The sequence below is a fragment of the Mesorhizobium sp. J8 genome (assembly GCF_016591715.1).
Classification (GTDB): domain Bacteria; phylum Pseudomonadota; class Alphaproteobacteria; order Rhizobiales; family Rhizobiaceae; genus Mesorhizobium.
The window spans coordinates 6394743-6452413 of record NZ_AP024109.1 but is presented as its reverse complement, the minus strand read 5'-3'; the positions used below and the strand labels follow the sequence as shown (position 1 = coordinate 6452413).

At 65.1% G+C, this 57671-nt stretch carries 45 protein-coding genes; 20 read left to right on the top strand and 25 right to left on the bottom strand.

The features are described 5' to 3' along the window. Positions 1 to 27: 27 nt before the first annotated feature. Together MJ8_RS30860 and MJ8_RS30855 are read left to right on the top strand one after the other, a co-directional pair. The gene (locus MJ8_RS30860) at positions 28 to 1542 is read left to right on the top strand and encodes an amino acid permease (protein ID WP_201412303.1); all 1515 of its coding nucleotides are present in this window, start codon (positions 28 to 30) and stop codon (positions 1540 to 1542) included. Positions 1543 to 1589: 47 nt separating this feature from the next. Then, complete coding sequence (locus MJ8_RS30855) at positions 1590 to 2357, top strand: SDR family NAD(P)-dependent oxidoreductase (RefSeq protein ID WP_201412302.1); 768 nt, start codon at positions 1590 to 1592, stop codon at positions 2355 to 2357. A 46-nt stretch (positions 2358 to 2403) separates the two neighbouring features. On the opposite strand, the gene MJ8_RS30850 is transcribed toward MJ8_RS30855, so the two are convergent. The 6 genes from MJ8_RS30850 to MJ8_RS30825 form a co-directional block, all read right to left on the bottom strand. Next, positions 2404 to 3348, bottom strand: a complete 945-nt coding sequence (locus MJ8_RS30850; protein WP_201412301.1) for an ABC transporter permease — start codon at positions 3346 to 3348, stop codon at positions 2404 to 2406. Further along, a complete protein-coding gene (locus MJ8_RS30845; protein WP_201412300.1) occupies positions 3345 to 4400 on the bottom strand; it encodes an ABC transporter permease in 1056 nt (351 codons plus the stop codon). Before MJ8_RS30845 ends, MJ8_RS30850 begins: the two co-directional genes overlap by 4 nt. Beyond that, complete coding sequence (locus tag MJ8_RS30840; RefSeq protein ID WP_201412299.1) at positions 4400 to 5920, bottom strand: ABC transporter ATP-binding protein; 1521 nt, start codon at positions 5918 to 5920, stop codon at positions 4400 to 4402. Before MJ8_RS30840 ends, MJ8_RS30845 begins: the two co-directional genes overlap by 1 nt. Positions 5921 to 6088: 168 nt before the next feature. Next, positions 6089 to 7114 carry a BMP family protein gene (locus MJ8_RS30835; protein ID WP_201412298.1) on the bottom strand — a complete coding sequence of 342 codons (1026 nt, stop codon included), beginning with the start codon at positions 7112 to 7114 and terminating at the stop codon, positions 6089 to 6091. A gap of 319 nt (positions 7115 to 7433) precedes the next feature. Beyond that, positions 7434 to 9506 (bottom strand): 3-hydroxyacyl-CoA dehydrogenase NAD-binding domain-containing protein, encoded by a 2073-nt coding sequence (locus MJ8_RS30830; RefSeq protein ID WP_201412297.1) that lies wholly within the window; start codon positions 9504 to 9506, stop codon positions 7434 to 7436. A gap of 97 nt (positions 9507 to 9603) precedes the next feature. Next, positions 9604 to 11274, bottom strand: a complete 1671-nt coding sequence (locus MJ8_RS30825; RefSeq protein ID WP_201412296.1) for an MFS transporter — start codon at positions 11272 to 11274, stop codon at positions 9604 to 9606. 122 nt (positions 11275 to 11396) lie between these two features. Here MJ8_RS30825 and MJ8_RS30820 point away from each other — a divergent pair, with 122 nt between their 5' ends. Beyond that, complete coding sequence (locus MJ8_RS30820) at positions 11397 to 12008, top strand: TetR/AcrR family transcriptional regulator (protein WP_201412295.1); 612 nt, start codon at positions 11397 to 11399, stop codon at positions 12006 to 12008. Positions 12009 to 12024: 16 nt separating this feature from the next. Here the strand turns inward: MJ8_RS30820 and MJ8_RS30815 are convergent, their stop codons facing one another. Together MJ8_RS30815 and MJ8_RS30810 are read right to left on the bottom strand one after the other, a co-directional pair. Beyond that, positions 12025 to 12615: a hypothetical protein gene (locus MJ8_RS30815; protein ID WP_201412294.1), complete on the bottom strand. Its 591-nt coding sequence runs from the start codon at positions 12613 to 12615 to the stop codon at positions 12025 to 12027. Positions 12616 to 12660: 45 nt separating this feature from the next. Beyond that, positions 12661 to 13269, bottom strand: coding sequence for a TetR/AcrR family transcriptional regulator (locus MJ8_RS30810; protein ID WP_201412293.1), 609 nt, complete (start codon positions 13267 to 13269; stop codon positions 12661 to 12663). 78 nt (positions 13270 to 13347) lie between these two features. On the opposite strand from MJ8_RS30810, the gene MJ8_RS30805 reads away from it, so the two are divergent. Together MJ8_RS30805 and MJ8_RS30800 are read left to right on the top strand one after the other, a co-directional pair. Then, entirely contained in the window at positions 13348 to 14631 is a 1284-nt protein-coding gene (locus tag MJ8_RS30805; protein WP_201412292.1) for an MFS transporter, read from the top strand. 275 nt (positions 14632 to 14906) lie between these two features. Beyond that, entirely contained in the window at positions 14907 to 16481 is a 1575-nt protein-coding gene (locus tag MJ8_RS30800; protein ID WP_201412291.1) for an alkaline phosphatase D family protein, read from the top strand. Between the two features lie 227 nt (positions 16482 to 16708). Here the strand turns inward: MJ8_RS30800 and MJ8_RS30795 are convergent, their stop codons facing one another. Further along, positions 16709 to 16978: a hypothetical protein gene (locus MJ8_RS30795; RefSeq protein ID WP_225248083.1), complete on the bottom strand. Its 270-nt coding sequence runs from the start codon at positions 16976 to 16978 to the stop codon at positions 16709 to 16711. A gap of 215 nt (positions 16979 to 17193) precedes the next feature. On the opposite strand from MJ8_RS30795, the gene typA reads away from it, so the two are divergent. After that, positions 17194 to 19023, top strand: a complete 1830-nt coding sequence (gene typA / locus MJ8_RS30790; RefSeq protein WP_201412289.1) for a translational GTPase TypA — start codon at positions 17194 to 17196, stop codon at positions 19021 to 19023. 50 nt (positions 19024 to 19073) lie between these two features. Here the strand turns inward: typA and MJ8_RS30785 are convergent, their stop codons facing one another. Next, complete coding sequence (locus tag MJ8_RS30785) at positions 19074 to 19697, bottom strand: DUF1062 domain-containing protein (protein WP_201412288.1); 624 nt, start codon at positions 19695 to 19697, stop codon at positions 19074 to 19076. A gap of 427 nt (positions 19698 to 20124) precedes the next feature. On the opposite strand from MJ8_RS30785, the gene MJ8_RS30780 reads away from it, so the two are divergent. Next, the gene (locus tag MJ8_RS30780; RefSeq protein ID WP_201412287.1) at positions 20125 to 20736 is read left to right on the top strand and encodes a LysE family translocator; all 612 of its coding nucleotides are present in this window, start codon (positions 20125 to 20127) and stop codon (positions 20734 to 20736) included. A 21-nt stretch (positions 20737 to 20757) separates the two neighbouring features. On the opposite strand, the gene MJ8_RS30775 is transcribed toward MJ8_RS30780, so the two are convergent. Beyond that, positions 20758 to 21321, bottom strand: coding sequence for a peroxidase-related enzyme (locus tag MJ8_RS30775; RefSeq protein ID WP_201412286.1), 564 nt, complete (start codon positions 21319 to 21321; stop codon positions 20758 to 20760). Between the two features lie 128 nt (positions 21322 to 21449). On the opposite strand from MJ8_RS30775, the gene MJ8_RS30770 reads away from it, so the two are divergent. The 3 genes from MJ8_RS30770 (at position 21450) to MJ8_RS30760 (ending at position 29189) form a co-directional block, all read left to right on the top strand. After that, positions 21450 to 26222: an NAD-glutamate dehydrogenase gene (locus MJ8_RS30770; RefSeq protein ID WP_201412285.1), complete on the top strand. Its 4773-nt coding sequence runs from the start codon at positions 21450 to 21452 to the stop codon at positions 26220 to 26222. Between the two features lie 323 nt (positions 26223 to 26545). Beyond that, positions 26546 to 27484, top strand: coding sequence for an IS110 family transposase (locus tag MJ8_RS30765; RefSeq protein WP_201412284.1), 939 nt, complete (start codon positions 26546 to 26548; stop codon positions 27482 to 27484). A 325-nt stretch (positions 27485 to 27809) separates the two neighbouring features. Then, entirely contained in the window at positions 27810 to 29189 is a 1380-nt protein-coding gene (locus MJ8_RS30760; RefSeq protein WP_201412283.1) for an MFS transporter, read from the top strand. Positions 29190 to 29378: 189 nt separating this feature from the next. Here the strand turns inward: MJ8_RS30760 and purH are convergent, their stop codons facing one another. The 4 genes from purH to htpX form a co-directional block, all read right to left on the bottom strand. Continuing rightward, positions 29379 to 30995: a bifunctional phosphoribosylaminoimidazolecarboxamide formyltransferase/IMP cyclohydrolase gene (gene purH, locus MJ8_RS30755; RefSeq protein ID WP_201412282.1), complete on the bottom strand. Its 1617-nt coding sequence runs from the start codon at positions 30993 to 30995 to the stop codon at positions 29379 to 29381. A 111-nt stretch (positions 30996 to 31106) separates the two neighbouring features. Beyond that, a complete protein-coding gene (locus MJ8_RS30750) occupies positions 31107 to 32852 on the bottom strand; it encodes a heparinase II/III family protein (RefSeq protein WP_201412281.1) in 1746 nt (581 codons plus the stop codon). Positions 32853 to 32979: 127 nt separating this feature from the next. Then, a complete protein-coding gene (locus MJ8_RS30745; protein ID WP_412177135.1) occupies positions 32980 to 34377 on the bottom strand; it encodes an RsmB/NOP family class I SAM-dependent RNA methyltransferase in 1398 nt (465 codons plus the stop codon). Continuing rightward, positions 34368 to 35399, bottom strand: coding sequence for a zinc metalloprotease HtpX (gene htpX / locus MJ8_RS30740; protein ID WP_201412280.1), 1032 nt, complete (start codon positions 35397 to 35399; stop codon positions 34368 to 34370). The genes MJ8_RS30745 and htpX overlap by 10 nt, the downstream gene beginning before the upstream one ends. A 106-nt stretch (positions 35400 to 35505) precedes the next feature. Here htpX and MJ8_RS30735 point away from each other — a divergent pair, with 106 nt between their 5' ends. Continuing rightward, positions 35506 to 35718 carry a DUF1674 domain-containing protein gene (locus MJ8_RS30735; protein ID WP_201412279.1) on the top strand — a complete coding sequence of 71 codons (213 nt, stop codon included), beginning with the start codon at positions 35506 to 35508 and terminating at the stop codon, positions 35716 to 35718. Positions 35719 to 35815: 97 nt separating this feature from the next. Here MJ8_RS30735 and MJ8_RS30730 read toward each other — a convergent pair whose 3' ends face one another. Next, on the bottom strand, positions 35816 to 36481 hold the full coding sequence (locus tag MJ8_RS30730; protein ID WP_201412278.1) for an HAD-IA family hydrolase: 666 nt from the start codon (positions 36479 to 36481) through the stop codon (positions 35816 to 35818). Between the two features lie 170 nt (positions 36482 to 36651). On the opposite strand from MJ8_RS30730, the gene MJ8_RS30725 reads away from it, so the two are divergent. The 3 genes from MJ8_RS30725 (at position 36652) to MJ8_RS30715 (ending at position 40768) form a co-directional block, all read left to right on the top strand. After that, positions 36652 to 37521 (top strand): transglutaminase-like domain-containing protein, encoded by an 870-nt coding sequence (locus MJ8_RS30725; protein WP_201412277.1) that lies wholly within the window; start codon positions 36652 to 36654, stop codon positions 37519 to 37521. Positions 37522 to 37827: 306 nt separating this feature from the next. Beyond that, positions 37828 to 39306, top strand: a complete 1479-nt coding sequence (locus MJ8_RS30720; RefSeq protein ID WP_201412276.1) for a TadE/TadG family type IV pilus assembly protein — start codon at positions 37828 to 37830, stop codon at positions 39304 to 39306. Positions 39307 to 39640: 334 nt separating this feature from the next. After that, positions 39641 to 40768, top strand: coding sequence for an acyltransferase family protein (locus MJ8_RS30715; RefSeq protein WP_201412275.1), 1128 nt, complete (start codon positions 39641 to 39643; stop codon positions 40766 to 40768). A 30-nt stretch (positions 40769 to 40798) separates the two neighbouring features. Here the strand turns inward: MJ8_RS30715 and MJ8_RS30710 are convergent, their stop codons facing one another. Beyond that, on the bottom strand, positions 40799 to 41566 hold the full coding sequence (locus MJ8_RS30710) for an MOSC domain-containing protein (protein ID WP_201412274.1): 768 nt from the start codon (positions 41564 to 41566) through the stop codon (positions 40799 to 40801). Next, a complete protein-coding gene (gene acs, locus MJ8_RS30705) occupies positions 41566 to 43521 on the bottom strand; it encodes an acetate--CoA ligase (RefSeq protein ID WP_201412273.1) in 1956 nt (651 codons plus the stop codon). The genes MJ8_RS30710 and acs overlap by 1 nt, the downstream gene beginning before the upstream one ends. A gap of 301 nt (positions 43522 to 43822) precedes the next feature. Between acs and MJ8_RS30700 the strand changes: the two genes are divergently transcribed. Next, complete coding sequence (locus tag MJ8_RS30700) at positions 43823 to 44095, top strand: usg protein (RefSeq protein WP_201412272.1); 273 nt, start codon at positions 43823 to 43825, stop codon at positions 44093 to 44095. A gap of 151 nt (positions 44096 to 44246) precedes the next feature. Here the strand turns inward: MJ8_RS30700 and MJ8_RS30695 are convergent, their stop codons facing one another. Together MJ8_RS30695 and MJ8_RS30690 are read right to left on the bottom strand one after the other, a co-directional pair. Then, positions 44247 to 45281, bottom strand: coding sequence for an aldo/keto reductase (locus MJ8_RS30695; protein ID WP_201412271.1), 1035 nt, complete (start codon positions 45279 to 45281; stop codon positions 44247 to 44249). Positions 45282 to 45317: 36 nt separating this feature from the next. Further along, the gene (locus tag MJ8_RS30690) at positions 45318 to 46505 is read right to left on the bottom strand and encodes an MFS transporter (RefSeq protein WP_201412270.1); all 1188 of its coding nucleotides are present in this window, start codon (positions 46503 to 46505) and stop codon (positions 45318 to 45320) included. A 179-nt stretch (positions 46506 to 46684) separates the two neighbouring features. Between MJ8_RS30690 and MJ8_RS30685 the strand changes: the two genes are divergently transcribed. Then, positions 46685 to 47590 (top strand): LysR family transcriptional regulator, encoded by a 906-nt coding sequence (locus MJ8_RS30685; RefSeq protein WP_201412269.1) that lies wholly within the window; start codon positions 46685 to 46687, stop codon positions 47588 to 47590. 51 nt (positions 47591 to 47641) lie between these two features. Here the strand turns inward: MJ8_RS30685 and MJ8_RS30680 are convergent, their stop codons facing one another. Next, positions 47642 to 48691, bottom strand: coding sequence for an aldo/keto reductase (locus MJ8_RS30680; RefSeq protein ID WP_201412268.1), 1050 nt, complete (start codon positions 48689 to 48691; stop codon positions 47642 to 47644). A 134-nt stretch (positions 48692 to 48825) separates the two neighbouring features. Beyond that, on the bottom strand, positions 48826 to 49488 hold the full coding sequence (locus MJ8_RS30675) for a YggS family pyridoxal phosphate-dependent enzyme (RefSeq protein ID WP_201412267.1): 663 nt from the start codon (positions 49486 to 49488) through the stop codon (positions 48826 to 48828). Between the two features lie 288 nt (positions 49489 to 49776). On the opposite strand from MJ8_RS30675, the gene leuS reads away from it, so the two are divergent. Both leuS and lptE read left to right on the top strand, forming a co-directional pair. Continuing rightward, positions 49777 to 52404, top strand: coding sequence for a leucine--tRNA ligase (gene leuS, locus MJ8_RS30670; protein WP_201412266.1), 2628 nt, complete (start codon positions 49777 to 49779; stop codon positions 52402 to 52404). Next, complete coding sequence (gene lptE, locus MJ8_RS30665; RefSeq protein WP_201412265.1) at positions 52391 to 52972, top strand: LPS assembly lipoprotein LptE; 582 nt, start codon at positions 52391 to 52393, stop codon at positions 52970 to 52972. The genes leuS and lptE overlap by 14 nt, the downstream gene beginning before the upstream one ends. A 209-nt stretch (positions 52973 to 53181) precedes the next feature. On the opposite strand, the gene fsa is transcribed toward lptE, so the two are convergent. Further along, positions 53182 to 53838, bottom strand: coding sequence for a fructose-6-phosphate aldolase (fsa, locus tag MJ8_RS30660; protein WP_067001514.1), 657 nt, complete (start codon positions 53836 to 53838; stop codon positions 53182 to 53184). A 90-nt stretch (positions 53839 to 53928) separates the two neighbouring features. Between fsa and MJ8_RS30655 the strand changes: the two genes are divergently transcribed. After that, complete coding sequence (locus tag MJ8_RS30655; RefSeq protein WP_201412264.1) at positions 53929 to 56112, top strand: primosomal protein N'; 2184 nt, start codon at positions 53929 to 53931, stop codon at positions 56110 to 56112. Positions 56113 to 56122: 10 nt separating this feature from the next. Here MJ8_RS30655 and MJ8_RS30650 read toward each other — a convergent pair whose 3' ends face one another. Both MJ8_RS30650 and MJ8_RS30645 read right to left on the bottom strand, forming a co-directional pair. After that, on the bottom strand, positions 56123 to 56575 hold the full coding sequence (locus tag MJ8_RS30650) for a type II toxin-antitoxin system VapC family toxin (protein WP_201412263.1): 453 nt from the start codon (positions 56573 to 56575) through the stop codon (positions 56123 to 56125). Further along, positions 56572 to 56817 (bottom strand): type II toxin-antitoxin system Phd/YefM family antitoxin, encoded by a 246-nt coding sequence (locus tag MJ8_RS30645; protein WP_095816592.1) that lies wholly within the window; start codon positions 56815 to 56817, stop codon positions 56572 to 56574. Before MJ8_RS30645 ends, MJ8_RS30650 begins: the two co-directional genes overlap by 4 nt. Before the next feature lie 67 nt (positions 56818 to 56884). Between MJ8_RS30645 and MJ8_RS30640 the strand changes: the two genes are divergently transcribed. Next, positions 56885 to 57580: an aspartate/glutamate racemase family protein gene (locus MJ8_RS30640; RefSeq protein WP_201412262.1), complete on the top strand. Its 696-nt coding sequence runs from the start codon at positions 56885 to 56887 to the stop codon at positions 57578 to 57580. Positions 57581 to 57671: the final 91 nt, after the last annotated feature.

Sequence of the window (57671 nt, the reverse complement as noted above, 5' to 3'; positions counted from 1 at the left end):
GCTTTGCCCGAAGGAAGGGGAACAGCGATGACGGAGCAAGCCTTGGATCGCCCGATCGGTGGCGTCACTTACCAGAACGTCGACAAGACCTATTTCGAACAGCGCCAGTTGCAGCGCCATGCCGGCCTGTTCTCCCTGTGGATGATGGGTGTCGGCGCCGTCGTTGCCGGCGAGTATTCCGGTTGGAACATCGGGCTGGCGCAGGGCGGCTTCGGCGGCATGCTGCTCGGCGCGTTGATCATCGGTTTCATGTATATCTGCCTGTGCTGCTCGATCGGCGAGATGAGCGCCGCCCTGCCGCATACCGGCGGCGCCTATTCCTTCTCGCGTACCGCGCTGGGCCCCTGGGGCGGCTTCACCACAGGCCTCGCCGAAAACATCGAATTCGTGCTAGCGCCGGCCGCCAACATGTTCTTCATGAGCTCCTACCTTGCGGCGATCTTCGGGACGCCGGAAAGCGCGCTGCCGCTCTGGTGGATGGCGGGCTATGTCGTCATGCTGGGGCTGTCGCTGCGCGGCCTCGAACTGTCGATGAAGGTCGTCATCTACGTCACCGTCGCCGCGATTTTGGTGTTGCTCTTCTTCTTCGTCGTAGCCATCCCGCATGTCGATTTCTTCAAATATGCCTTGAACATCGGCACGGCGGCGGAGGGGGCGGCTGCCCTGCCCGACGGCAATGGATACTGGCTGCCTTTCGGGCCTACCGGCGTGATGCTGTCGCTGCCCTTCGGCGTCTACATGTTCCTCGCCGTCGAACAGTTGCCGCTGACCGCCGAGGAGGCGAAGAATCCGACGCGAGACATGCCGCGCGCACTGATCCTGTCGATCGCAACGCTGATCGCGCTGGCGCTGGGCGTGCTGTTCTTCAGCGCTTCGATCCCGCAAGGAGCGCATGCCATGGGCTCGTCGGGCGAGCCGCTGCTGGACGGTTTCCGCACCATCTTCGGCGATGGCTGGGCCAAGCTGCTGGCATCCGTCGCGGTGCTCGGACTGGCCGCGAGCTTCTTTGCAGGCAGCTTCGCCTCCGGCCGCAACATCTATTCGCTGTCGCGCGCCGGCTATCTGCCGACGGCGCTCTCGGTCACCGGCGCCCGCACCAAGACGCCGAACCGCGCTTTGGCCGCCGGCTCCGGCATGGCGCTGTTCATGCTGCTGTTGGTCTGGTATCTCGGCGGCGAAAACGACGTCGCCTTCATGGGCGGGTTCCTGGTGTCGATGATCGTATTCGCCGGCATGGTGTCCTACATCCTGCAGAGCATAGCCTTCCTGCGCCTGCGCACGATTTACGCGTCGATCGCGCGGCCCTTCGTCAGCCCGCTCGGCCGCTTCGGCGCCTATGCCACCATCCTGATCTGCCTGGTTACGCTTGCTTACCAGTTCTTCGATCCACTCTACCGCTGGGCGGCAATCGCGGCGGCGCTGTGGTATTTAATCGGGCTTGCTTATTTTGCCTTCTACCGCCGTCACCGCCTCGTGCTGTCGCCAGAAGAGGAGTTCGCCGTCTCGGGCGGCGCCCTTGGCCATCCGGAACGTGAAGCGTAGCATCGGTTGCGGGCAGAAAGACCCTTCAAAACATACGGAGAAAAGACATGGGCGGAAGGCTGGCGGGCAAGGTCGCCATCATCTCGGGCGGCGCGACGGGCATGGGCGGGGCGGCGTCGGAGCTGTTTGCCGCCGAAGGCGCCAAGGTGGCGATCATCGACCGCAATGGCGAGGCCGCCGGCAGGACCGCCGCGGCGATCCGTGAACGCGGTTACGTCGCGGAGCATTTCGTGGCCGACGTTTCGGACGAAGCGCAGGTCGAGGCGGCGGTGAAGGCGGCGACGGCGAAGCTCGGTCCGGTCACGGTGCTTTTCAACCACGCCGGCACCATCGTGATAAAGCCGTTCCTCGAGACGACGCTGCAGGAATGGGACTGGCTGCACGCCGTCAATGTCCGCTCGATGTTCCTGATGACCCGCGCGGTGCTGCCCGGCATGATAGCCGCCGGCGGCGGCTCGATCGTCTGCACTTCTTCGATCTCGGCGGTGGCGGCGACGCCGAACGAAGTGCTCTACGACACCACCAAGGGCGCCTGCCACATGTTCGCGCGGGCGATCGCGGTGGAGTTCCGCGACCGCAACATACGCTGCAACGCCGTCTGCCCCGGCTTCATCCGCACGCCGCACGGCCTGCGCGAAGTGGCCGATCTCGGCAAGCTCGGCGTCGATGTCTCGGACGCGGCGATGGCCGCGCAGCAGGGGCGCATCGGCGAGCCGGAGGAGGTGGCGAAGGCGGCGTTGTTTCTGGCCAGCGACGAATCGAGCTTCGTCAATGGCGCGCATCTGTTTGTCGACAACGCGTTCACGGCGATCTGAGCTCTCTTCCTCTCCCCCGCTTTGCGGGGGCGAGGAAATCCGCGTCCTACCGCTCTTCCCTCCGAAACGGCTTCAGCAGCGCCGAGGGCGCCACCGCATTGCGCGACATGAAGGCCATGGCGACGATGGTGAAGATGAAGGGCAGCATCAGGAAGGCTTCGTAAGGGATGTGGCCGAGGCCGCTTGCCTGCATCCTGAGCTGCAGCGCGTCGACGAAGGCGAAGAGCAGCGCCGCTCCCGCCGAGCGCCAGGGATCCCAGCGGCCGAACACGACCAGCGCGATCGCCACCCAGCCGCGGCCGGAGACGACGCCGAAGGTGAAGGCGTTGAACTGCGCCATGGTGAGGAAGGCGCCGGCAAGGCCCATCAGTGCGCCGCCGAGGATCACCGCCTGGAAGCGGGTGGCGACGACGCTGACGCCGGCCGAGTCCGCCGCGCGCGGGTTTTCGCCGACCATCCGCACCGAGAGTCCCCATGGCGTGCGGTAAAGCACCAAGGCGGCGAGAGGAATGGCGATGATCGCCAGATAGACGAGCGTGAACTGGTTGAACACCGCGGGGCCAAGCACCGGAATGTCGGCAAGCAGCGGGATCGGCACCGGCTTGAACCCGTCGATGCTGGGCGGCACCGATTGCTGGCCGAAGATCAGCCGGTAAAGGAAATAGGCGAGGCCCGAGCAGAACAAGGTCACGCCGATGCCGCAGACATGCTGGCTCAAGCCCAGCGCGACGGTGAACAGCGCGTGCAACGCGCCCATCAGCGCGCCGACCAGCACGGCCACCAGCACGCCCAGCCACAGGCTGCCGCTCAGACTCGCGGCGGTGAAGCCCGCCATCGCCGACAACAGCATGATGCCTTCGATGCCGAGATTGAGTACGCCGGCGCGTTCGGAAAACATTTCGCCGAGCGTGGCGAAAGCGAGCGGCGTGGCGATGCGGATGATGGCGGCAAGGAAGCCGACCTGGAAAATCTGCTCGAACACCGCGCTCATGCCTGTGCTCCCACGCGGCGGATGCGGTAGGCGGTGAAGAGCAGCGCCACCAGCATGGCAAGCAGCGCCGTGCCCTGGATGACGTCGCTCAGGAAAGCAGGCACGCCGGTGGCGCGCGACATCGCCTCGGCGCCGGTCATGACGGCGGCCAGGAAGATCGCCGCCGGCACCACGCCGAGCGGGTTCAGCCTCGCCAGCATCGCGACGACGATGCCGGAATAGCCGTAACCCGGCGAGATGTCGCTCATCACCTGGAAATGCACGCCGCCGACCTCGCCGACGCCGGCCAGGCCAGCCAGCGCGCCGGAAAGCAGGGCTGTCGAAAGCAGCACGCGCTGCACGTTGATGCCGCCATAGCGCGCCGCTTCCGGGTTCTCGCCGGTGACGCGGATGCGGAAGCCGAGCGTGGTACGCGCGATCAGGAACCAGCAGAGGGGTGCCGCGATCAGCGCCACGACGACGCCGAGATGCAGCCTTGTGCCTTCGATCAGCACCGGCAAATTGGCGGAATCCTCGATCGGCGGCGAGATCGGGTAGCCGGAGAAGGTGTCCTTCCACCGTCCTTCGATCAACGCCATCAGCGCGTAGTAGATGACCGAGTTGAGCAGCAGCGAGCTGACCACGTCATCGACCTTGAACTTGACCCTCAGCGTCGCCGGCACCAGCGCGACGAGCGCGCCGGCCGCCGCACCGACCAGCGCCATCAACAGCATGGCGAGATAGCCCGGCATCGGGATCGCGCCGACGAAGCAGCTGGCCACGGCACCGGCGAGCAGCTGGCCCTCGGCGCCGATGTTCCAGAATTTGGCGCGGAAGGCGATCGCCACGGCGAGGCCGGTGAAGATCATCGGCGCGGCGCGCACCAGCGTCTCGGTGATGGCGTAGCTGTCGCCGAGCGAGGCCGAGAGCATGACGCCATAGGCTTCGACGACGCCGGCACCGGCCACAGCGATCAGTCCACTGCAGAGCACCAGCGTCACGGCGATCGCGATGAGCGGGAGGGCCAGGTTGAACCAGGCGGGCGTCGACGTGCGGGCCTCGAGGCGTAACATCAGGCCGCCTCCTCGGTGTGCCCGGCGCCGGTCATCATCAGCCCGAGCCTCGCGACGGTGGCCTCGGCGCTGGGAAGCGTGCCTGCGATGCGGCCCTCATACATCACGGCGATGCGATCCGAGAGCATCAGCAATTCCTCGAGATCCTCGCCGATGACGATGATGCCGCGGCCCTTGGCGCGCATGGCGAGGAATTTCTCATGGATGAAGCGGGCAGCGCCGATGTCGAGGCCGCGCGTCGGCTGCGAGACGATCAGCACCTTGGGATCGAAGGCGAGCTCGCGCGCCAAAAGCGCCTTCTGCAGATTGCCGCCGGAGAGCGCGCCGGCGCGCACCATCGGACCGGGGCAGCGTATGTCATAGGCCTTGATCTGTTCTTCGGCGAAGGCGCGGATCGCGGCCGGGTTGAGCAAGCCCTTGCGGCTGAAGGCTTCGGTGCCGATGCGCGGCAGCACCATGGAATCGGCCAGAGGCAGGTTGGTCACCAGGCCGGTCGTCATCCGGTCTTCCGGGATGCGGCCGAGGCCGAGCGCCTGCAGCTCGCGCGCGGAGAACTGCGCGACCGTTTTGCCGGCAATGGTCATCGTGCCGGCCCTGGGCGGCAGCATGCCTGAGATTACATCAGCCAGCGCCCGCTGGCCGTTGCCGGAGACGCCGGCGATGCCGAGGATCTCGCCGGCGCGAACAAAAAGCGAGACGTCGCGCAGCGGCGTGCCGGCATGGCCGGCTGTGGATATGCCGTCGAGCGTCAGCACGGCGGCGCCGGGCGTCGAAGCCTCCCTGACCGGTGGCACGATCTCGTGGCCGCACATCAGCCTGGCCATCTCGGCCGATGTGGTTTCTGCCGGATGGTCGACCCGGCCGGCGACCTTGCCGTGGCGCAGGACGACGCAGCGATGGGTGAGCGCCCGAACCTCGTTGAGCTTATGCGAGATGAAGATGATGCCGAGTCCCTGAGCCGCCATCGAGCGCAAGGCGGCGAACAGCCCATCGACTTCCGAGGGCGCCAGCACGGCGGTTGGCTCGTCGAGGATCAAAAGCTTCGCGCCGCGAAACAGCGCCTTGATGATTTCCAGCCGCTGCTGCTCGCCGACCGACAAGGCTGATACCGGCAGGTTCGGATCGAGGCTCAGCCCATACTGCCGGCCGATCTCGGCCAGCCGGGCGAGCCCGCGCGTACGGTCGATGCGGCCGGATTTGCCGGGAATGCCGATCAGGAGATTCTCCAGCACCGTAAGGCGCGGCGCGAGGTGGAAATGCTGGTGCACCATGCCGATGCCGGCGGTGAGCGCGTCGGCGGAATTGCGGATGGCCACCGGCTTGCCCTCGACCAGGATCTCGCCGGCGTCCGGCGCGTAGGCGCCGAACAGCACGTTCATCAGCGTCGTCTTGCCGGCGCCGTTTTCGCCGAGCAGGCCGAGGATTTCGCCGGGCGCGACGCTGAGGTCGACGGCCTCGTTCGCCGTGACGGAACCGAAGCTCTTGGTGATGCCGCGCATTTCGATGAGTGGGGCGGACAAGGGTGAATCCTGGTGAAAATGGCGCGCTTCTTTACCCTCTCCGTTGTGGGAGGGTCGGCTCACGATCGCAGCGAAGCGGAGATTGTGAGCCGGGGCGGGGGTGCGGCACCGAAGCCCCACCCCGCTCCGCTTCGCGGATCGACCCTCCCCACAAGGGGGAGGGTAAGGTCAATCCGAGACAGGCGTGTTCTCGTCGACGTCGACGCGGAAATTGCCTTCGAGTATCTCGGCCTTCTTCTTCTCGACCAGGTCCTTCACCTCCGCCGGCAGCGTCTTGTCGAATTTGTGGTAGGGCGCCAGATAGGAGCCGCCCTTGGCCATGCGCGAGAAGTCACCATAGTCCTGCGCGGTGAAGACGCCGGCCTTGACCAGCTTGATCGCCTGCTCGACCGTCGGATACATGTCCCACACCGGGCCGGTGATGACCGTGTCCGGGCCGAGGCTGGACTGGTCGGACATGTTGGAGATGGCGTAGATCTTCTTCTCCACCGCCGCCTCGATGACGCCGAAGCGCTCGGCATAGATGACGTCGACGCCGGCATCGATCTGCGCCACGGCCGCTTCCTTGGCCTTGGGCGGATCGAAGAAGGAGCCGATGAAGGCGACCTTCTTCTTGACGTTCGGGTTGACCTCCTTGGCGCCGGCGAAGAAGGCGTTGACCAGCCGGTTCACTTCCGGAATGCCCATCGCCGCGACCGCGCCGACCGTGCCCGACTTCGACATCTTTCCGGCGATCATGCCGGAGAGATAGGCCGGCTCATGGATCCAGTTGTCGAAGACGCCGAAATTGGGTTCGGCCGGTCCGGCGCCGGAGCCGAACAGCCAGGCCGTCTTCGGGAACTGCTTGGCCGTGCGGCGCGATTCGCGCTCGGCGGCGAAGGCGTCGCCCAGCACCAGCTGATAGCCCCCTTGCGCATATTCGCGCATTACGCGGCTGAAGTCGGCGGTCTGCACCTTTTCCGACCATTTGTATTCGATGCCCAGTTCCTTCTCGGCCTTCTGCAGCGCGACATGGATCTGGTTGTCCCACGGTTCCTCGATCGGCGTGGCGAAGATTGCCGCCACCTTCAGCTTCTTGTCCTTGGCGAACGCCGCGCCGGGCAGCACGGTAGCCGCGAGGCCGAGCGCGCCGAGTTCCAGCAGGTTGCGCCGCGACAGGCCGGCGCGTTGCGTTTTGCTATGGTCGTTTTCCATTGAAGTGCCCCTCTGTTCGACAGCCGTGTCGAGCCGGCTGTTCCAAAATGTCAGACGCGCAGGACTATGGAACGGCGCCTGAGATTTGTCCACATGGTCAAATTTGGTGCGTCGCTTCTGCGTTCGTCATCCACGGGCGGAGCAAGGAGCGTAGCGACGCTGCGCAGACCCGAGGATCCATGCCGCGACGACCGAGCGCCGCAACAGTGCAGAACGAGCGTCGGCCGCGCCGGCCTTGTTCTGCACCGTTGTATTCTTCGATTGACGGAACGGCATGGATACCAGGGTCTCCGCTTCGCTTCGCCCTGGAATGATGAAATTACCGGGCGCCCGCACCCTCCCATGCCCCAGTCTCGGCAAACCTTTTCAGCACCGGCGCCGGCTCGAAAATCGCCCGTCCCGTCCGCGCATGCCAATGCTCCAGCCGTTCGACGATCTTGCCCGCTCCTTCCAGCCCGGCCCAGAACATCGGGCCGCCCTTGCCGACCGGGAAGCCGTAGCCGTTGACCCAGACGACATCGATGTCCGATGCCCGCGCGGCGATGCCTTCCTCGAGGATCTTCGCGCCTTCGTTGACCAGCGGGTAAAGCGTGCGCTCGATGATTTCCTCCGCGCCGATCTGGCGTCGGGCGATCCCGAGTTCCTCTGCCTTGGCACGGATCAGCGCCTCGACTTCCGGATCCGCGACCGGTTCTCGCGCGCCGCTCTCATAGCGATACCACCCGCTTCCGGTCTTCTGGCCGAAATGGCCCTGCTCGCACAGCGTATCGGCAATCACCGCGGTGAGGCCGCGCGCCTTGCGGTTGCGCCAGCCGATGTCGAGGCCGGCTAGGTCGCCCATCTGGAACGGCCCCATCGGCCAGCCGAAATCGGTGAACGCCTTGTCGACCTGAGCAGGTGTGGCGCCTTCCAGCAGGAGCGCTTCGTTTTCAGCACCCCGCGCAGAGAGCATCCGGTTGCCCACAAAACCGTGGCAGACGCCGACGACGACCGCCACCTTGCCGATGCGCCGGGCGAGATCGGCGACCGTCGCCAGCACCTCCGGTGCGGTCTTTTCGGCCCGCACGATCTCCAGGAGCTTCATGACGTTTGCCGGCGAAAAGAAGTGCATGCCGAGCACGTCCCCCGGACGCGAGGTCGAGGCGGCGATTTCGTTCACGTCGAGATAGGAGGTGTTGGTGGCAAGGATGGCGCCGGGCCTGGCGATGGCGTCGAGCTTGCCGAAGACGTCCTTTTTCACGGCCATGTCCTCGAACACGGCCTCGATGATCAAATCGCAATCGGCAAGGTCGGTATAGTCGGTGCTGCCCATGAACAGGCCGAGCCGCTTCTGCCTGGCCTCCTCGCTCAGCGAGCCGCGGCTGACGGAGACGGAATAGTTCTTCTCGATCATCGCCAGCCCGCGCCGCAGCGCCTCCTCGCTGGTCTCGAGCAATGTCACCGGCAGACCGCCATTGGCGAAGGCCATGGCGATGCCGCCGCCCATCGTGCCGGCGCCGATGATGCCGACGCGTTCGATCCGGCGTTTCCGGAGATCCTTGCCTGGCACCTTCGCCGCCTCGCGCTCGGCGAAGAACAGATGCCGCTGAGCGCGCGACTGGTCGCCGGAAACGAGTTTTTGGAAAAGCTGTCGTTCGGCGGCAAGCGCTGCGTCGAACGGCAAGGTGATCGCGTTGCGCACGGCCTCCGCGCAGGCAATCGGCGCTTCAAGCCCGCGCGCTTTTTTGGCAAGGTCGGCCGCCTGGCGGTCGAAAGCGGCAAGATCGGTCTCGGCAATGCGGTCGTTGCGGTCACGCACCGGCACGAACGGACCGCCTTGTTCAACCATTTCGGCAGCGAAACGAACTGCCGCTGCCAGCAGATCGCCGTCGACGACGGCGTCGACAAGCCCCGCCGCCTTCGCCTCGCCGGCCCAATTCGGCGTTCCTGAAACGATCATGCCAAGCGCCTTCGCGGCGCCGACCAAGCGCGGCAGGCGCACCGTGCCGCCGCCGCCCGGCAAGAGGCCGAGCTTCACCTCCGGCAGGCCGAGCTTTGCCCCCTGATCGGCGACGCGAAAATGGCAGCCCAACGCCAGCTCCAGCCCGCCACCCAGCGCCGTGCCGTGGATGGCGGCGACCGTCGGCTTGGGAACCGTTTCCAGCAAGGCGATGATTGCGCGCAGTTCCGGCTGCTGGATTGGCTTGCCGAATTCGGTGATGTCGGCACCGGCGACAAAGGTGCGTCCGGCGCAGGCGATCACGATCGCCTTGGCGGCGGGATCCTCGCGCAGCGCGGTGAGCACGTCAAAAAGCGGCTTGCGGACGTGGAAGCTCAACGCGTTGACCGGCGGGTTGTCGATGGTGACGACGGCCACGCCGTTCTCGTTCGCGACGCTGACAGAACTGGACAAGCGGAACCTCCCGAGACCGGTTGCGATCGGAATACGGGTTTACTAGGCCGGCCCGCGATTGGGAACCCGATCCGGCGTTGGCCTAACGGATGTCGGGTCAGCCCCGGCCGGCGGCTTCGGTCGCCAGGCTCTCCGGCATCTCCGCTTCGGCACCGCGGCCGCCACGCCAGGAAGCGAAGGCGGCGACCAGATAGAGGACCGCCGAGAAGGTGAAGGCAAAGACCAGCCCGTGCTTGAACGGTCCCGACATCAGCTCGGGAAAGAACTGGTTGCCGGTCAATGTCGCGGCGTTCGCGGGCGGCAGGGCATGGAGCACGTCGGCCGGGATCAGCTCGCCCATCGGGTTGTAGCCGAGAAAAGCGGCGAACAGGCTGGCGACCGGAGGCATGTTGGCGACCTGGTGCGCGATCGCCTCCGGCACATGTTGCGCCAGAAGGCCGGCCTCCATCGTCGCCGGCAGGCTGGCGGCAAGGCCGGCCAGCATCAGGCTGAAGAACAGGCCGATCGACAGCACCTGGCCGGCATTGGTGGTTGTGGCGCGCATGCCGGAAGCCTGGCCGCGTTCGCGCGCCGGCACGGAATTCATGATCTGCGTCGAGTTCGGCGCGACGAACAGGCCGGAGCCGAGGCCGTTGAGGAAGAGCAGGCCGGCAAAGGCGGTGTAGGAGAAGTCGGCCGGCAGCAGCATCAGCGCGACGAAACTTGCCGCGCCCGCGACCATGCCGCCGACGGCGAAAGGCACGCCGCCGATGCGGTCGGAGAAATAACCGGAGATCGGCCCGGCAATCAGGAAGCCGATCGTGAGCGGCAGCATGAAGATCGCCGACCAGAGCGGCGTCTGCTCGAACGAATAGCCGTGCAGCGGCAGCCAGATGCCCTGCAGCCAGACGATCAGCATGAATTGCAGGCCGCCACGGGCGATGCCGGAGGCGAGATTGGCGATGTTGCCATAGGCAAAGCCCGGAATACGAAACAGCGACAGGTCGAGCATCGGCTTGGCAACGCGGCTCTCGATCGCGACGAAAGCGATCAGCGAGACGACGCCAATGGCAAACAGCGTCAGCACTTTCGGGCTGGTCCAGGCCATCACCTGATCGCCATAAGGCTGCAGGCCATAGGTGATGGCGGTTAGGATCATAACCAGTCCGAGGCCGAAGCTGATGTTGCCCAGCCAGTCGATCGTGTGGCTGGAGCGGTTCGGCGCGTCGTGCAGCTTCAGATACGCCCAGATGGTGCCGACGAGCCCGAAGGGCACGTTGATCCAGAACACCAGCCGCCAGTCGGTGTCGGCGAGCAGCCCGCCGATCAACAGGCCGATGAACTGGCCGCCGATCGCCGCCACCACATTGATGCCGAGGGCGAAGCCGCGCTCGTTCTCGGGAAAGGCGTCGGTGAGCAGCGCCGTGGAATTGGCCATGATCAGCGCGCCGCCTATGCCCTGGATGATGCGCACGCCGATGAGATACATGGCGGCGAAATCGCCCTGGCCGGGCAAAAGGCTGAGCGCGATGGAGGCGGCGGTGAAGACGGCGAAGCCCAGATTATACATCTTCGCCCGGCCGAACTGGTCTCCCAGCCGGCCGAAGGCGACGACCAGCACGGCGGTGGCGATCATGTAGCCGATGATCGCCCAGAGCAGGTAATTGATGTTGCCGGGGTCGAGCGCCTTGAGGCCGATGCCGCGAAACACCGCCGGAAGGCTGATCAAGAGGATCGAGCCGTTGATGGCGGCGGCAAGCATGCCGAGCGTGGTGTTGCTCAGAACCATCCATTTGTGGCTCCGTGGGCGGTCTTGTTTTGCGGTGGTCATGGCGTTCTGGTCCGGCGCTGCTGGCGCGTCGAGGGCCGGCAGGCTATATATGAGGATAGTCTCAGGTTTGGAATATGAGGATGGCCTCGGAAAAATCAAGCGAAACTGTGCCGCAGCCGCGCGCGCCGCAGCAAAAAAGAGGCCGCGACCGCGTCGCCGCACTGATGGCCGCGGCCTCGGATCTGTTCGTCGAGAAGGGGTTCGACGCGACGACCATGACCGAGATCGCCGCCAAGGCGGGTGCGGCCATCGGCACGCTCTATCTGTTCTTCCCGACCAAGCAGGCAATGGCACAGGCGATCCTCGCCCAGAACGCGGAGGCGCTTTCAGCCGAGCTCGACGACCTGCGCGATCGCACGCAAGGGATGACCGCGGCGGAAATCGCCGACCGATTGTTCGCGCGGCTTGGCGCCTTCATGGCCGGGCATCCGGCCTATTCGGCGCTGCTCGACCTGCCGGGCGACGATGGCTGGCGGCGTGCCATGCGCGGCCGCCGGCGGAACCAGATCGCGACGCTGTTCGCCGCCGCCGATCCGCCGCTGCCGCCTGGCCAGGCCGAAAGGCTGGCGGTGATCGTGCCGCAATTGATGCGCATTCCGCTGACCTTGATCGGCGAGAAGCGCCTGCGCGACGGCGTGCTTGAGGAATTGCGGCTGATGCTTAGCCGGCATCTGGAAGCCGGCGAAGGCTGACGAAGCCGCGGCCCGGTTAGTTGTCCACGCGGCCGAAAGGCGGCACGTCGCCGATCACGTCGCGCTTGTCCTTGCCGCAGACGAAGGCCTTCGCCTTCTCGTCGGCCAGCTTGCGCGCCTGGTCGTTGGCCTGCGGATTGCCGGTGGCCAGAACCAGGCCGATCGTGCAGCCCTGATGCTCTTCCGGCTGCGCCACCTTGGCGACGACCAGGACTTCTGTCTGCTTCTTCTCGTCTTCGGGGTCGCTGACGGAGCGGCGATGAATGGCGGCGAAGGGGATGGCGGCGTCGCCATTGGTCTCGATGCGCCATTCCACCTTCGGGCCGGAGCCGTTGAAGGCGGTGAAGCTCTCCCAGACCGAAGTCATGTCGTCTGACGGAAAGCCATAATAGACGGATTCGCGCGCGTCGTCGTAGCCGATCAGGACCGGGTAGCCGCGATAGCCGGAGCAGACGAGGCTCGCCCAATCGCCGTCGCCTTCCGCGGCCCGCGCATAGGTCGCGCAATCCTTCTTTGAATCGAGATCTGTGTAGGCGCTGGAGATGTCGCCGGCCCGGGCCGCCTGGCAGAAACCGGCAAGCGCAAGCGGGATCAAAAGAGCACGCATCACGGGCAACTCCGTTTCGAGTTGCCGGAAGCGTAGCGCCGTCCGCTATTTCTTCAAGCTGGCTTCGATCAGGAGGTCGGCGTTGCGGGCAACCGCCGCGGCCGGTCCGCCCACGCCAAAGAGCTGGCCGCTGATATAGGCGCCTTCGATGAGCAGCAGCAGGCCGTCGCCCAGCGTGTCGGAATCGGCGGCGCCCATCGCGGCGGCCATGGCGCGCAGGCGCCGGCGCAGTTCCACCTTATTGTTCTCGCTCACCACCCGCGCGGGATGGCCGCGCTCCGGATATTCCACCGCCGCATTGGTCATGCCGCAGCCGCGGTAATCGGGCTTCTGCGTGCGTTTGCCGACCCGGGTCAGGAAAGCGATGACCTGCGCGCGCGGATTGCCGGGATGCGCGTTCACGGCCTCGTCGAAGCGGTCCCAGAATTCGAGGTCGTATTTGCGCAGATAGGAGGCGGCAAGCTCGTCCTTGGACGGGAAGCTGCGATAGAGGCTGGGCTTGGTGACGCCGGCGCGCCTGACGATCTCGTCGACGCCGATCGCCCTGATGCCCTCGCGATAAAAAAGGTCGCGCGCCACGTCGAGGATCTTGTCCGCCGCTTTCGGGGCGGGGGCTGCTTTCAACGGCGCTTCAATTTTATTGTCCGATGGCATGCAAACAACTCGCTTGACAATGTTACTGACCGGTACGTATGTATGACACCATCCCATTGCAACGTACCGGTCAGTAACATGATAGCCCAGTCCCGCCCGTTTGGCCAGCGCTACGCTTTCGTCGTCGTTGCCGTCATTTTCCTGTGCCTGCTGATCGCGGCGGGACTCCGTTCGGCGCCCTCGGTGATGATGGTTCCGCTGGAGGAAAGCTTCGGCTGGCGCCGCGACGTGACCTCCTGGGCGGCCAGCATCGGCATCCTGCTCTATGGCCTCACCGGCCCGTTCGCGGCGGCGCTGATGGAGCGTATCGGGCTGCGCCGCACGCTGCTCGGCGCGCTGGCGGTGATGTCGGGGTCGACCGCGCTCAGCCTGTTGATGACCGAACCCTGGCATCTCTTCATCACCTGGGGCGTGTTTTCCGGCATCGGATCGGGCGCGGTGGCGAGCGTTCTCGGCGCCACGATCGTCAACCGCTGGTTCAAGACCAATCGCGGCCTGATGATGGGCCTGATGTCGGCCTCCAGCGCCACCGGCATGCTGGTGTTCCTGCCGGTGATCGCCTCGCTGGCGCAGAGCGGCGGCTGGAAGCCGGTGGCGATCGCGGTGGCGCTTGCCACCGCCGCGCTGATACCGTTCGTTTTCCTGCTGGTGCCCGAGCGTCCCGCCTCGATCGGCCAGGTTCGCTACGGCGCCGATGCGGACGACGTGCCGCCGGTGTCGCCCGCATCGCAGGGCAATTTCCTGGCGCATACGCTGAACACGCTGCGCCGCGCGGCGGGCACACGGGTGTTCTGGTATCTCTTCGCCACCTTCTTCGTGTGCGGCTTCACCACCAACGGCCTGGTCGGCACGCATCTCATCGCCTTTTGCGGCGATATGGGCATCGGCGAGGTGCAGGCCGCAGGACTGTTGTCGATGATGGGCATTTTCGACCTGATCGGCACGACGCTGTCCGGCTGGCTCACCGACCGTTTCGATCCGCGCAAGCTGCTCGGGGTCTATTACGCGGTGCGCGGCTTGTCGCTGATCTACCTGCCTTATTCCGGCTTCTCGGCGACCAGCCTGATCATCTTCGCCGTGCTCTACGGGCTTGACTGGATTGCCACCGTGCCGCCGACGCTCAGGCTCGCCAACGAAGCCTTCGGCGATCGCAGCGGGCCGATCGTGTTCGGCTGGATCGTTGCCGGCCACCAGGTGGGCGCGGCGGCCGCCGCCGCCTTCGGCGGCACGATGCGCGAGCTGCAGGGCAATTACGAGCTGGCCTTCCTGATCGCCGGCATGACGGGCATCGCGGCGGCCTGTATCTCGCTGCTGATCAATACCGACCGACCGGCTTTCGAGCCGGAGCCGCAGGCGGCTTGAGGGCGCCGCTTCCCTTTCTCCCCTTGTGGGAGAAGGTGTCGCCGAAGGCGACGGATGAGGGGTGTTCCAGGGAAAGCTGGTGTCTCGTTCCGATGAAACGCCAACGTCTCACTCCGCTGGAACACCCCTCATCGGCGCTGCGCGCCGAGCCACCTTCTCCCACAAGGGGAGAAGGAAAGCGCTGCACTGTTATCAAAACTTCATGGTTCCGATATGCGCCTGAAACATTGAGGCGAGAGCTTGGCGGTCCCGTTCAACGCCATCCGGAGACAGCCATGAACAAGCTCTCATTGACCCGCCGCGCTTTCGTCACCTCGGCCAGCGCCTTCGGCCTTGTCGGCGCCTCCGGTCTGGCGCTGCCCTATTATTCCCGCGCCAATCAGCGCCCAGCCTTCACGCATGGCGTCCAGTCCGGCGACGTCGACGCGACGTCCGGCATGGTGTGGACCCGCACCGACAGGCCCGCGCGCGTGATGTATGAAGTGTCGACCACCGAAAGCTTCGCCAATGCCACGCGGCTGGCTCCGCTCGATACCTCGCCGGCCAGCGACTATACGGTGAAGCGGCTGCTGACCGATCTCGCCTCGGACCAGGACATCTTCTACCGCATGACTGCCGCCGACCTCTCCGACATCAATGCCGTCTCCGAGCCGATCGTCGGCCGCTTCCGCACCGCGCCGTCGTCGAAGCGCGACGTGCGCTTCGCCTGGTCGGGCGATACCGCCGGCCAGGGCTGGGGCATCGACGAGACCGGCATGAAGACCTACTCGACCATCGCCAAGCACACGCCGGACTTCTTCCTGCATTCGGGCGATACGATCTATGCCGACGGCGCGCTGAAGGACGAGGTCGACCTGCCCGGCGGCGGCAAGTGGAAGAACGTCGTCATGCTCGACGGCAAGCGCAAGGTCGCCGAGACGCTGGACGAATACCGCGACCAGTGGAAGTACAACATGATGGACAAGCATGTGCTTGCCCTCTCCGCCATCTGCCCGACCTTCTACCAGTGGGACGACCACGAGGTGCTGAACAACTGGTCGGACTCGAAGGACCTCAGCAAGGACGACCGGTACAAAGAGAAATCCATCCATGTGCTGGCGGCACGCGCCGCGCGCGCTTTCCATGAGATGACCACCATCCGCTACGAGCCGGCCGAGCCGGGCCGCGTCTACCGCAAGATCTCACACGGGCCGCTGCTCGACGTGTTCTTCCTCGACATGCGCTCCTATCGCGGCCCCAACGGCGCCAATCTGGACGAAACGCTGACGCCGAAGTCGCGCATGATCGGCGAGGAGCAGTCCAAATGGCTGAAGCGCGAGCTGGCCAATTCCAGGGCGACCTGGAAGATCATCGCCGCCGATATGCCGCTCAGCCTGGTCGTCTGGGACGACGCGGCAAAGAAGGTCGGCTTCGAGGCGGTGTCGAACAACGACAACGGCAAGCCGAAGGGCCGCGAGCTTGAATTCGCCGATGTGCTGCGCTTCATCAAGAATGCCGGCATCACCAACACGGTTTGGCTCACCGCCGACGTGCATTACACTGCGGCGCATTACTACAATCCCGACAAGGCGCAGTTCCAGGATTTCAACCCGTTCTGGGAATTCGTCTCAGGCCCGATCCATGCCGGCACGTTCGGCCCCAACGACCTCGACATGACCTTTGGGCCCGAGCTGAAGTTCATCAAGGCGCCGACCGCCGAGCAGGGTCAGAACCTGCCGCCGTCGGCCGGCCTGCAGTTCTTCGGGCTGGTCGACATTTCCGGCGCGACCGAGCAGCTCACGGTGCGGCTGATGGATCGCGACGACAATGAGCTTTACAAGGTGACGTTGGATCCGGTGCGGTCGGCTTGAGGTGATCGAGAAATCGGCAAGGTTGGCGGGACAGCGCCCCCCTCTGGCCTGCCGGCCATCTCCCCCACTTGGGGGGAGATCAGCAGTTTCGGCGCCTCGCTCCTTTTGCAAGGTCGGCGATTGGCGAAAGCAAGCATGACAGCCAATCTCCCCCCATGTGGGGGAGATGCCCGGCAGGGCAGAGGGGGGCGTGAAGGATCGCTACGTTTGCCGCGTTATTGCGGGCGTCAATCCGGGTAACAAGCCCGCGGAACGTTCGGCCAGACCGCCGTGTCGCAATTGGCGTCCTTCTGGCGCTGCTTGAAGGCGGCGCTGACCGGGCCGGTGACGATCGGGTCGACGCCGTCGGGCGCGTCGGCGAACATCTGCTGCGCGGTCCTGGCGTCGGGCGGCTGGATGGAACCGCTCTCCCGCAGAGCCGTCGCCGATTGCGCAACACCGGCCGCAAGCAGCAACCCAAGCGCCGCCCACGCCAAAACCGGACGCAATCTGGACATCTGATCGGTCATGAACATCGAACTGCCCGGCCCCTCAAAGGTTCCGCCTTGGTTAACAGAATCATTTCACACCAAGACGTTTAAGAATCAGTGACCATGTATTTGGGGAAGGGCCTCCCCTTTCGCAATTGCGAAAAACCCTGTATGAGCCGCGCAACCGAAAAAGGCGACGCTTCTTAAGCCTGCTGCCTGCAACGTTCCCGAGACCAGACAAAATGAACCTCCGCAACATCGCGATCATCGCGCACGTCGACCATGGCAAAACCACGCTTGTCGACCAGCTCCTGAAACAGTCCGGCGCCTTCCGCGACAACCAGCGCGTCGCCGAGCGCGCCATGGATTCCAACGACCTCGAAAAAGAGCGCGGCATCACCATCTTGGCCAAGGCGACCTCGGTCGACTGGAAGGGCACCCGCATCAACATCGTCGACACGCCCGGACACGCCGATTTCGGCGGCGAGGTGGAACGCATCCTGTCGATGGTGGATTCCGCGATCGTGCTCGTCGACGCCGCCGAAGGCCCGATGCCGCAGACCAAGTTCGTCGTCGGCAAGGCACTGAAAGTGGGCCTGCGCCCCATCGTCGTCATCAACAAGATCGACCGTCCGGATGCCCGCCATGTCGAGGTGGTGAACGAGGTGTTCGACCTCTTCGCCGCGCTCGACGCCACCGACGAGCAGCTCGATTTCCCGATCCTCTACGGTTCGGGCCGGGATGGCTGGGTGTCGGAAAATCCAGAAGGTCCGAAGGACCAGGGTCTCGCGCCGCTGTTCGACCTCGTGGTCAGGCATGTGCCGGCGCCGACGGTCCATCCCGGCCCGTTCCGCATGATCGGCACCATTCTCGAGGCCAACCCGTTCCTCGGCCGCATCATCACCGGCCGTATCGAATCCGGCACGCTGAAGCCCAACCAGGCGGTCAAGGTCCTGCATCACGACGGCACGCAGATCGAGGCCGGGCGCATCTCGAAAATCCTCGCCTTCCGCGGCCTCGAGCGCCAGCCGATCGAGGAAGCACAGGCGGGAGACATCGTCGCCATCGCCGGCCTGTCGAAGGGCACCGTCGCCGACACGTTCTGCGACCCGGCGGTGAACGAGCCGCTGCATGCGCAGCCGATCGACCCGCCGACGGTCACCATGTCCTTCCTCGTCAATGACAGCCCGCTTGCCGGCACCGAGGGCGACAAGGTGACCAGCCGCGTCATCCGCGACCGCCTGCTGCGCGAGGCCGAAGGCAATGTCGCGCTGAAGATCGAGGAATCGGCGGAAAAAGACTCGTTCTTCGTGTCCGGCCGCGGCGAATTGCAGCTCGCGGTGCTGATCGAGACGATGCGCCGCGAGGGTTTCGAGCTTGCCGTTTCGCGTCCGCGCGTCGTCATGCAGAAGGGCGAGGACGGCCAGCTGCTCGAGCCGGTCGAGGAGGTCGTCATCGACGTCGACGAGGAGCATGCCGGCGTCGTCGTGCAGAAGATGTCGGAGCGCAAGGCCGAGATGGTCGAGCTGCGTCCTTCCGGCGGCAACCGCCAACGTCTTGTCTTCCATGCGCCGACGCGCGGCCTGATCGGCTACCAGTCGGAGCTGTTGACCGACACGCGCGGCACCGCGGTGATGAACCGGCTGTTCTTCGCCTATGAGCCTTACAAGGGCGAGTTGCCGGGCCGCACCAATGGCGTGCTGATCTCCAACGAGCAGGGCGAATCCGTCGCCTACGCCATGTGGAACCTGGAAGACCGCGGCCCGATGATCATCGATCCGGGCGTCAAGGTCTATCAGGGCATGATCATCGGCATCCACTCCAGAGACAACGACCTGGAGGTGAACGTGCTCAAGGGCAAGAAGCTCACCAACATCCGCGCCGCCGGCAAGGACGAGGCGGTGAAGCTGACCCCGCCGATCCGCATGACGCTGGAGCGGGCGCTGGCCTGGATCCAGGACGACGAGCTGGTCGAGGTGACGCCGAAGACCATCCGGCTCAGGAAGCTCTATCTCGACCCGAACGAACGCAAGCGTTTCGAGAAGGCCGCCAAGGTGATGGGCGCGGCGTAGGGTTTCCGGCCAGGGGTTCAAAGAGGGAGCATCCGCTCCCTCTTTTCGTTTCAGCGGTACGCGGCCGACAGGATATTGTTGCAGTCAGCTTCGCCGTTGAGATCGATGCGCACCGCCAAGCCATCGCGAACCGGCTTGCGCAAGGCCCTGGCGCCGTCAGGTTCGACGGTCAGTCGCCTTCGTTCGTCCAAGGCTTGAAGCCTTGATCGCGAAAGGGCGAGCTCACCGGCAAGCAGGCGATCCAGCCGCAGGGATGTCACGGCGTCGAGCCGAAGTTCAAGCGAAAGTGCCGTCGCACTTGCCGGCCTGCCGTCCGGCAAATCTTTTCGGACTGTGACGTCGGGAAATTCCTCGATCCGGCCGATCCGGCCCTTGAGCGCCACGGCATCAAACGCATGGCGTCGCACCAGCGCCGGCTCGTTGCCTTCGAACGTCGCAAGCAGCGCCGGCTCGATGTCGCGCCGGTTGCAGCGCTCCAGGATCGTTCGGTTCCAGGAATTGTCACAGTCGACGCAACGATAGATCAGCCAAATGTCGATGCGCTTGCCGTTGGCGTTGACGCGGAATTTTTCGCCGCATCGATAAGGTTTCACGCCGCCGCAGCGGTTGCAGTTGATGAGAGGTCGTGGCGCAATTGCGGGCTCGATCGTCCAGCGGACGCGCAAGGTAGACATGCCGGTAGGCCCTTCCCGTTGGGAAGTCCGTCAGGCCGGCGATGTCGAGTTGCCCGTGCGGGCACGGCGTGGCGAAACACTGCGTTGGTGGTACAGGCGTCGGTGCGGCATGCGCACGACAGCAGCTCAGCAATGCCAAACCGGTCTCGAACCGCCGCCTGAAGAACACATGAGGTTGAGCAGACGTGCCAGTGGCTGCGCCTGCGGTGCATTCCGGGGAGTTGACGAGACCGGCGGTTATTGAGGCAAAGTGATGCTCGAAAATGATGTCGGGCGGGTCTTCTAGCTAAGGCTGAAGGGGGCGGCAAGAGCAGCAATAGCCGGCGTTGGCAGCTATTGTCTCCTTGCTCAACACTCGCGTCTGCTGGGGCGTGCCAAATCCAATCCGATCGGCTATCTTTTCTTTCTATACCACAGGAGCGCCCCCATGCATCTTGCCTCGCTGCTGATCTTCGCCGCCGCTCTTTTCGTCGCCGCCGGCTCGCCCGGTCCGTCGATCGCAGCGCTGGTGGCGCGGGTGATCTCGAAAGGGTTTCGCGATGTCTTCCCGTTCCTGCTGGCGATGTGGATCGGCGAGGCTATCTGGCTGTCGCTGGCCGTGTTCGGGCTGGCCGTGGTGGCGCAGACCTTCCACTACGCCTTCGTCGTCGTGAAGTGGATTGGCGTGGCCTACCTTGCGTACCTGGCGTTCAAGATGTGGATGGCGCCGGTCGAGGCCAAGGAAGGCGAGATGCCGCGCGAGGATTCGGCCCTGAAACTGTTCTTTGCCGGCATGGCGGTGACATTAGGCAATCCCAAGATCATGATGTTCTATCTGGCGCTGCTGCCCACCATCATCGACCTTGCCTCGGTCAGCGTTGTCGGCTGGGTCGAGCTGACGCTGACCATGGCCGTGGTCCTGGTGGTCATCGACCTTGCCTGGGTGCTGGCCGCTTCGCAGGCACGCCGGCTGCTCAAGAGCAAGCGCGCCATGAAGATCGCCAACCGCGTCAGCGCCACGACGATGGCGGGCGCCGCCGCTGCAATCGCGGCGCGCTGACCCAGGCTTTCCAGGCGAAGCCTACCGCGCCATGGCGTGATATTCGGGGTTGGGCCGCATGTCGACCGCGGCGGCCACGCGGTTCGACATGTTGAAGAAGGCGGCGGTCGAGGCGATGTCCCAGATGTCGCGATCCGAAAAGCCGGCCTGGCGCAAAGCGGCGCGGTCGGCCTCGACGATTTTAGCCGGCTCTTCGGTCAGCTTGACCGCGAATTCCAGCATGACGCGCTGGCGGTCCGACAGGTCGGCGGCGCGGAAATTCATCACCATCATCTCGCCCAGCGCCGGCTCGCCCGACAGCTGGCGCACCGCCGCGCCATGGGCGGTCAGGCAGTAGAAGCAGTGGTTGATCGAGGATACGACCACGGCGATCATCTCGCGCTCCAGCTTCGACAGGCCGGACTCGCCCAGCATCAGGTCGTTGTACATGTCTGTGAAGGCGCGCAGCTTCTTCTCGTCGAAGGCGTAGGCGAGAAGCACGTTGGGCACGAGGCCGAGCTTCTCCCGGCATTTGTCGAAATAGGCTTTCGTCGCTTCGCTGAGCTCCGCCTGGACAAGGTCAAGCGCGGTAATCCTGTCAGTCATGGGTCGTTCTCCCTGCAAGGCGACGGCATCGGTTCGAATTTTTTAATGCGTCGTCAAACCTTTGTCGCGAAACGGCGGTCATCTGCTACGATAGCCGCAAAAGCATACGACGGGAGGGACTAAGCGTCATGGCCAGCGTTAAATCCAAGCCGAAGAAAAAAGCCGTCGCGAAAGCGGAGGAGAAATCGGCAAGGCTTGTCGACCATTTGCTGGCGCGGGCGCCCGCCGAGGACGTCGCGGCCTATGACGCGGCCGATCTGGAGCGCGCCGGCGAACTCGCCGCCCAAGCGGTCGCCAGGCACAGGAAGGGCGAAAGCGTCGTCGCTGTCGAGGCGGATTCGGGCGTTGCCTGCGGCGGCCGGCCGGTCACGGTCATCACCGTCGTCAACGACAACATGCCGTTCCTGTTCGATTCCATCCTCGGCGAGATCACCGAGATCAGCGGCGAGCCGACGCTGGTCACCCATCCTATCGTGACCGTACGCCACGGCAAGAACGGCGTGGTCGAGATGCTTGGCGATGGCGGCAAGGAGGATGACGAGCACGACCGGCTGAGCGTCGTCCATGTGCATATCCCGCGGCTGAGCGCCGACCAGTCGAAGAACCTCACCGAGCGGCTGCGCAAGACGCTTTCGCAGGTCCGCGCCGCCGTCGTCGACTGGAAGCGCATGCTCGCCCGCCTCGACCAGGCGATTTCCGAATTCCGCTATTCGGCCGTGCCGCTCGACAAGAAGAGCGTCGCCGAGGCGATCGCCTTTCTCGAATGGCTGCGCGACGACAACTTCACCTTCCTCGGCATGCGCGAGTTCAAATATATCGGCGGCGAGGAAAGCGGCAATCTCGAGCGCGCCGAGAAGCCCGGCCTCGGTATCCTGTCCGATCCCGATGTGCTGGTGCTGAGACGCGGCACCGAGGCGGTGACGACGACGCCGGAGATCCGCGCCTTCCTGCATGGGCCGGAGCCGCTGATCGTCACCAAGGCCAACGCCAAGTCGTCGGTGCATCGGCGCATCTATCTCGACTACATCGGCGTCAAGACCTACACGTCCAAAGGCGCGCTGGCGGGCGAATTGCGCATCGTCGGCCTGTTCACCTCGACCGCCTACACGCGCTCGGTGATGAAGATCCCCTATCTGCGCTCGAAGGCGGAGACCATCATCGCCAAGTCCGGCTTCAATCCGAACGACCATTCGGGCAAGGCGCTGATCAACGTGCTGGAGAGCTATCCGCGCGACGAGCTCTTCCAGGTTCCCGTGCCCATCCTGCGCAAACATGCCACCGCCATCCTTGGGCTCATCGAGCGGCCGCGCGTCAGGGCGCTGGTGCGCGCCGACCAGTTCGACCGTTTCGTCTCGATCCTCGTCTTCGTGCCGCGCGACCGCTATGACAGCGTCGTGCGCGAGAAGATCGGCGCGTATCTCAAGACCGTGTTCGAGGGCCGGCTGTCGGCCTATTACCCGGCCTTCCCGGAAGGCGGGCTGGCGCGCGTGCATTTCATCATCGGCCGTTCCGGCGGCAAGACGCCGAAGGTCGAGCAGTCGACGATCGAGGCGGCGATCCGCGACATCGTTCGGACCTGGGAGGATGCGCTGTCCGAAGCCGCCGAGGCGGCCGGCAGCGATCCGGCGCTGAAGGCGATCGCGGCGCGGTTCCCCGAAAGCTATCGCGATACCTTCTCCGCCGCTGTGGCGCTTGCCGATGCCGGGCGCATCGCCAGGATCGGCGCCGACAACCCGATCGCTATCGATTACTACCGCCATGCCGACCAGAAGCCGCACCAGGCGGCTTTGAAGATCTACCATTTCGGCAGCCCGGTGGCGCTGTCGCGGCGCGTGCCGGTGCTGGAGAATATCGGCTTCCGCGTCATCAGCGAGCGCACCTTCGAGGTCGGCGACGATCCCGCGAGCAAGGTCTTCATCCACGACATGGAACTGGAGAACAGCTACGGAAAACCGATCGATCTTACCGATGGCGGAGCGCTGTTCGAGGACGCGTTCCTGTCGGTCTGGCGCGGGGATGTCGACAATGACGGCTATAACGGCCTGGCGCAGACCGCCGGCCTGTGGTCGGGCGAGATCACCATCCTGCGTGCCTATGGCCGCTACCTGCAGCAGGCCGGCATTCCGCAGAGCCAGGATTTCATCGCCGCCGCGCTCAATCGCTATCCGGAGATCGCGCGGGGCCTGCATGAACTGTTCGTCGCCCGGCTCGGGCCGACGGCGGAGGGCGACGGCGCGGTCGCCGCCAAGCACCTCAAGGCCAAGATCAAGGATGCGCTGGAGGAGGTGCCCAATATCGATGACGACACCATCATCCGCCGTTATCTCAACCTGATCGAAGCCTCGCTCCGCACCAATCATTTCGTGGCCGATACGAAAGCGAAGGGGCAGTCGCTGGCGATCAAGCTCGACTCGCAGGCGGTCGAAGGACTGCCGGCGCCACGGCCCTGGCGCGAGATCTTCGTCTACGGCTCGGAGGTCGAGGGCGTGCATCTGCGCTTCGGCCCGGTGGCGCGCGGGGGGCTGCGCTGGTCGGACCGCGCCCAGGACTATCGCACGGAGGTGCTGGGACTGGTCAAGGCGCAGCAGGTCAAGAACGCGGTCATCGTGCCGGTCGGCGCCAAGGGCGGTTTCTACCCCAAGAAGCTGCCGATGAGCGCCGGGCGCGACGCCATCTTCGAGGCCGGCACGTCGGCCTACAAGAATTTCGTCTCCAGCCTGCTTTCGATCACCGACAATATCGGCGTCGACGGCGTCATCCCGCCGGCCGGCGTGGTGCGGCGCGATACCGACGATCCCTATTTCGTCGTGGCCGCCGACAAAGGCACCGCGACCTTCTCCGACACCGCCAACGCGATTTCCGAGAAGCACCATTTCTGGTTGGACGACGCCTTCGCCAGCGGCGGTTCGGCGGGCTACGACCACAAGAAGATGGGCATCACCGCCAAGGGTGCCTGGGAAGCGGTGAAGCGGCATTTCCGCGAGATGAACCGCGATATCCAGACCTCGCCCTTCACCGTCGTCGGCGTCGGCGACATGTCGGGCGACGTCTTCGGCAACGGCATGCTGTTGTCGCCGCAGACCAGGCTGATCGCCGCCTTCGACCATCGCGACATCTTCATCGACCCCGATCCCGACATGGCGGCGTCGATGGCCGAGCGCCAGCGCATGTTCGCGCTGCCGCGCTCGTCCTGGCAGGATTATGACAAGTCGAAGCTGTCGGAAGGCGGCGTCATCGTCTCGCGCAACCAGAAATCGATCACGCTGCCGGCGGCGGCCGCTGCCGCGATCGGGCTCGCCAAGACGACGGCGACGCCGGTCGAGATCATGAATGCCATCCTCAAGGCGCCGGTCGACCTTCTGTGGTTCGGCGGCATCGGCACCTATGTGCGGGCTTCCGGCGAAAGCAATCAGGATGTCGGCGACCGTGCCAACGACGCCATCCGCGTCACCGCGCTCGATGTCCGTGCGAAGGTCATCGGCGAGGGCGCCAATCTCGGCGTCACGCAGCGGGCGCGCATCGAGTTCGGCATGAACGGCGGCCGCTGCAATTCCGACGCCATCGACAATTCGGGCGGCGTCAACTGCTCCGACGTCGAGGTCAACATCAAGATCGCGCTGGCGTCGGCCATGCGCAAGGGTTCGCTGGCGCGGCCGGCGCGCAACAAGCTGCTGGCCGAAATGACCGACGAGGTGAGCGCGCTGGTGCTCTCCAACAACTACCAGCAGACGCTGGCGCTGTCGCTCGCGCGCAAGCGGGGGCTGGCCGACATCGCGCACCAGGCGCGTTTCATGACGGCGCTGGAGGCGCGCGGCCTGCTCGACCGGGCGGTCGAAACGCTGCCTTCGCCGGCGGCGCTCGCCGAACGCGAGGCGCGCGGCGAGCCGCTGACCAGGGCCGAGCTCGGCGTGTTGCTAGCCTATGCCAAGATCGTGCTGTTCTCCGACATCGTCGCCAGCGACGTGCCGGACGATCCGCATTTCGACCGCGACCTGATGGCCTATTTCCCGGAGCGCATGGCCAAGAAATTCGCCGGCGAGATCCGCGACCACCGGCTGCGCCGCGAGATCATCGCCCGCGTCGTCGCCAACGACCTCGTCAATCGCGGCGGTCCGTCCTTCGTCAACCGGCTTCAGGAATCGACGGGCCGTACGGCGGCCGATGTCGTGCGCACCTTCACCGTGGTGCGCGACGGCTTCGCGCTGCCGGCGCTCTATCGCGAGATCGACGCGCTCGACAACCAGATCGACGGCCAGATCCAGCTCGATCTTTACCAGTCGGTTAGCCGGCTTATCTTCATGACCAGCGGCTGGTATCTGAAGAATGAAGCGAGCTCCGCGCCGCTCGGCCAGCGCATCGCCGAATTGCAGGAAGCCCGCAAGGCGCTCGAGCCGAAGCTGGTGTCGCTGCTGCCGGCCTTCTCGCGCGAGCGCATCGAGGAGCGGCGGCACGGCCTGTTCAAGGGAGGCGCACCGGAAAAGCTCGCCGGTCAGCTCGCCCTGACCGAGGTGGCCGAACTGATCCCGGACATCGCGCTTGCCGCGCGCACCGCCAATGCCGACATCGTCAGCGCGGCCAAGGCCTTCTTCGCAGTCAGCGACGCCTTCCGCATCCCGCGCGTCGAGGAAGCGGCGCGCTCGATCATGCCGCCGGACTATTACGACCAGCTGGCGCTGTCGCGCGCGGCCGACACGATCGGCGTGGCGCGCCGCGGCATCGCGGTGGCGGCGCTGACCGCGCACGGGACGGCAGCGGATCCGGTCGCGGCCTGGCTCGAAGCCGGCGGCGAGCGCGTCGCGCGCATCCGCGAGCGGCTGCAGGCGCTCACCGAAGGCGGCGACATCACTGTGTCGCGGCTCTCGGTGGCGTCCGGCCTGATGAGCGACCTGACGGGGATGTGAGCAAGGCTGGTTCCTCGCCCCAGCCAAAGCGGCTGGTGTTTGACGATAGCGTGCATGGCAGCTTGGCGCGTGGATTGCCTAATGCAGCGCTGGTCGACCCCCACTCCGTCTCGGCTTCGCCGAGCCACCTTGTATCTACACGAGAGAGATTTCGTGGGATTGAAGCGGTTGAGCCAAGGTCCGGCCGGCCAGCCGGACCTTGGCTTGGCGAAGTCGCCCGTACCACCTGAGGTTACAGCCGCGGGAGAGCTTGGGATCTTCGCCTTCGTCACGCACGACCGAACAGTCGCTTGGTTCCAACCGTACGTACAAGGCAGGTTACCGTGAACAGGATCATTTGTGGAGTTGATGTTTCCAAGGATTGGCTGGACGCGCATGTCTGGCCGAGTGGGGCGATAGAGCGCTTCGCCAACGATGCAACGGGGATCGCAGCTCTTTGGCTGTTCTGTCGCAGCCACGGCGCGGCCGTTGCGGTGATGGAGGCATCGGGCGGCTATGAGCGGCTTGGCTTCATGCTTTTGTGGGCGCACGGCATGCCATGCGCCCTGGTCAATGCCAGAAGCGTGCGGCGCTTTGCCGAGGCGATGGGCTATCTGGAGAAGACCGACCGGATCGACGCTGCTGTCATTGCCCATTATGGCGCAGTCAAGAAGACGGCTCCGACCCCACCGCCCAGTAATTCCCAGCAGCGCCTTGCTGCGCTGGTTGGGCGGCTTTGCCAGGTTGTCGGCGATGCCACCATCAACAAACAGCGCAAAAGCGCCGCACGCGATGCCGAGGTATGCGCCAGCATCGAGGCCATGCTGGCCTTCCTCAAGCGCGAAGAGCGGCGTCTGGAAGGCGAGATCGCCTCGATGATCGACGACGATCCACTGTGGGCCAAGCTGGGGTCGGCCTTTCGTTCGCTCAAGGGTGTGGCTGGCCGCACTGTTGCCCGCCTGATGGCCGAGCTGCCCGAGATCGGCCTCATCTCCAACAAGGCCATCACCAAGCTGGCGGGCCTCGCCCCTATCGCCAACGACAGCGGCAGGCGCGCCGGCAACAGGCATGTGCGCGGCGGACGAGCCGGACCGCGTGGCATCCTCTTTGTCGTCGCGGCCATCGTCGCCAAGTTCGATCCGCATCTCAAAGCGTTCGCTCAACGGTTGCAGCAGGCGGGAAAGCCCAAAATGCTCATCCGCATCGCACTCGCCAGAAAACTTCTCGTCATCCTCAACGCAAAAGCACGCGACGCGAGAACCGAGTTCGCAAATGCAACTTGACACGCCAGATAGTCGCTCTCCCCCGATCGACGGGGGAGAGGAAAGGCGCCAAGCCTTTTGCCGTCAACGCTCGTCCAGCAAGGCGCCCTTCCTTTCCCTCCGGAGGGGGGAAAGGTGGCGCTGCGAAGCAGCGACGGATTGGGGGAACCACATGGCAATCTAGCCGAAGCCCGGTCAGTCAGCGCCAGTCACAGAAGATGTGTGCACCCCTAGCCATTGCGTGGGGCGAGGAACCCAGGCGAACCGGCGGCGCTTGTTCATTTGCATCGCTGCCTGAAAACATGCAGACATGGCGCCCGGCGCGAGCGATGCCAGGGGAGAAAGCATGGCGGCAGTAGAGACAGTGCAGCGGGCATCGGGGCGCGGCATCTGGGGATGGATGTTCTTCGACTGGGCGGCGCAGCCTTTCTTCACCGTCGTCACCACCTTCATCTTCGGGCCCTATTTCGTCTCGCGTATGGCGAGCGACCCGACCGCCGGGCAGGCGGCCTGGGGCTACGGCATCGCCGCGGCCGGCCTGGTCATCGCGGTGCTGTCGCCGGTGCTCGGCTCGATCGCCGACCAGACCGGTCCTCGCAAGCCGTGGATCGCCTTCTTCGCGACGATCAAGATCGCCAGCCTCACCTTGCTGTGGTTCGCCGCGCCCGGCTCGAACCTCTTCCTGGTCGTGCTGTTGTTCTCGCTGGCCTCGGTGGCGGCCGAGTTCTCGACCGTGTTCAACGATTCCATGATGCCGCGGCTGGTGCCGAAGGAAGAGATCGGCCGGATCTCCAACGTCGCCTGGGGGCTCGGTTATCTCGGCGGCATGGTGGCGTTGATCTTCGTGGTGCTGTTCCTCGCCGGCAATCTCGAAACCGGCAAGACGCTCATCGGCCTCGACCCGCTGTTCGGGCTCGACCCGAAGCTGGGCGAGGACGCGCGTTTCACCGGGCCGATGTCGGCGGGCTGGTATTTCCTGTTCATCCTGCCGATGTTCTTCTTCACGCCCGACGCCACCAAGGGAATCCCGATCGGGCCGGCGGTGCGCGAGGGCCTGTCGGAGCTGAAGTCGACGCTTGCCGAGGTCCGCCAGCGCAGCGGCATCCTGCGCTTCCTCCTGGCCCGCATGATCTATCAGGACGGCGTCAACGCGCTGCTGGCGCTCGGCGGCACCTTCGCGGCCGGCATGTTCCATTGGTCGATCACCGAAATCGGCCTGTTCGGCATCATCCTCAACATCGTCGCCATCTTCGGCTGCTGGATCGCGGCGCGGCTGGATACCGCGCTCGGCTCCAAGGCGGTGGTGATGATTTCGCTGGTGATGCTGTCGGTCGCCACCATCGGCGTCGTCTCGACCGGGCCGGGTTTCACGCTGCTCGGCCTGATCCCGCTGCCGACAACCGATTCCGGCGGCCTGTTCGGCACCGCTGCTGAAAAAGCCTACATCCTCTATGGGCTGCTGATCGGCCTTGCCTTCGGCCCGGTGCAGGCCTCGTCGCGCTCCTACATGGCGCGCAGCGTGACCGCCGCCGAGTCGGGCCGCTATTTCGGCATCTACGCGCTGGCCGGCCGGGCGACCAGCTTCCTGGCGCCGTTCATGGTGGCGAGCATCACCACCATGAGCGATTCGCCGCGGCTCGGTATGGCGGCGATCATCCTGTTCCTCGGCATCGGCATGGCGATCCTGGCGGGGACGCCCTATCCAGCGGACAAGCCGAAGGGGTAGCGCGGCGTTTCCTTCTCCCCTTGTGGGAGAAGGTGGCTCGGCGCGCAGCGCCGAGACGGATGAGGGGTGTTCCAGCTTGGCGAACACGCTCGTCCGGAGCGATCATCGTCAACGTCTCATTCCCTGGAACACCCCTCATCCGTCGCCTTCGGCGACACCTTCTCCCACAAGGGGAGAAGGAAGACGGCGCTAATGCCTGAAATGCCTCACGCCGGTGAACACCATGGCGATGCCGTGCTCGTCGGCTGCGGCGATGACATCGTCGTCGCGCATCGAGCCGCCGGGCTGGATGACGGCGGTGGCGCCAGCCTCGATCGCCGACAAGAGCCCGTCGGCGAAGGGGAAGAAGGCGTCGGAGGCGACGACCGAACCCTTGGTCAACGGTTCGCCGAGACCGGCGGCTTCCGCCGCGTCCAGCGCCTTGCGGGCGGCGATGCGCGAGGAATCGACACGGCTCATCTGGCCGGCGCCGATGCCGACCGTGGCGCCATCCTTCGCATAGACGATGGCGTTGGACTTGACGTGCTTGGCGACGCGGAAGGCGAATTTGAGGTCGGCCAGTTCGGCTGGCGTCGGCGCGCGCCTGGTCACCACCTTGAGTTCGAGGTCGTCGACGACGGCATTGTCGCGGCTCTGGACAAGCAGCCCGCCGGCGACGGATTTCACCATCGTGCCGGCGGCGCGCGGGTCGGGCAGGCCGCCGGTGACCAGCAGGCGCAAGTTCTTCTTGGCCGCGACGATCGCGGCGGCTTCGTCGGTAGCTTCCGGCGCGATGATCACCTCGGTGAAGGTCTTGACGATCTCCTCCGCCGCCTCGGCGTCGAGGATGCGGTTCATGGCGACGATGCCGCCGAAGGCGGAGACGGGGTCGCAGGCGAGCGCCTTGGCGTAGGCTGCCTTCAGCGACGGGCCTTCCGCGACGCCGCAGGGGTTGGCGTGCTTGATGATGGCGATCGCCGCCGAGCGGGCGGGATCGAACTCGCCGACCAGCTCGAAGGCGGCGTCGGTGTCGTTGATGTTGTTGTAGGAGAGCTGCTTGCCCTGCAGTTGCCTGGCTGTGGCGACGCCCGGCCGCTTGTCGCCCGACAGGTAGAAGCCCGCGCTCTGGTGCGGGTTCTCGCCATAGCGCATCACCTGGTCGAGGCGGCCGCCGAAAGCGCGCCATGTCGGATGCTCGATCTCCAACGCTTCGGCGAACCAGCCGGAGATCGCGGCATCATAAGTCGCGGTGCGGGCAAAGGCCTTGGCGGCCAGCATCTTGCGAAAGTCGAGCGAGAGCGAGCCCAGATTCATCTCCAGCGCGTTGACGACGGAGGCATAGTCGGTCGGGTCGGTGACGATGGCGACATAGGCGTGGTTCTTGGCCGAAGCGCGGATCATGGCCGGGCCGCCGATATCGATGTTCTCGACGATGGAGGCGTAGCCGGCGCCGGAGCGGCGCACCTCCTCGAACGGATAGAGATTGCAGACGACAAGGTCGATCGGCTCTATGCGATGGTCGCGCATGGCCTTCACGTGATCGCTATCGTCGCGGATGCCGAGCAGCGCGCCATGCACGGCCGGATGCAAGGTCTTCACCCGCCCGTCCATGATCTCGGGAAAGCCGGTGAGGTCGGAGACGTCGCGCACCGCAAGGCCCGCCTCGGCGATGGCCTTTGCCGTGCCGCCCGTAGAGACCAATTCGACGCCGGCAGCGGCGAGCGCCTTGGCGAAGTCGACCAAGCCGGTCTTGTCGAAGACCGAAAGCAGCGCGCGGCGCACCGGAACGAGATCGGGCGCCGGAATGTTTTTTGTGGGCACGGCCATGGCGGGCGGCCTTTCAGAGCTGTTGGAAGGGACGTTGGCCGGCCCTAGCATATGAGCCCCGGAAATCAAGTCGATCTGGGATCGGCGCGAAGCTGGGTTTGCCTGCCAGGCTCAGTTGTTTTCGGGGTAGCCGGCGATCTCGGTGCGGGTCAGTTGCCAGTGGACCTCGGCGATTTCCGATGCCTTGAAGGCGAGCACGACCTGCCGGCTGCGGCGCGGGCCGCTCAGGCCGGCAAAATAGATCGATTCCTCGACTTCCGGCACCACTTCGGCGCAGGTGAAGACCCAGCTGTCGCCCTGCGCGGCGGCCAGGGTCAGGCGGTCGTGGTCGTCCTGCAGCAGGCTGATGTCGGGGTGGACGTGGAAGCGCACGGTGACGAAGTCGCGGCCGTTGTTGCGGATCGCGGCGTTGCCCGGGCGCAGGAAACGGTCGCGGCCGGAAAGCACGTTGCCGTTCGAGGTCAGCTTCAGCTCGCGCTCATGCAGGAGGCCGAATTGCTGAACATAGCCGTCATGGCGGGCGACGAAGCCTTGCATGCCCTTCTGGTCGAGGCGCTTGCAGGGCACATGCTGCGGGCCGCCGATCAACGGCGAACCCAACAGGTCGCTGACACGCAGCGAGTGGCTGAAGCGCGCCGACGAGGTGTCGTTGATCGTGGCGGTCGAATGCGCGGCGGTGGCGCGGGCCAGCGGCCGGAATTCCGGGGCGCCGTAAGTGTCGATGCCGGCATTGACGATGAAGTGCTGGCGCCCGGAGGAGAGCTCGAAGGCGAGGCAGCCGGCATGCGCTGCATTGGAGACGTCGACCGGCGGCGGAAGGCCGGTATCGGCGATCACCGTCACGCCGCCCATCGACAGGCGCTCGTAGCCGGAATGCGGCGCGTGCAGCAGTGGCGCGCCGACCGTGTCGTCATGGCGCATGATGGTGGCGATGCGGTCGTGGATGGTGGCGCCCATACCGTTGAAGCGGGCGAGGCTGCCGTCCTGGTGGCGGAAGAAACGCAGCGCCGGCAGCATGCGGTCGATGGCGCCGATCAGCGCCGCCGGCGGTGCCTCGGCCTGGTTGGCATAGGTCTGGCGCAAAGGCAGCAGGTCGGCCAGCAGCTCCAGCACCGCCATCGGCTTGCGCGAGATGTGGCCGCCGTCCGGCAGGATCTGGTGGTCGAGCTCCTCCGCCAGGTTGCGCGTCGCGGCGCGCAGTGCCGAGGCTGGCGCCGGCAGCGACAGCGCCGCGAAGGCAAGCGCGATGCGGGCGCGCAGCCTGGCCTCGCCATCCGGCATCTCGCGCGCCATCGAGCGCAGGTAACGGATCTGGATGGCCAGCGATTTGAGGAACGCGCGATAGAAGGGGAATTCGGCGCCTTGCAGCACCACCGAGGAATGCTGCAGCCAGGCGATCACCCGCTTGGCCGTCGTTCCCGGTTCCCAGGCGACGCCCGAAATCTGGTTGCCGTGCATGGCGATCCAGTCGGTGACCAGCGCCCTCGCATTGGCGGCGGCGAGCTCGGTGCCGGTGGCGCGCATGTGGCGCAGCCAGCGAAAGCCGTGCAGCGATTTTTGCCAGCCGCGGTTGGGCACGTCGAGCTGGAAGGGCGATTTGCCGCCGGTCTCGACCAGATGGCCGGACAGCGGGTAGCGTCCGTAGTAGATCTCCAGCGCGATCTGCGGATCGGCGAGCCGCAGGTCAGGCGGAGCGATCAGGACGCGTTCGGGCGTGCGGCCGGAATAGCGCCAGCGATAGACCGGCCCAGCGCGGAGGCGCCGGCGCGTTTTGCGCCAGAACTCCCTCGCGACAAGCGTCCAAAGACGCGTCGTGCTGCCGGCAACAAGTGCCAATAGCCCTCCTGATGTCCCCATTACCCAAGCACAAGCTTATGCGATTCAAGAACTTATGCGAAGGCGGATTTCGCCGAAGTGAACCACTTCACGCCGCTGTGCCGGTACCGATCCCTAAAAAAGTCAGCAAGTTTTACGAGATAACGCTTCAACCGGCCCGTCTCATCCGCGCGGCGAAGAAACCGTCCAGGCCTGAAATTCCGGGCGATTCCAGCGCCAGGTCGGCAGGTGTCGTGCGCAGTGTGCCCTCCGGCGTCAGGAACGGATCGATGCCGGCGAACTCGCCGGGCCGGATCGGGTCGGCGACCACACTGAGGTCCTCGGCGAGGAAGGCCCGGCAGAGTTCCTCGCCTTCGATCGGGTCGAGCGAGCAGTTGGAGAACACGATCCGTCCTCCGGGCCTGACAAGCGTAACGGCATGAGCGAGCAGGCGGCGCTGGAGGTCGGCAAGCTTTTCGACGTCGGCCATGGTCTTGGTCCATGGCACGTCGGGGTGGCGGCGCACGGTGCCGGTCGAGGAGCAGGGCGCGTCGAGCAGCACGGCGTCGAACAAATGCGCCGGCCGGTAATCCAAGAGGTCGGTCTGGACCAGTTCGGCAGGCAGGCCGAGGCGGTCGAGATTCTGCTTCAGCCGCACCAGCCGGTTCTTCGAGGTGTCGACCGCCGTCACGGTGGCGCCGGCCAGGACAAGTTGCGCCGTCTTGCCGCCGGGAGCGGCGCAAAGGTCGGCGACGCGCTGGCCCCTGATGTCGCCGAACAGGCGCGCCGGCAGGCTGGCGGCCGTGTCCTGCACCCACCAGGCGCCGTCGCCGAAGCCGGGCAGCTCCGTGACATTGGCGGAGAGTTTTTCGACACGCACCGTGCCGGTCGGCAGCACGATGCCGCCCAGGCGCTCGGCCCATAGCGCCGAATCGGATTTTACCGTGAAATCGACCGGCGCCTCGTGCCGGTGCGCCGCAAGGATGGCGCGCGCCTTATCCGCTCCATAGGCGGAGACCAGTCGCCCCGAAAACCATGGTGGCGCCTCGCTGGTCTCGGCAAGCGCCGGTGCAAGCTCGGCGTCCTTGGCGCGTGCCAGCGAACGCAGCACGCCGTTGACGAGGCCGGAGAAGCGCGTGGTGCGCGGATCGGACTTGGCGTGGGTGACAGCAAGGTCGACGGCGGCGCTGTCTGGAACATCGAGGAAGAGGATCTGCGCGGCCGCGACATTGAGTATATGCGAGAGCGCCGTCGCATTGGCCGGCAGCGGCTTTTCCAGCCGTTTCGACAGCAACCCGGCAATGGTCATGCGGTGGCGCAGCGCGGTGACCAGGATGGCGCGCACCAGCGCGCGGTCGCGGCCGTCCAACGCCTTGTATTGCGGGTGGCCATGCTCGTTGTCGGTCAACCCGTCGAGCGGCGTGCGGGCATCGATGACGGCGGCCAGCAGCCGCGCCGCCGCCTTGCGCGCGGCAAGGCCGGCTGTCTCGTCACTGGCCTTGCCTTGCCAATTGCCTGGGCGTTGCGGATTGCCTGGCTGCCCGCGCCTCGGCGGCGTCACGACCAGGGGCCTTTCGACCTGACATTGCGCGGCCCGGTCGGGTTGCGGCCCCAGGGATTGGGCTTCGCTGGCGGCGGCTCGGCCTTCGGGGCGGGATCTGCCGGCTTGCCCCAGGGACCGGCCGGCACCTCATCGGCGGCGGTCCGCGCCGGTGCTTCGCGCCGGGCGGCAGCCGATGCACCGCCCATCGCGCGCGCCATCTCCTGCAGCGCGGCGATACGGTTCTCGGTGCTCGGGTGAGTAGAGAACAGGTTGTCCATGCGCTCGCCATGCAGCGGGTTGATGATGAAAAGATGCGCCATCGCCGGATTGCGCTCGGCATCCTCATTGGGGATCTGCTCCGCCCCGCGCGCGATCTTACTGAGCGCCGAGGCCAGCCACAGCGGATTGCCGCAGATCTCGGCGCCGCGCCGGTCGGCCTCGTATTCGCGCGTGCGGCTCACCGCCATCTGCACGATCATGGCGGCGAAGGGCGCGACCAGCATGGCCACCAGCACGCCGACAAAGCCGAACGGATTGTTGTTCTCCCGGCTGCCGCCGAGGAAGAAGGCGAAATTGCCGAGCATCGAGATGGCGCCGGCGAGCGTCGCCACGATCGTCATGGTCAGCGTATCGCGATGCTGCACATGGGCAAGCTCATGCGCCATGACCGCCGCGACTTCCTCATGGGAGAGGCGCTGGAGCAGGCCGGTGGACGCAGCCACCGCGGCGTTCTCGGGATTGCGGCCGGTGGCGAAGGCATTGGGCTGCGGGTTGTCGATCAGATAGGTCTTCGGCATCGGCAGGCCGGCCTGCTTGGCCAGCGCCCGGACGATCGCGTAATATTCGGGCGCGTTCTTCTCGTCGACCTCGATGGCGCGGTTCATCGACAGCACCATCTTGTCGGCGTTCCAATAGCTGAACAGGTTGGTGCCTGCGGCGATCAGAAGCGCGATGACCATGCCGCCCGAGCCGCCGATCAGATAGCCGACGCCCATGAACAGCGCCGTCATCGCGGCGAGAAGCATGGCGGTGCGAAGCGTGTTCATCGTTTCATCCGTCTGTGGTCGGGGCGAATAGGAGTCGATCGTCTCGATTTCATGGCTATATGATGGGAAACGGTCGCTCCCGTTTCAATCGGCAAGGACTTATCGCATGATCGAAGAGCAAGGCAAAACCGAAGCCGCCGACCAGCCGCAAAAGCAACTGACACCGGAGGCGCGGCGCGCGCTGGCTGAAGCCGAGGCCAGGCGTAAGCTCTACCGCGAAGCGGAAGCGGCGATGCCAAAGGAAATCGGCGGCCGCGGCGGCAAGGAGCCCGGGCGCTACGGCGACTGGGAAGTGAAAGGCCTCACCAGCGACTTCTAGAGCAATTCCAGGAAAATTGTGAGCGGTTTTCCGCCCGGAATTGCCTAAAAACAAGGAGATAGAGCGTTTCACCGTTTCCGTGAAACGGTGAAACACTCTAAGCAACCGCGCGCTCGGGCGCGAGCGCGATCCAGCCACTATCGTCCGTCACAATGCCGATTTCGTCATAGGAACGGATTGTCGGGTGCGGCGTCACGAGCGGGTGTACATGCGTGGCGCTGATCACCATCACCGAGGCGCCGGAAGCCTCGGCCGCCGCGATGCCCGCCGGCGCATCCTCGAAGACCAGGCAGTCGCGCGCCTCGACTCCGAGACGGCCCGCCGCCAGCAGGAAGCAGTCCGGCGCCGGCTTGCCGTGACTCACGTCTTCGGCGGTGACCATCATGGCGGGAACCGGGATGCCGGCCGCCTTGATGCGCAGCAGCGCCAGCTCGCGCGGCGCCGAGGTGACGATCGCCCAGCGCTCCGGCGGCAGCGATTCCAGGAAGGCGACGGCGCCAGGGATAGGGACGATGCCTTCGAGATCGTCGGCTTCGGCCTTGAGCAGCAGATCCGCCTCCGCCAGCGGATCGACGCCCGGAAGCTTCAGCGCGGCGATGGTCTCTCGCGCGCGCCTGCCATGGATCGTCGGCAGGAAGGCCGTGACATCGAGGCCATGCCGGTTCGCCCACGCCGTCCACACTCGCTCCGCCGCCGCGATCGAGTTGAGCACCGTGCCGTCCATGTCGAACAGGAAGGCGGCGAACTTTGAGCCTGTGAACATCGGATTTCCTGGGGAATCGTTTTCGGGGAGGGCGAAACGTGGAACACAGTTTAGACCGGTCATCACCGCCTGAGAAGGCGAGATACCCACCATTTGGATTCCGCGCGGGAACAACCTCCGATTCGTCGCGTTGAACAGGCAGTCTTCCAAAATCACCAAGGGGGAATGCGATGCTGATCCGGCTCGGCTACGAAATCGCCATCGAATGCGAGGCGGTGACGCCGATCATCTCGCTGCTCGACATCCATCCCGAACGGCACGCCGACATCAAGCGGCAGACGCGGGTCCTCACCTCGCCCTCGGTGCCGACCCATACCTATCGCGACCGCCACGGCAACATCTGCCGTCGTTTCACGGCGCCTGCCGGAAGCTTCCGCATCCTTTATGACGCGGCGGTCGAGGACAGCGGCGAGACCGACGAGGTGAACACGCTGGCGCGGGAAACGCCGGTCGCGGAACTGCCGGACGACGTGCTGGTCTATCTGCTCGGCAGCCGCTACTGCGAAACCGACCATCTCAGCAACACCGCCTGGCAGCTTTTCGGCCAGCTGCCGCCCGGCTGGGCGCGCGTCCAGGCGATCGTCGACTATGTCAACAGCCGGCTTTCCTTCGGCTACGGCTATGCGCGCGCCACCCGCACGGCGGCCCAGGCGCATGAGGAACGTGTCGGGGTGTGCCGCGATTTCGCGCATCTGGCGATCACGCTTTGCCGATGCATGAACATTCCGGCGCGCTATGTGAATGGCTATCTCGGCGATATCGGAGTGCCGGCGGACCCGGCGCCGATGGATTTCTCGGCCTGGATGGAAGTTTTCCTGGATGGCAAGTGGTACACGTTCGATCCGCGCCACAACCGGCCGCGCATCGGCCGGGTCGTCATCGCGCGGGGCCGCGACGCCACCGACGTGCCGCTGCTGCACAGTTTCGGTCCGCACCGGCTCAGCCTGTTCAAGGTCTGGACCTACGAGCAGGAAGGCAACCGCTTCAATCCTCCGCATCACGGCGTCGACAGGACAGCCAGCACGCAGATGCTGGCATAGGGCCGGCGCCGCACCTGTTTCATCACGGCTCGTGGCTGCCGCTGGCCCGCTTCGGCACAGCATGATTGTATCGAAGCGGGAACCGCCGCGACAGCCCGCGAGATCATGGTAAGCGCTTCGTGAAGGCCGCCTCGCCAGCGCATTTTCGTTTACTTCCCGTTCACCCACAAATCCGCCGAAAGCCAGCAAAAACAACGGATTAACTGCCTGTTAAGCGTCTTTCGGCGGTCGCTCGCCGGGTCTGGCCGAAATCCTGCAACGCCCTGGCTGAGCGGCGCAGTGCCGCAGACAGTGGAGGCGGAAGGGATGCGGCAGCTCAGAGGTGTCGTTCGTGGGGTGGACGGCTTTACCCGGAATCGCGAAGGCAATTTCACGGTTCTGTTCGGAGCTGCCGCATCGGTCCTCGCGCTGGGGGTGGGATTCGCGGTCAATATCTCGCAGCTCTACAATGCGAGGTCGAGCCTGCAGGGCGTCGTCGACGCGGCTGTGACCTCGACGGCCCGCGATCTCACCCTCGGCGTCATCAAGGATGCCGACGCCACCAAGACGGTGCAGGCATTCCTCGACGCCAACAGCGCGGCCGGCATCCTGCAGGCCAATCAGGTCGTGCTCGACAAGCTTACGGTCAACAGGACGGCCAATACGGTACAGGCGGATGCGCATGTCGATGTCGGCCTCTTTTTCCCGCTGTTCAGCACCGACAACATGCGCCGCGTGACCGCCTCGACCACGGCGCTCTATTCGGACAAGCAGGTCGAGGTGGCGATGATGCTCGACATAACGGGGTCGATGGCCAAGAAAGGCAAGGTCGACAAGATCGGCGATCTGAAAGCAGCGGCGAAAAACGCCGTCCAGACGATGCTTCAGAACCAGGACCCGAAGAACCCTCGCGTCCGAGTGGCGCTTGTGCCCTATGCATCTGCCGTGAACGCCGGCAAGCTGGGGGAAAATGTCTATGTCGAAAACCAAGGAGGCTCGGACCTGCCTCCCGTTGCCGGCAGCACACTTCTGGTCGCCAAGACGAACAGCAAACTGCTGCCGGCTTTCGGCGACTATGTCTCCATCGTCGGCGCGGCGACGCCTCGCCCCGATAATTGCGCCACGGAGCGCAAGGACAAAAGCGGCAATCCGGATTTCAGCGCTGATGGGCCCGACACGGTCCGCACGGACAGGGATGGCAAGAAATATTTTGCCCTGGTCAACCGGGACGATCATCTGAGCGGCTCGGGAATGAACAAGTGCCCTACCGCGGCGGTGATCCCGCTGACCGCCGATTCCGGTGCATTGCTCGATTCGATCGATGACTTCCAGGCGGATGGCTACACGGCCGGCGCGATCGCCGTTCAGTGGACCTATTACATGCTGTCGCCGCAATGGCGCACGGTGATCAAGAATGCCGGCCTGGGCAGCGGCCCCTCGGACAACAATGCGAAAAAGATCGCCAAGGTCGCGATCCTGATGACCGATGGCCAGTTCAACACCGCCTTCGCCGGCGCGGGAGGCAACTACAACAGCCAGGGCAACCTTGCGCGCCGCAATGCTCAAACCTTGTGCGGCAACATGAAAGACGATGGCATCGAGGTTTTCACCATCGGCTTCGATCTGAACGACAAGCACATGTCGGCAACCGAGCGGGACCAGGCGAAAGCGGTGCTGAAGGATTGTTCGTCGAAGGATACCTCCTCCGCCAACAAGCATTATTTCGAAGCGTCCACCGGAGCGGAGTTGGATGCCGCCTTTCAGGAAATCATCCGCAACACTGAAAAGGTCGCGCTGACGCAGTGATTCAAACGGAAAAGGCCGCCGCTTCTTGACGAAGCCGGCGGCCTTCCGTGTTTCCGTCCATGACGCGGCTCCTGGCGGCAGCCCCTCCGGGCTACCTGCCGCGCGTCTCGCGCCTTAACGGGAAGACTGCTTCCCGGAAGTGCAATCCGCAGAGCTCACGTTATGGAAAACGAAATCACTCGACATCGGATCACCTCCTTTCAGTTCGTTGAACACACCCCAATGATGGGGTGCGCCGCAGCAAAAGACAAGAGGGCGACACTCCTGCGATCTCCACACCCCATCCTGTCGGCCGGTGCTCGACATTCCAGCCGTCGGTGGTCACTGATGTCTCGTGGAATTGAAGACCGGGAATGTTGGCTGTACAGACAGACAAATGGGGGACGGGTCGAAGCAACGTTTACTGGCACTTGACGGGCTTCGAGCCTATGCCGCGCTCGCGGTCATCGTCTATCACTCCATCTTGCTGTTCGATCGGGGCCTCATCCAGAGGGTGCTGACAAAGACGTTCTGGGAGGTGGATGCCAGCGATATCTGGGCGAAGGCCTGGCTCTCGACCTTCAACGGCGCGGCGGCCGTGGAGTTGTTCTTCTTACTCAGCGGCTGCGTTCTTATCCGGTCGTTGGATGCGGCCAAGGGTACGTGGTTGTCGGTATCGGCCACTTTTGCGATCAAGCGCGCACTGCGGATCTATCCAGGCTTGATCCCATGCGTTGCCGTGACGGCAGCGGTTGCTCCGTCCGCCCTTTCATGGGGGAACATTGCCGGCAACATGGCGCTGTGGAACTTCAAGGTAGTCGGCCCGAGTTGGACCCTGCAGGTCGAAATGCTTGCCATTCCGCTCCTGCTCATCGTGAGCATGGTGCATCGGAGCTGGGGCATTCGGGGCGTCCTCGCCGTGTTGGCCGTGGCCCTCGTTGCGAGAAAGAACCAGGAGATATTCGTAGCTCCACCGCTTGGCGAATACGGTTATCTGTTCGTTCTGGGCACCATGGTGCCCAGCCGAGCTGGGCGTTTCGCCGCATCGCTGGCGAGACCTGTCGGTTGGATGCCCGTTGTCGTGGCCTTCGTCTTTCTCCGACAATGCCTCGGTGGAATGGACCTGGCGACGGCGGCGCTCGGCTTTGTCTTGTTGGCGCTGCTCTATCACGACGACGCCGCGGCCACGGCGCCTGTGCTCGTGTCCCGGGTGCCGCAATTTCTTGGGAAGGTCAGTTTCGGCATCTACCTTTGGAATGTGCCGTTCCTCCATATGCCATACCTATTGCCGAAAGCGCTGTGGTCCCTTGATGCCGTAACGGCGGGGCTTATCATCTCCGCGGTGATCGTCCCGTTGAGCATCGTGCTCGCGACGCTCAGCTATCGGCTTATCGAAGCGCCCGGCATAGCGATAGGAACGCGTCTGACGAAGCTCGGAGCTTTCGGCTCGCGCCGTCTCTCGGTGCCGGAAGCGGCAAACTGATCTGCCTCGGAACAGGCACGCTCCTGTTTTTCAACTGTCTGGCAGAAATCGCATCGGCGCGCCGATCTCGATCCGCGCCGGCCGGTCGACGGTGCAGTAGACGCCGAGATTGTGGGCGTTGTGGCGCACCAGGTTGCGCAAGATGCCGGGGTCGGCGTCGAAGCCGTCCTGGGCAATGACGGTGAAGCCGCAGCGGCGGCAGGGTTCGGAGACGGTGAGCTCGAGATCGCCGATCGCGAGCTTCCTGCCGATCCATTCCGTTTCGGGAAACGAGCCTTCGACCGGCGCCATGTCGATGACGATGTTGGGTCGGAAGCGGCGCGGATCGGGCGTGCCTTCAGGATGCAGCGCCTTCAGCCTTGCGAGCGAGGCGGTGGTGAGCAGATGGATCGGCGCCTTGGCATAGCGGGCCTCGGTCCGCGGGCCGGCATAGGAGGGCGCCGCATTCTGCGCGCCGAACGGCCGGATCGAGGCGTCGAAGCCGAGAAATGCGGACACCGCGCGGTCGCTTTCAGGATCCGGCGCCGGCAACCAGCCGCCGCCGGGCACCGCGACTTCCAGCCGCCATTCCTTGCTCGTCGGGGCCTTGCTCAGCCGGGTGCGGATCAGCGGCACCTTGTGCCATCTGGCCTCGCGGTCGGGTCTGGCGATCTCGCCGTCGGCAGCATCGACCAGCCCGAACAGCCGGTCGCCGTCGACGGTCCTCAGCCCGACGGTGATGACATCAAGCCGCTCGCCGGCGAGCGAGCTCGCCGGATAGCGCCAGAGTTGGCTGACGGTGCCGAGCTCGCCAGTCATCAGCCCTTCTTGTTCTGCCGGTTGGCGACGAGGTCGTCGACCACGGCCGGATCGGCCAGCGTCGAGGTGTCGCCGAGCGCGCCGAACTCGTCCTCGGCGATCTTGCGCAGGATGCGCCGCATGATCTTGCCCGAACGGGTCTTCGGCAGGCCCGGCGCGAACTGGATCTTGTCGGGCGTGGCGATGGCGCCGATCTCCTTGCGCACATGGGCGATCAGCTCCTTGCGCAGATCCTCGCTCGGTTGGGTGCCGGCCATCAGCGTGACATAGCAGTAGATGCCCTGGCCCTTGATGTCATGCGGGTAGCCGACGACGGCTGCCTCCGACACCTTGTCGTGGCTGACCAGCGCCGATTCCACCTCGGCCGTCCCCATGCGATGGCCGGAGACGTTGATGACGTCGTCGACGCGGCCGGTGATCCAGTAATAGCCGTCGGCGTCGCGGCGGCAGCCGTCGCCGGTGAAATACTTGCCCTTGTAAGTCGAAAAATAGGTCTGCACGAAGCGGTCGTGGTCGCCATAGACGGTGCGCATCTGGCCCGGCCAGGAATCGACGATGCAGAGATTGCCGTCGGCCGCACCCTCCAGCACCTTGCCTTCGCCGTCGACCAGTTGCGGCCGGACGCCGAAGAAGGGTCGCGTGGCGGAGCCGGCCTTGAGGTCGGTGGCGCCCGGCAGCGGCGTGATCATGATGCCGCCGGTCTCGGTCTGCCACCAGGTGTCGACGATCGGCACCTTGGCGTTGCCGACGACGTTGTAATACCATTCCCAGGCTTCCGGATTGATCGGCTCGCCGACCGTGCCCAGCACGCGCAGCGACTTGCGCGAGGTCTTCTTCACGTGGCTGTCGCCGGCGCCCATCAGCGCGCGCAGCGCCGTCGGCGCGGTGTAGAAGATGTTGACCTTGTGCTTGTCGATCACTTCCCAGAAGCGCGACTGCGAGGGGTAGTTCGGCACGCCTTCGAACATCAGCGTCGTGGCGCCGTTGGCCAAGGGTCCGTAGACGATGTAGCTGTGGCCGGTCACCCAGCCGACATCGGCCGTGCACCAGTAGATGTCGCCGTCATGGTAGTCGAACACATACTGGTGCGTCATCGAGACATAAACGAGGTAGCCGCCGGTGGTGTGAAGAACGCCCTTCGGCTTGCCGGTCGAGCCGGAGGTGTAGAGGATGAACAGCGGGTCCTCCGCCTTCATCTTCTCCGGCTTGCAGTCGGCCTTAACGGTCGCGGCCTCCTCATGGTACCAGACGTCGCGTCCAGGCACCCAGCCGGTCTTGCCGCCGGTGCGGCGCACGACCACCACTTTTTCCACCTTGGTGCCTGCCTTGGCGGCGATGTCGATCGCCTTGTCGGTGTTGTCCTTGAGCGGGATCGGCTTGCCGCCGCGCAGGCCCTCGTCGGCGGTGATGACGATGGCCGACTTGCAGTCGTCGATGCGGCCGGCGAGCGCGTCCGGCGAGAAGCCGCCGAAGACGACCGAATGGATGGCGCCGATACGGGTGCAGGCCAGCATCGCATAGGCCGTTTCCGGGATCATCGGCATGTAGATGGTGACGCGGTCGCCCTTCTTGACGCCATGCTTCTTCAAGACATTGGCGAAGCGGCAGACATGCGCATAGAGCTCGTTATAGGTAATCTTGCGGTCGTCGTAAGGATTGTCGCCCTCCCAGATGATCGCGGTCTGGTCGCCGCGCTTCTTCAGGTGCCGGTCGATGCAATTGTAGGAGACGTTGGTCTGGCCGTCCTCGAACCACTTGATCGAGACCTTGCCGTCGAAGGAGGTGTTCTTGACCTTGGTGAAGGGCTTGAACCAGTCGATCCGCTTGCCATGCTTGCCCCAGAACTTGTCCGGGTTCTTCACGCTGTCGGCATACCATTTGAGATAGGTGTCGTTGTCGATCAGCGCGTTCTTCTTCCACGCGGGCTGGACGCGGTGGACATGGACATCGGACATTTTCAGCTTTCCTCCGGGACCGTTCCGCCGGCTTGAAGCGCCGGCGGCATCGCGGCATGCGGCCGCGAATTCGCGGGCATTATTAACAGTTCCGCCGTGACGGCAATATTAGACGTTGGATTCGCGCGTCGGGATGACGCAGGGTCAAGCGCCACTGCTACTAGCACTCCCGCTTCGCGGCTGCTAACCAACTGTTTTAACGACAAAAATTTTGAAGGAGCTCGAAGAAATCCATAGACAGTTAAGCAACCGTGGGCACAATTCGGCGTTGGGAGGAAGGAGAATCAACCAAGGAAACGCAATGCGCGACCATTCCGAAATGGACCTGATGCTCAAGGGATATGGGCTCACCACGGCCAAGATCCTTTACCACTACCCGGACCATCCGCACCTGCTGCAAAGCTTTGTCTGGCAGGATTACGACATAGCTCCGCAATTCCCGGTGCTGATCCGTTTCATCGAGTTCTGGAAGACCAAGCTCGACGGACCGCTGCACTCGGTGACCTATACCCACCACAAGCTGATCGCGCCGAACGAGTGGCGGAAGGTCGATGGGGAGTTTCTGGTGCACTAGGTGTGCCGATATTCAGGTAAGGTCGGCCTGCGAACGACGGCTTCCTGCGCTTCCGGTGCTCACGTACTTGACTACGCTCCGCTCCGGTTCTCGGAAGCCATCTTTCTCGACTCGACCTGACCTGAAACTCGACACACCCACCAGCGGTAGCTCACACCGCCGGTGGGTTCAGCCGTGCAAAGCCTTCCTGGCGCCGATAGGGGAAATACGGATAAGGCGCCGTCACAGCGCTCGCTTCGTCGAGCGCCTTGATCTGCTCCGGCGTCAGCGCCCAGCCGACGGCCCCTAAGTTCTGGCGAAGCTGCTCCTCATTGCGGGCGCCGATGATCACCGACGAGACGGTCGGCCGCTGCAGGAGCCAGTTGATGGCGACCTGCGGCACGGTCTTGCCGGTTTCGGCGGCGACTGCCTCCAGGGCATCGACCACCTTGAACAGATGCTCGTTCTCGACCGGCGGGCCGAAATCGGCCGTGCCGTGCAGCCGGCTCTTTTCCGGCAAGGGCTGGCCGCGGCGGATCTTGCCGGTGAGCCGGCCCCAGCCGAGCGGGCTCCACACCAGCGCGCCGACGCCTTGGTCGAGGCCGAGCGGCATCAGCTCCCACTCATAGTCGCGGCCGACCAGCGAATAGTAGACCTGATGCGCGACATAGCGCGGATAGCCGTGCTTCTCGGCCAGGCCGAGCGATTTCATCACCTGCCAGCCGGAGAAGTTGGAGACGCCGACATAGCGCAGCTTGCCGGAGCGCACGATGTCGTCGAGCGCCGACAGCACTTCCTCGACCGGCGTCGAGGCGTCGAAGGCATGGAGCTGCAGCAGGTCAATGTAGTCGGTGCCGAGGCGCCTCAGCGCCGCGTCGACGGAGCGGATCAGGCGCGAACGCGACGAGCCCCAGTCGGCCGGGCCGTCGCCCATCGGCAGCGACGTCTTGGTCGAGATCAGCACCGCGTCGCGGCGGCCCTTGATGGCCTCCCCAAGCACCTCCTCCGATGCGCCGTTGGAATAGACATCGGCCGTGTCGAAGAGATTGACGCCTGCCTCGAGGCAGATGTCGACCAGCCGGCGCGCCTCCTTCGCGTCGCTGTTGCCCCAATGGCCGAAGAGCGGGCCGGAGCCGCCAAAAGTTCCGGCGCCGAAGGAAAGCGCCGGCACTTTCAGGCCGGAAGCGCCGAGAGGTCGATAGTCCATCTTTTTCTCCTGATTGGATGTCGAAGGGGTCAGCGCTCAGCACTGCGCCGTGACCGGCTTGCCGATCGCCCGGCCGCGCTCGAGGCGCAGCGCGATCAGCACGACGCCGAGCGCCGCGAGCGGCACCAGGCCGGCGACGAGGGGGACGGCGCCGAGGCCGGGGCCGTGGTCGATGACGAAGCCGCCGAGCCAGGCGCCGATGGCGTTGCCGAGATTGAAGGCGGCGATGTTGAAGGAGGAGGCCAGGCCCTGGCCGGCGCCCTTGGCCTTCTCCAGCACCCACATCTGCAGCGGCGCGACAGTGGCGAAAGCGGCAGCGCCCAGCAGGCCAACGGCGACGATCGCCGCGACCGGCTGGTGGATCGCCGCGGCCATGATGAACAGCACCGCCGACAGGCCTATCAGCGTGCCGACGACCGTCGGCACCAGGTGCCGGTCGGCGAGGCGTCCGCCAAGCAGATTGCCCGCTACCAGCCCGCCGCCGAAGACGAGCAGGATCGGCGATACGGCTCCCTCGGAAAAGCCGGTGACGCGGGTCAGGATCGGCGCCAGATAGGTGAAGGCGGCAAAGACGCCGACCCAGCTCAGCACCGTGGTCAGAAGGCCGAGCAGCACTGCCCGGCGGCCGAGCACGGCGAGCGTGCCTTCGGAGCTTTCCTCCTCGTCCGTTGCCGCCGGTTCGTCGCGCGGCACCAGCAATGCGATCACGGCAAAGGCGACCACGCCGACCAGCGTGACGGCGAGGAAGCTGGAGCGCCAGCCATAAGCCTGGCCGAGCCAGGTGCCGAAGGGCACGCCGAGGATGTTGGCGACGGTGAGGCCGGTGAACATCAGCGCGATGGCTGAGGCCTTCCTGTTGGGCGCGACCAGGCTGGTGGCGACGACGGAGCCGACACCGAAGAAGGAGGCGTGGGCGAAGGCGGTGAGCACACGCGCCGCCATCAGCGTCCAGTAGTCGGGCGCCAGCGCGCAGGCCAGGTTGCCGACGGTGAAGACCACCATGAGCGCAAGCAGCAGGGTCTTCTTCGCCAGGCGGCCGGTCAAGGCGCCAAGCAGCGGCGCGCCGACGACGACGCCCAGCGCATAGCCGGAAATGAGCAGGCCCGCCGCCGAGATCGAGACGCCGAGATCGGCGCTGACATCGAGCAGCAGGCCCATGATGACGAATTCGGTGACGCCGATGCCGAAGGCGCCGGCGGTGAGGGCATAGAGAGCAAGGGGCATGGCATTGTCCGTCTGGTCCAGGAAAGGACGCTCAGTTCCGCGCCCCAAATCTTTGCTGGCGCATGATCTTCCCGAAAACCGGTTTCCACTTTTCGGGATCATGCGCGGAGAAGATCGTGATCGGGCAAGCTGTGAACCAGCCTTGCATCAGGCACATTTTCTGTGAAATAGATTCATGAATGGCGAGGCTCGACATCAACCGCTCCGGTGAGATCGAAGTGTTTATCCGCGTCGTCGAGGCGGGCAGCTTTTCCGCTGCGGCGCGGGCATTGCGGATGACGCCGTCGGCGGTGAGCAAGCTGATCGCGCGGCTGGAGGCGCGGCTCGGCGCGCGGCTGATCAGCCGCTCGACGCGCAAGCTGCAACTGACGCCGGAAGGCCTGGCCTTCCACGACAGCGGCGCGCGGATCCTCGCCGATCTCGACGCAGCCGAACGGGAAGCCGCGGCGGGCGCGGCGCCGCGCGGCAGGTTGAGGGTCAATTCCTATGTGCCGTTCGGCCAGCACCGCTTGATGGAATTGCTGCCGCGTTTCCTGGAGCGCTATCCCGAGATTTTCGTCGAAGCCGTGCTGACCGACAGTGTCATCGATCTTCTGGAGGAGCGCGCCGATGTCGCCATCCGCGCCGGGCCGCTGCGCGAGTCACGCCTGGTTGCGCGCAAGCTCGGCCAGAGCCGGATGGTGCTGGTCGCGTCGCCTGCCTATCTCCAGGCGCGCGGCACGCCACGCGCATTGTCCGACCTCGCCCGCCACAACATGCTGGCCTTCGGCTTCGCCAGGCATATCGAAGGCTGGCCCTTCGTCGATGCGGCAGGCAAATCGATCATCATGCCGATCGTCGGGAACATGTCGCTCACCGACGGCGAGGCGATGCGGCGAACGACGCTGGCCGGCGCCGGCATTGCTCGGCTGGCGCGCTGGCATGTCGAGCCCGACATCGCCGCGGGGCGTCTCGTGCCGTTGCTCGAGGAATTCAATCCCGGCGACGAGGAGCCGACGCATGCCGTCTATGTCGGCCAGGGCAAGCATCTGCCGGCCCGCGTGCGGGCCTTCCTCGACTTTCTCGCGGAGACCGTCCGTCTCTGAGTGTGGAAAGAGCCGCGCGCCGGTGGCACGCGGCTCACTGCTCGAACGGAATTACGCCTTCGGCACGAACGGTGCCGGACGCCGGCCGGCGCCTTGCCGCTCCAGCATCCAGCCAGGATATTCGGCAGGCAGCGCGCTCACCTCGTCGAGCCTGGCGAGATCGTCGGCGTCGAGCTGCAAGCCGGTGGCGGCAAGGTTCTGCTCGAGCTGGTCCATGCGGCTGGCGCCGATGATGACGCTCATGACGAAGGGTTTTGCCAGCACGTAGCCCAGCGCCACCGTGGCGACGCTGACGTCGTGCTTCTTCGCCACCTCGCGCATGACGGCAACCGCCGCCCAGGCGCGGTCCTCATTGACCGGCGGGAAGTTGAAGGAGGCGCGGCGGCCCTCGCCATTGCCCGGCGCGCCGGGGCCGTATTTGCCGGAAAGCAGCCCGCCCGCCATCGGCGACCAGACCATCAGGCCAAGCTTTTCCTCGTTGATCAAGGGCACGATCTCGCGCTCGAGATCGCGGCCGGCGATCGAGTAGTAGGACTGGACGGTCTCGAAACGGGCAAGGCCCTTGCGCTCCGCAATGCCCAGCGCCTTGGCGATGCGCCAGGCCTGCCAGTTGGAGACGCCCACATAGCGCACCTTGCCGCTGGCGACGAGGTCGTCGAGCGCGCGCAGCGTCTCGTCGATCGGCGTCACCGTATCGGTGCCGTGCAGTTGATAGAGATCGATATGGTCGAGCTGCAGCCGCTTCAGGCTGCCATCGACCGAATCCATGATGTGGCCGCGCGAGGAGCCGCGATCGTTCGGCCCGTTGCCCATGGCGCCGTGCACCTTGGTGGCGATGATGACATCCGAGCGTCTGACGCCGAGATCCTTGAGCGATTGTCCCAGCAATTGCTCGGACTGGCCGAAGGAATAGACGTCGGCCGTGTCGAAGAAATTGACGCCGGCGGCGAGCGAGCGGCCGACGATCTCGTTGACGCCTTTCTGGTCGAGGCTGGCGATCAGCCCCCATTGGGCGTTCTCGCCGGCGGCGCCGAAGGTCATGGTGCCGAGGCAGAGTTCCGAGACGAACAGGCCGGTATTGCCAAGCTGATTGTAGCGCATGGTGTGCTTTCCCCGAGAGAAGGTTTGAATGACAACAGGCAAATAGGAACGGACCGTTTCGTTTCAAGCCAAGGCGGGACGATATCGTCCGGCTGGCGGGCCGGTAACGAGATCGTGACGAGCGGTCGAGGCGCTTACCGGCTGCCGAAGATCGCCGACCCCACCCTGACGCTGGTCGCGCCGAAGGCGATGGCGGTCTCGTAGTCGCCGGACATGCCCATCGAGAGCTTGGCGACGCCGGCCTCGCGGGCGAGCTTCTCCAGCAGCGCGAAATGCGGGCCGGGGTTTTCCTCCGCCGGCGGGATGCACATCAGGCCCTCGATGGCGAGGCCGTGCGCATCGCGGCAGCGCTTGACGAAGGCAACCGCCTCGCGCGGCTCGATGCCGGCCTTCTGCGGCTCGGAACCGGTGTTGACCTGGACGTAAAGTTTTGGTGCCCGGCCCTGCCGGGCCATTTCCTTCGAAAGCTCCGCGGCGATCTTCTCGCGGTCGACGGTCTCGATGACATCGAAAAGCGCCACCGCTTCCTTCGCCTTGTTGGATTGAAGCGGGCCGATCAGATGCAGTTCCAGACCGGCAAATGCCGCCTTCAGCGCCGGCCATTTGCCCTGGGCTTCCTGCACGCGGTTCTCGCCGAAAACGCGCTGGCCGGCCTCGATCACAGGGCGGATGTCCTCGGCCGTGAAGGTCTTCGACACGGCCACCAGCGTGACGGCGCCGGGCTCGCGCATTGCCTCTCGCTCGGCGCTCGCGATCCTCGCCTTGACCGCGTGAAGCTGCTCTACGGCATTCGTCATGCCACTATCCTGCCTATAGTTTTCATGGCCGGGCCGGCTCGCCGCAGTTGACGGGTCCGGCAATCCATGGTGAACACCGCGACGACATTGTCTCGGCTGCCGGCCAGGCGTGTCGATATTCAGGTGATGCCGGCCTGCAAATGCCGGTTTCCTGCGTTTCCGGTGCTCAGGTACTCAAGTACGCTCCGCTCCGGTTCTCGGAACCCGCCATTTTCGGCTCGGCCTGACCTGAATATCAACACGCCTCAATCCAGCACCGTGCCCCTGCTTTTAAGTGAAAAACATCCGATGGCAACTGAACGATACAATCCGCGCACGTCAGAGCCCAAATGGCAGAAGGCCTGGGCCGAAAAGAAGCTGTTCGAGGCCCGCAACGACGACCCGAAGCCGAAATACTACGTGCTCGAGATGTTCCCCTATCCGTCGGGCAAGATCCATATCGGCCACACCCGCAACTACACGATGGGCGACGTGGTAGCGCGCTACAAGCGGGCCAAGGGCTTCAACGTGTTGCATCCGATGGGCTGGGACGCGTTCGGCATGCCGGCCGAAAACGCCGCCATGCAGAACAAGGTCCATCCCAAGGACTGGACCTACGAAAACATCGCGGTCATGCGCGAGCAGCTCAAGATGATGGGCCTGTCGCTCGACTGGGCGCGCGAGTTCGCGACCTGTGACGTCGACTACTATCACCGCCAGCAGATGCTGTTCCTCGATTTCGTCGAGAAGGGGCTGGTGACGCGCAAATCCTCCAAGGTCAACTGGGACCCGGAGGACATGACGGTGCTTGCCAACGAGCAGGTCATCGACGGCCGCGGCTGGCGTTCGGGCGCGCTGGTCGAGCAGCGCGAGCTGACGCAATGGTTCTTCAAGATCACCGACTTCGCGCAGGACCTGCTGGACTCGCTCAACCTGCTCGAAGAGTGGCCGGAGAAGGTCAAGCTGATGCAGCACAACTGGATCGGCCGCTCGGAAGGGCTGCTGATCCGCTGGCCTTTGGCAAAGCCGGTCGGTGACGCCCATGAGCTGGAAGTCTATACGACCCGGCCGGACACCATCTTCGGCGCCTCCTTCATGGCGGTCGCCGCAGACCATCCGCTGGCGCGAAAAGCCGCCGAGGAGAATGTCGAGCTGGCGAAGTTCATCGAGGAGGTCCGTCACATGGGCACCTCGGTGGCGGCGCTGGAGACGGCCGAGAAGAAGGGCTTCGACACCGGCATCCGCGTCGTCCATCCGTTCGACGAGACCTGGACGCTGCCGGTCTATGTCGCCAATTTCGTGCTGATGGAATATGGCACGGGCGCCATTTTCGGCTGCCCGTCGGGCGACCAGCGCGACCTCGACTTCGCCAACAAATACGGCCTGCCGGTGATCCCGGTGGTGATGCCGGAAGGCGCCGACGCCAAGACCTTCCAGATCGTCGAGGAGGCCTATGTCGATGACGGCGTGATGATCAATTCGCGCTTCCTCGACGGCATGAAGCCCGAAAAGGCCTTCAATGAAGTGGCGAAGCTGCTCGAAGCAAAGACGATCGGCGGCCGGCCGATGGCGGAGCGCAAGGTGAATTTCCGCCTGCGAGACTGGGGCATTTCGCGCCAGCGCTACTGGGGCTGTCCGATCCCGATGATCCATTGCGAGGCCTGCGGCGTGGTGCCGGTGCCGAAGGCGGACCTGCCGGTGAAGCTGCCCGACGACATCGAGTTCGACCGTCCGGGCAATCCGCTCGACCGGCATCCGACCTGGCGTCATGTGAAGTGTCCGCAATGCGGCCGCGATGCGCGGCGCGAGACCGACACGATGGACACCTTTGTCGATTCGTCCTGGTATTTCGCGCGCTTCACGGCGCCCTGGGCCAACGAGCCGACCGAGCCGAAGGCGGCCGATGAGTGGCTGGCCGTCGACCAGTATATCGGCGGCATCGAGCACGCGATCCTGCATCTGCTCTATTCGCGCTTCTTCACCCGCGCCATGCGCGAGACCGGTCACCTCAATCTGGCCGAGCCGTTCAAGGGCCTGTTCACGCAAGGCATGGTGGTGCACGAGACCTACCGTGTCGGGGGCCCATCCAACAACGGACGCTGGCTGTCGCCGAGCGAGGTCAGGCTCGAGGACGCAGGCGGCAAGCGCCGCGCCGTCGAGATCGCCACCGGCGAGGAGGCGACGATCGGCGCGCTGGAGAAGATGTCGAAGTCGAAGAAGAACACGGTGAGCCCGGAAGAGATCACCGACGGCTACGGCGCCGACACGGCGCGCTGGTTCATGCTGTCGGATTCGCCGCCCGAGCGCGACGTCGAATGGACCGACGACGGCGCAGCCGGCGCGCACCGCTTCGTGCAGCGCATCTGGCGCCTCGTGCAGATCGCGGCCGAGCAGCTACCCGGCGTGACGCCGGCGGCGGCGAAAGATGGCGAGGCGGGCGCCGTGTCCAAGGCCGCGCACAAGAGCCTGAAGGCGGTCGGCGAAGACATCGAGAAGCTCGGCTTCAACCGCGCCATCGCCCGCATCTACGAGCTCGCCAACGTGCTGGCGCCGCCGCTCAACGATGTCTCGGAGGGCAAGGCGGACGCCGCGCTGAAAAGCGCCTGCCGCGAGGCCGTGGAAATCCTGGTGCACATCATCGCGCCGGTCATGCCGCATCTGGCGGAGGAATGCTGGGAGGCGCTGGGCGGCACGCAAATGGTCGCCGAGCGGCCGTGGCCGGTCTACGATCCGGCGCTGGTCGTCGACAACGAGATCGTGCTGCCGGTGCAGGTCAACGGCAAGAAGCGCGGGGATTTGACAATTGCCCGCGACGCGGATCAAGGTGCCGTCGAAAAAGCGGTGCTGGCTCTCGACTTCGTGCAAAAAGCGCTCGATGGTAAAGCTCCGCGCAAGGTGATCATCGTCCCGCAGAGGATCGTCAATGTCGTTGCCTGATCCGGTGAAGTCAGAAGCGCTCCGCTTGCGCGGCCGCCTTGCGGTCTGCGGCATGGCCGCCGCGCTTGCGCTGGTCTCGGCCTGCACGGTGCGGCCGCTCTATTCCAACCAGCCGCTGTCGCCCGGATCGCAGCTCAGCGCCTCCGCCGAACTCGCCTCCATCTCGATCAAGCCGGTCAAGACCCGCTACGCGCAGCAGGTGCGCAACAATCTGATCTTCGCCTTCGGGCAGGGCTCGGGCGAGCCGGCCTCGCCGGCCTACACGCTCGATCTCGGCGTCACCGAGCTGGTCGAATCGGCGGCGATCGTGCAGGTGCAGACCCAGGAAGACGAGCCGACGGCGGGCACGGTCACGCTGACGGCCAACTATGTGCTGAGAGACACCGCGACCAACACGGTGATTGCCGTCGGCAAGCGCTCGATCCCCTCGTCCTTCGACCGTCCGCGCCAGGAATTCGCGGCCTATCGCGCACAGATCGACGCCGAGAACCGCGCCGCCCGCGAGCTGGCCGACCTGCTGCGGTTGTCGATCGCGCAGGATCTGGCCAAGCACGGCAAGAAAGCCTGAGGCATGTCATATTCAGGTGAGGCCGGCCTGGGAACGGCGACTTCCTGCGCTTCCGGTGCTCACGTACTTTAAGTACGCTCCGCTCCGGTTCTCGCAAACCGTCATTTTCGGCTCGCCCTGACCTGAATCTTAACATGCCTTGGCGCACCGCCTGCGCCTACGAAAAAAGGCCGGTCGCCCGGCCTTTTTCTTTTTCAGATCGGATGGCCTCAGCCGATCTTCTGGCCGGTCTTGGCCCAGTCGGCGAGGAAGGCGGCGAGGCCCTTGTCGGTCAGCGGGTGATTGACCAGCGCCTTCAGCGTCGCCGGCGGCGCGGTGACGATATCGGCACCGATCAGCGCGGCCTGCTTGACGTGGTTCACGGTGCGCACCGAAGCGGTGAGGATCTCGGTCTTGAAATCGTAATTGTCGTAGATGGTGCGGATTTCCGAGATCAGCTCCATGCCGTCCGAGCCGGTGTCGTCGATGCGGCCGACGAAGGGCGAGATGAAGGAGGCGCCGGCCTTGGCGGCGAGCAGCGCCTGGTTGGCGGAGAAGCAGAGCGTGACGTTGACCATGCGGTTCATCTCGGTGCGGATGGTCTTGCAGGCCTTGAGGCCGTCCAGCGTCAGCGGCACCTTGATGGCTACGTTCGGTGCGATCTTGGCCAGCACCTCGGCTTCGGCCATCATTTGCTTGTATTCGGTCGCGACGACCTCGGCCGAGACCGGGCCTTCGACGATGTCGCAGATCTGCTTGGTGACTTCGGCGATCTTGCCGCCCGATTTCAGGATCAGCGACGGGTTGGTGGTGACGCCGTCGAGAAGCCCCAGATCGTGCAGCTCCTTAATTTCCTTGATGTCAGCGGTGTCGACGAAAAACTTCATGGCTGTCTCCTTGGGGATCGCCCGGCGTCGGCCAGGCACATAAGAGGGTCCCCTTTGATCTAGAGCAAAGTCGAGGCAAGGTCACGCCTGATGATGGAAGATTCGCCCTTTGTCGCGGCCGCGCCCGTGCTGGTGCCGATGCCCGCCGAGCGGCCCTACACCTACGCCGTGCCGCCCGGCATGCGCGTGGTGCCGGGCACGATCGTGCGCGTGCCGCTCGGGCCCCGGCAGGTGGCCGGCATCGTCTGGGACGGCGCGGTCGAGTCGGTCGATGCGAAGAAACTGCGGCCGATCGAGGAGGTGTTCGACTGCCCGCCGATCGACAAGGCGATGCGCCGCTTCGTCGACTGGATCGCGCAATACACACTGTCTGCCCCCGGCATGGTGGCCCGCATGCTATTGCGTGCGCCGGAGGCTTTCGACCCGGAGCCCTGGACCGAGGGGTTGCAGCGCACGCTGGCCGAGCCGGACCGGTTGACGGACGCGCGGCGACGCGTGCTGGAGACGGCTGAAGGCGGCCTGGCCTGGACGCGCTCGGGGCTGGCGCATGCGGCTGGCGTGTCCTCGACCGTAATCGACGGATTGCGGGCACAGGGTGTGTTCGAGACGGTGATGATCCCGCCTCGGCCGGTGGTGGCGGCGCCCGACCCCTCTCACGCCGTGCCGGAATTGATGCCGGACCAGAAAGCGGCCGCGGATAAACTGCGTGCCGCTGTCGCCGCCGATGCCTTCAACGTCACGCTGCTCGACGGCGTCACCGGGTCGGGCAAGACGGAAGTCTATTTCGAGGCGGTGGCGGCGGCGCTCAACAAGGGCAGGCAGGTGCTGATCCTGTTGCCGGAAATCGCGCTGACGCATGCCTTCCTCGAACGCTTCCAGGACCGGTTCGGCGCCAAGCCGGCGGAGTGGCACTCCGACCTGCCGCCGCGGATGCGCGAACGCGTCTGGCGACAGGTGGCCGAAGGCGGCGTGCGCGTCGTCGCCGGCGCGCGCTCGGCGCTGTTCCTGCCGTTCAAGGAACTCGGCCTGATCGTCGTCGACGAGGAGCACGATCCCGCCTACAAGCAGGAAGACCGCGTCTTCTACAATGCGCGCGACATGGCGGTGGTGCGCGGCCATATCGGCGGCTTTCCCGTCGTGCTCGCCTCGGCCACGCCGTCGGTGGAAAGCCGGGTCAACGCCAGTCAGGGCCGCTACGACAGGGCCGTGCTGTCGTCGCGCTTCGCGGAAGCAGCGCTTCCCGATCTGAAGTCGATCGACATGCGGCGCTCGCCGCCGGCGCGCGGCGGCTTCCTGTCGCCGGTGCTCTTGGAACAGATGCAGCGCACGCTGGAGAGAAAAGAGCAGTCGCTGCTCTTCCTCAACAGGCGCGGCTATGCGCCGCTGACGCTCTGCCGCGTCTGTGGCCATCGCTTCGGCTGCCCGGTCTGCTCGGCCTGGCTGGTCGAGCATCGCTTTCGCGGCCAGCTCGTCTGCCATCATTGCGGCCACAACGAAAAGCGGCCGGAAGCTTGCCCGGAATGCGGCACGCTCGACCATCTGGTGGCCTGCGGCCCCGGCGTCGAGCGCATCGCCGAGGAAGTGGTCGCCCATTTCCCCGATGCCCGCACCATCGTACTGTCGTCCGATCTTCTGGGCGGCGTGCGCCGGCTCAGGCTCGAGCTGGAGGCCGTCGCCAATGGTGAGGCCGACATCGTCATCGGCACGCAGCTCGTTGCCAAGGGGCACAATTTTCCCGGCATGACGCTGGTCGGCGTGGTCGACGCGGATCTGGGCTTGGCCAATGGCGATCCGCGCGCGGCCGAGCGCACCTTCCAGCTGCTCAGCCAGGTGACGGGCCGCGCGGGCCGCACCGGCAAGAAGAGCCTCGGCCTGTTGCAGACCTACCAGCCCGACCATCCTGTGATGCGGGCGATCGTCTCGGGCGATTCGGAAGCGTTTTACGAGCGCGAGATCGCCGAGCGCGAGCGGGCCGCGCTGCCCCCGTTCGGCCGGCTCGCCGGCATCATCGTGAGTGCTGCGACACGGGGCGAGGCCGAAGGCCATGCGCGCGGCTTGCGGCGCTCGGCGCCGCAGGCCTCCGATCTCTTCGTGCTGGGACCGGCCGAGGCGCCGCTGTCGCTGATCGGCGGGCGTCATCGTTTCCGCCTACTCGTCCAGGGCGAGCGGCGCGCCGACATGCAGGGCTTCATCCGTACCATGCTGGCGAATGGGCCGAAGCTGCGCGGCTCGGTTCGCGTGCAGGTCGACATCGACCCGCAGAGCTTCCTCTGAGGTTGCGAGATTACGCCGAGCCGCCCTCTGCGAACGGGTTCAGATAGGGCACATCGAGAATTGCAAAATGCCGGACATTGGCCGTTAAGACGGACATGCCGTTCACACGAGCAGTCGAGGCGATCACAACGTCCGCCAAGCCAGGATTGAAGCCTTTGGCGATTGCGGCATCTTCCAGCTTGCCTGCCTCTCTTGCGATTGTAACGTCCACTGCCAGAATGCGTTGATCGAATTCCGTTAGCAGCCGTTCGAACCATTCGCCGATGCGCGCTGCCTTCGCACTCGCGCCCGATCGCTTCAGTTTCGCAATGCCTTTTTCCAACTCCAAAACAACGATGGATGACGTATGCCAGGAACCACGTTCCCGCTGTTCGTCAACCCAGGTCAGTACATGTGAGGGAAGCCGATGACGGTCAGGTGCAAAGGCCGACAGGAACGACGTATCGAGTAAGTAACCGCTCAAAACTCGACGTCCCGTGACGGCGATTCGTTTCGCTCGAATTCGATACCGCCTGGGTATTGAAGCAAGAAGTCGACAAAGGCTTTTTGGCTGCCCTGCGGATAAAGCTTTCGCCCCTCATCGATCGGAACAACCATGGCGATCGCCTTGCCATGCCTGGTGATGGTAGTAGGCTCACCATTTCCCGCGGCCTCGACAAGCGCCGAGAGCCCTGCCTTAGCCTCCCGAAGCTGGACGGTTTTCAAGGCGATCTCCCTTGTAGTCTCATGTGGTCACAATATAGAGATTGTATAGGAAAGGAGCAAGTCCGCTGTGAAAACCCTTGGCCTCATCGGCGGCATGAGCTGGGAATCGACGGCGATCTATTACCGCCTGCTCAACGAGATCGTGCGCGAGCGGCTGGGCGGGCTGCATTCGGCGAAGCTGTTGTTGTGGTCGTTCGATTTCGCCGAAATCGCGGAACGGCAGCATGCGGGCGATTGGGAAGGCGCCGGCGCCCTTCTGGTGGAAGCCGCGCGCAGGCTGGAGGCCGGCGGCGCCGAGGGTCTGGTGATCTGCACCAACACGATGCACAAGCTCGCCGACGCGGTGCAGGCGGCCATATCGATCCCGCTCATCCACATCGCCGACGCGACCGGGCAGGCCGTCGCCGCCACGGGCGTGAAGCGGCCCGCGCTGCTCGCGACGCGCTTCACTATGGAGCAGGATTTCTACAAGGGCCGGCTTGCCGACAAATACGACCTTCAGCCGGTTGTGCCGGACCACGCCGGCCGCGACATGGTGCACAGGGTGATCTATGACGAGCTCTGCCAGGGCGTCGTCAGGCCCGAATCGAAATCCGCCTATGTCGACGAGGTCGGCCGGATGCGGCGCGACGACGGGGTCGACGGCGTCATCATGGGCTGCACGGAGATCACCATGCTGATCGGCCACGGCGATTTCGACATTCCCGTGTTCGACACGACGCGCATCCATGCCGAGGCCGCCATCGACTTCGCGCTTGCCTGAAGCAAGCCCTCTGATGCGTCTTCTCTAATGTTCCTGCCGCCATCTGGCGTGCCGATTTTCCTCCGCTAGAATACCGGCATTTCAGAACAAG

What these genes read in the sequence shown, in the direction of transcription:
- MJ8_RS30860 (WP_201412303.1), top strand. Translation starts at nt 28, where the DNA reads ATGACGGAGCAAGCCTTGGATCGCCCGATCGGTGGCGTCACTTACCAG.
- MJ8_RS30855 (WP_201412302.1), top strand. Translation starts at nt 1,590, where the DNA reads ATGGGCGGAAGGCTGGCGGGCAAGGTCGCCATCATCTCGGGCGGCGCG.
- MJ8_RS30850 (WP_201412301.1), bottom strand. Translation starts at nt 3,348, where the DNA reads ATGAGCGCGGTGTTCGAGCAGATTTTCCAGGTCGGCTTCCTTGCCGCC.
- MJ8_RS30845 (WP_201412300.1), bottom strand. Translation starts at nt 4,400, where the DNA reads ATGTTACGCCTCGAGGCCCGCACGTCGACGCCCGCCTGGTTCAACCTG.
- MJ8_RS30835 (WP_201412298.1), bottom strand. Translation starts at nt 7,114, where the DNA reads ATGGAAAACGACCATAGCAAAACGCAACGCGCCGGCCTGTCGCGGCGC.
- MJ8_RS30825 (WP_201412296.1), bottom strand. Translation starts at nt 11,274, where the DNA reads ATGGTTCTGAGCAACACCACGCTCGGCATGCTTGCCGCCGCCATCAAC.
- MJ8_RS30820 (WP_201412295.1), top strand. Translation starts at nt 11,397, where the DNA reads ATGGCCTCGGAAAAATCAAGCGAAACTGTGCCGCAGCCGCGCGCGCCG.
- MJ8_RS30815 (WP_201412294.1), bottom strand. Translation starts at nt 12,615, where the DNA reads ATGCGTGCTCTTTTGATCCCGCTTGCGCTTGCCGGTTTCTGCCAGGCG.
- MJ8_RS30810 (WP_201412293.1), bottom strand. Translation starts at nt 13,269, where the DNA reads ATGCCATCGGACAATAAAATTGAAGCGCCGTTGAAAGCAGCCCCCGCC.
- MJ8_RS30805 (WP_201412292.1), top strand. Translation starts at nt 13,348, where the DNA reads ATGATAGCCCAGTCCCGCCCGTTTGGCCAGCGCTACGCTTTCGTCGTC.
- MJ8_RS30800 (WP_201412291.1), top strand. Translation starts at nt 14,907, where the DNA reads ATGAACAAGCTCTCATTGACCCGCCGCGCTTTCGTCACCTCGGCCAGC.
- MJ8_RS30795 (WP_225248083.1), bottom strand. Translation starts at nt 16,978, where the DNA reads ATGTCCAGATTGCGTCCGGTTTTGGCGTGGGCGGCGCTTGGGTTGCTG.
- typA (WP_201412289.1), top strand. Translation starts at nt 17,194, where the DNA reads ATGAACCTCCGCAACATCGCGATCATCGCGCACGTCGACCATGGCAAA.
- MJ8_RS30785 (WP_201412288.1), bottom strand. Translation starts at nt 19,697, where the DNA reads ATGTCTACCTTGCGCGTCCGCTGGACGATCGAGCCCGCAATTGCGCCA.
- MJ8_RS30780 (WP_201412287.1), top strand. Translation starts at nt 20,125, where the DNA reads ATGCATCTTGCCTCGCTGCTGATCTTCGCCGCCGCTCTTTTCGTCGCC.
- MJ8_RS30775 (WP_201412286.1), bottom strand. Translation starts at nt 21,321, where the DNA reads ATGACTGACAGGATTACCGCGCTTGACCTTGTCCAGGCGGAGCTCAGC.
- MJ8_RS30770 (WP_201412285.1), top strand. Translation starts at nt 21,450, where the DNA reads ATGGCCAGCGTTAAATCCAAGCCGAAGAAAAAAGCCGTCGCGAAAGCG.
- MJ8_RS30760 (WP_201412283.1), top strand. Translation starts at nt 27,810, where the DNA reads ATGGCGGCAGTAGAGACAGTGCAGCGGGCATCGGGGCGCGGCATCTGG.
- purH (WP_201412282.1), bottom strand. Translation starts at nt 30,995, where the DNA reads ATGGCCGTGCCCACAAAAAACATTCCGGCGCCCGATCTCGTTCCGGTG.
- MJ8_RS30750 (WP_201412281.1), bottom strand. Translation starts at nt 32,852, where the DNA reads ATGGGGACATCAGGAGGGCTATTGGCACTTGTTGCCGGCAGCACGACG.
- htpX (WP_201412280.1), bottom strand. Translation starts at nt 35,399, where the DNA reads ATGAACACGCTTCGCACCGCCATGCTTCTCGCCGCGATGACGGCGCTG.
- MJ8_RS30735 (WP_201412279.1), top strand. Translation starts at nt 35,506, where the DNA reads ATGATCGAAGAGCAAGGCAAAACCGAAGCCGCCGACCAGCCGCAAAAG.
- MJ8_RS30730 (WP_201412278.1), bottom strand. Translation starts at nt 36,481, where the DNA reads ATGTTCACAGGCTCAAAGTTCGCCGCCTTCCTGTTCGACATGGACGGC.
- MJ8_RS30725 (WP_201412277.1), top strand. Translation starts at nt 36,652, where the DNA reads ATGCTGATCCGGCTCGGCTACGAAATCGCCATCGAATGCGAGGCGGTG.
- MJ8_RS30720 (WP_201412276.1), top strand. Translation starts at nt 37,828, where the DNA reads ATGCGGCAGCTCAGAGGTGTCGTTCGTGGGGTGGACGGCTTTACCCGG.
- MJ8_RS30710 (WP_201412274.1), bottom strand. Translation starts at nt 41,566, where the DNA reads ATGACTGGCGAGCTCGGCACCGTCAGCCAACTCTGGCGCTATCCGGCG.
- acs (WP_201412273.1), bottom strand. Translation starts at nt 43,521, where the DNA reads ATGTCCGATGTCCATGTCCACCGCGTCCAGCCCGCGTGGAAGAAGAAC.
- MJ8_RS30700 (WP_201412272.1), top strand. Translation starts at nt 43,823, where the DNA reads ATGCGCGACCATTCCGAAATGGACCTGATGCTCAAGGGATATGGGCTC.
- MJ8_RS30695 (WP_201412271.1), bottom strand. Translation starts at nt 45,281, where the DNA reads ATGGACTATCGACCTCTCGGCGCTTCCGGCCTGAAAGTGCCGGCGCTT.
- MJ8_RS30690 (WP_201412270.1), bottom strand. Translation starts at nt 46,505, where the DNA reads ATGCCCCTTGCTCTCTATGCCCTCACCGCCGGCGCCTTCGGCATCGGC.
- MJ8_RS30685 (WP_201412269.1), top strand. Translation starts at nt 46,685, where the DNA reads ATGGCGAGGCTCGACATCAACCGCTCCGGTGAGATCGAAGTGTTTATC.
- MJ8_RS30680 (WP_201412268.1), bottom strand. Translation starts at nt 48,691, where the DNA reads ATGCGCTACAATCAGCTTGGCAATACCGGCCTGTTCGTCTCGGAACTC.
- MJ8_RS30675 (WP_201412267.1), bottom strand. Translation starts at nt 49,488, where the DNA reads ATGACGAATGCCGTAGAGCAGCTTCACGCGGTCAAGGCGAGGATCGCG.
- leuS (WP_201412266.1), top strand. Translation starts at nt 49,777, where the DNA reads ATGGCAACTGAACGATACAATCCGCGCACGTCAGAGCCCAAATGGCAG.
- lptE (WP_201412265.1), top strand. Translation starts at nt 52,391, where the DNA reads ATGTCGTTGCCTGATCCGGTGAAGTCAGAAGCGCTCCGCTTGCGCGGC.
- fsa (WP_067001514.1), bottom strand. Translation starts at nt 53,838, where the DNA reads ATGAAGTTTTTCGTCGACACCGCTGACATCAAGGAAATTAAGGAGCTG.
- MJ8_RS30655 (WP_201412264.1), top strand. Translation starts at nt 53,929, where the DNA reads ATGATGGAAGATTCGCCCTTTGTCGCGGCCGCGCCCGTGCTGGTGCCG.